Genomic DNA, 45,622 nt, shown 5'->3' on the forward strand with positions numbered 1-45,622 from the left:
ATCGGTGGATCAAGGCTTAGCGGGCCTTGCGGAGGGTCGCTTCGGCGTGCTTGAGGATGGGTCCGTCAATCATCTTGCCGTTGAACTGGAACACACCGGTCCCGGCGGCGCGGGCGGCCTCCAGGAGTTCCCTGGCCGCAGCCACTTCTTCCCCCGACGGCGCATAGGCGGCGCGGACCGCAGCCACCTGGCTGGGATGGATGCAGGCTTTCGAGCTGAAGCCGGACGCCGCGGCGTCCCGTGCTTCCTCGGCAAGCCCTTCAAGGTCGGGGATGTTGACGTAAACGGCGTCCACCGCCTCCTTGCCGAAGGTGCCTGCAGCCAGGAGCACCGAGGAACGGGCGTGCAGCGCCACGGCGCGGTAGCCGCCGTCGTCCTTGCGGCTCGAGGTCCCGCCGAGGGACGCGAGCAGGTCCTCGGCGCCCCACATGAGCGCCACGACGTTCGGTGCGGCGGCGATGGCCGGCGCGTTGACGATGCCGGCCGCCGTTTCGCACAGGGCGATGACGTGGAAGCCGTCCAGCGGCCGGAGCTGCTCAGCGCTTTCCGTCTTCGCGAGCATCACGGTGCGGTAGGGCGTGTGGGCCAGGCAGTGCAGGTCCTTTTCGAAGTCCTCCGTGCCCGCCGGGTTGATCCGGATGATGGTCCGGCTGGGATCGAGCTCCGGCCCCTCGCCGGAGCTGCCGAGCTGGGCAAGGATGGCGCCGCGGGCCCGTTTCTTGTCCGGGGCCGCCACCGCGTCCTCGAGGTCAATGATCACGGCGTCCGAGCGCTCGGCGGCCTTTTGGAAACGCTCGGGGCGGTCAGCAGGGCAGAAGAGCAGGGCCGGGCCCATCACGAATGTCATACAGCCATTGTCCGATTATTTTTCCGTCTGCGCCTGCATGTGCGCCTCCCGCGTCCACATCAGGCAGCTGCGCGTCGCCAGGGCCACCACGGCGCCGTCCTGGTTGCGGCCGGTGTGCTTCATGGTGACGATCCCCTGGCCGGGTCTGGACCCCGAGAGCCGCTTGCCGGTGATGACGGTCTCGGTGTACAGGGTGTCGCCGTGGTACAGCGGACCGGGGAAGGACACGTCGGTCAGCCCCAGCTGGGCGATGATGGTGCCCTGCGTCAGCTGCGGAACGGACTGCCCGACGACGGTGGCCAGCGTGAACATGGAGTTCACCAGCCGCTGGCCGAACGGCTGCCCCGCACTCCACGCCGCGTCAAGGTGCAGCCCCTGCGTGTTCATGGTCATGGTAGTGAACAGGACGTTGTCGGTTTCGGTAACCGTCCTGCCTGGACGGTGCGCATACACCACGCCCTCCTCGAGCTCGTCGAAGTACAGCCCGCGCTGTTCGATCACGCGCGGGCTGCCGGTGGCTGAGCTGGTCGAAACCCCGTCAGCATCCTGGTCAGGGGTCGCCGTCATACGGTCAGTTCCTGGTCTTCCTCGAGAAGCTCGGCGCCGGTGGCCGCGGCCACGTCCTCCACCGAGACGTTCGGCGCGAGCTCGCGCAGCACCAGCCCGTCCGGCGTCACGTCGATCACGGCGAGGTCCGTGATGATGCGGTCCACACAGGCCTTGCCTGTCAGCGGCAGCGTGCACCGGTCCACGATCTTGGGCCGGCCGTTCCGGTCCACGTGCTCCATCATCACGATCACCTTCTTGGCGCCGAAGACCAGGTCCATGGCGCCGCCCATGCCCTTGACCATCTTGCCCGGGATCATCCAGTTGGCCAGGTCCCCGTTGGCGGCGACCTCCATGGCGCCGAGCACGGCCACGTCCACATGGCCGCCCCGGATCATGCCGAAGGACAGCGACGAGTCGAAGAAGGCCGCGCCCTTGTTCACCGTGACGGTTTCCTTGCCCGCATTGATCAGGTCCGGGTCCACTTCGTCTTCGCCGGGGTAGGGGCCGACGCCCAGGATTCCGTTCTCGGAATGCAGGACCACCTCCACATTGGCGGGGATGTAGTTCGGGATCAGCGTGGGCATCCCGATGCCCAGATTGACGTACTGGCCGTTGCTGAGTTCCTGGGCCACCCGCGCCGCGAGTTCGTTGCGCGTCCATCCCTTGCCGTCCGGGTGGGACGTGGCGGCACGCCGGTACTCGTGACGGACGGCTTCGGGGCGGGGCGGCGCCCCCTGCGAGCTGTTCGACTCCATGGCTACGCTCCTGCCTGTTCGGTGGTGCCGGCTGCGGACTGTGCCGAGAGTGCCACCGTCCGCTTTTCGATGCGCTTCTCGATCTCGGGCGCGAGGACGACACGCTGGACGAAGATTCCGGGCACATGGACGTGTTCGGGATCCAGCTCCCCCGGCTCCACCAGCTCCTCGACCTCGGCGATGGTGATCCTGCCCGCCATGGCACAGAGCGGGTTGAAGTTCATTGCCGTGGCGTGGAAGACCAGGTTGCCGTGGCGGTCACCCTTCCAGGCGTGGACCAGGCCGAAGTCGGGCGTCAGGGACTCTTCGAGGACGTAGTCCACGCCGCCGAAGCTCCGCACTTCCTTGGGAGGGGAGGCGATCGCGATGCCGCCGTCGGCGTCGTACTTCTGCGGCAGGCCGCCGTCGGACACCTGGGTGCCCACGCCCGCCTTCGTGTAGAACGCCGGGATGCCGGCACCGCCGGCCCGCAGCTTCTCCGCCAGCGTGCCCTGCGGGGTAAGGACCACTTCGAGTTCGCCGGAGAGGTACTGCCGGGCGAACTCCTTGTTCTCCCCGACGTACGAGCTGACGGTGCGGCGGATCCGGCCGTCCTTCAGCAGGATGCCGAGCCCCCAGTCGTCCACGCCGCAGTTGTTGCTCACGGTTTCCAGGTCCTTGGCGCCGCGGTCGTGCAGGGCGTCAATGAGGGCCACCGGGATCCCGCACAGGCCGAACCCCCCGACGGCGAGCGACGCGCCGTCGTGAATGTCCGCGACCGCTTCAGCAGCGCTGGCAACAACCTTGTCAATCATCGTTGATCCTTTCAGGCCGGCTACAGTCCGAGTTCCCGGGCGATCAGCATCAGCTGGACCTCCGTGGTGCCCTCCCCGACTTCAAGGATCTTGGAGTCGCGGTAATGGCGTGCCACGGTGAATTCGTTGATGAAGCCATAGCCGCCGAACACCTGGGTGGCGTCCCGCGCGTTGTCCATGGCTGCCTCGCCTGCGACCATCTTAGCGATGGCCGCCTGGGTCTTGAACGGCTTGCCGGCGAGCATCCTGGCGGCCGCATCGTAGTAGGCCAGCCGGGCCGTGTGGGCGCGTGCCTGCATGCGCGCAATCTTGAAGGAGATGGCCTGGTACTTGCCGATGTTGTGGCCGAAGGCGCGCCGGTCCTTGGCGTAGCGGACCGAAAGATCCACGCAGCCCTGGGCCGCGCCGGTGGCCAGCGCCGCGATGGCGATGCGGCCTTCGTCAAGGATGGACAGGAAGTTGGCGTAGCCCCGTCCCCGTTCACCCAGGAGGTTGGCCTCGGGAACGCGGACGTCCTTCAGCGTCAGGGGGTGCGTGTCAGAGGCATTCCAGCCCACCTTGTTGTACGCCTTCTCGGCCTTGAAGCCGGGCGTGTCGGTGGGCACCAGGATGGTGGAGATTTCCTTCTTGACGCTGCCGTCCTTGCGCTCGTGCTGGCCGGTCACGGCGGTCACGGTCACCAGCCGGGTGATGTCCGTCCCGGAGTTGGTGATGAATTCCTTGTTGCCGTTGATGACCCAGTGCCCGTCTTCCAGCCTGGCGGTGGTCTTGGTGCCGCCGGCGTCCGAACCCGCCTCCGGTTCGGTCAGGCCGAAACCTGCGAGCGCCTTTCCGGACGCGAGCAGCGGCAGCCATTCCTCCTTCTGGGCCTCGGTTCCGAAGCGGTGGACGGGCATGGCGCCCAGGGAAACGCCCGCCTCCAGCGTGATGGCCACGGACTGGTCCACCCTGCCCAGCTGTTCCAGCGCGAGGGCCAGGGCGAAGTAGTCCCCGCCCATGCCGCCGGATTCTTCGGGGAACGGCAGGCCGAACAGGCCCATGTCCGCCATCTGGGAGACGACTTCGTAGGGGAAGCTGTGCTCTTCGTCGTGCTTGGCCGAGACGGGCGCGACGACCTCGTCGGCAAACTCCCGGACGGTGTTGCTGAGGTCCTGGTATTCCTCGCTGAGCTCAAAATCGGCCATAGCTAGGGTTCCTTACGTTCATTGGTTGGATCTTGGATTGGGGTTTCTGCCGTGCCGGCGGGCGGTTCGGCGTGGATCGTGGCGAGCACCTGGTCCGCCTTCACCAGGTCTCCGGTCTTCACGCTGATGTGCACCGTTCCGGCCACTTCGGCCACGAGCTGGTGCTCCATCTTCATCGCTTCCACGGCGAGCAGCACCTGACCGGCGTCCACGGTGTCGCCGTTGTGCACGGAGACTGACACGACGGTTCCAGGCATGGGTGAACGGACTTCCGGATCGGCCACGCCCTCTTCCCGCTCAATGGCGGCCAGTACGCGAGCGAGGCGGGTTTCCCGGGTGAGGACGTCGAGCCCGCAGGACCAGCCGCCGTTCCCCACGTAAACCTGCTGCGGGCGCCCTTCCCGGGGGTAGTGCTCCCAGTAGGAGCCCAGCGCGAAGGTGTGTTCCTGCCCGTCGACTTCAACTTCGATGGACTCGCTGGCCAGTCCCAGGACCAGGACCTTGTGGTCCGGTCCGTCGTTGACGCGGACCAGCGCGTGGCCGAGGTCCAGGTCGCTCAACCACGTGACGGCCACGGTGGCCATGGCCCCGCCGGGAAGGCCGAAGCTCATCCGCCAGGGAGCGGGAGTGCCCAGCCGCCAGCCGCGGCCGGTGTTCCAGGGCGACGCGACTCCGGCAGGCGGCTCGTCATTTACCCAGAACGGGAGGGCGGCCGCGATGAGCTCGGTGTCGCCGACGCTCCGGAACGTGAGTTCCGGCATCTTGCGGTCAATCAGGGTGGTGTCGAGGCGGCCGGCGCGGACGTCGTCGTCGTTGATCAGGAGCCGCAGGTATTCCACGTTGGTTCCCACCCCCAGCACGGTGTACCGCTCCAGCGCCGTGTCCAGCGTGTCGAGCGCCGCTTTGCGGTCCGGGCCCCAGGCGATGACCTTGGAGAGCATGGGATCGTAGTCGCTGGAAATTTCCAGGCCGGGCTGCAGCGAGGAGTCGATGCGGATGTGCGGGTCCGCGGCGGCAGGGGCGAAGAAATCCAGGTCAGCCAGGGCCGTGAAGGTGGTGCCCCGTTCGTCGAGCAGGACCACCTCGCCGGAGGACGGCAGGAAGTTCCGCTCCGGGACCTCCGCGTAGACGCGCGCCTCCGCGGCGTGCCCGTTAAGCACGACGTCATCCTGCGCCACGGTGAGCACCTCGCCGGCAGCGATGCGCACCTGCCACTCCACGAGGTCCACCCCTGTGACCATTTCAGTGACCGGATGCTCCACCTGCAGGCGCGTGTTCATCTCCATGAAGAAGAATTCGTCCGGGGCGTTGTCCGAGACGAGGAACTCCACGGTGCCGGCGCCCGTGTAGTGGACGCTGCGGGCGGCCTGGCATGCCGCCTCGCCGATCCGCGCCCGGGTGGCTCCGCCGTCGGCCAGTGATTCCAGGAGCGGCGACGGCGCTTCCTCGATCACCTTCTGGTGCCTGCGCTGCAGGGAGCACTCGCGCTCCCCCAGGTGGATGACGTTTCCGTGCGTATCGGCGAGCACCTGCACTTCGATGTGCCGCGGGGCCATTACCAGGCGTTCCAGGAAGAGGGTGTCGTCGCCGAAGGCGCTGGCCGCGACGCGCCGGGCGGTGGCCAGCGTTGCGGGCAGGTCCTCGGGGCGTTCGACGATGTGCATGCCTTTGCCGCCGCCGCCGGCGGAGGGCTTGATCAGCAGCGGGAAGCCGACGCCGGCAGCTGCCTCGATCAGCTCCTCGTCCGTCAGCCCCGGTTCGGCGATGCCGGGGACCACCGGAACTCCGTATCCGGCCACGTGGTTCTTGGAGCGGATCTTGTCCCCCATGACCTCCAGGGATTCGACGCCGGGGCCGATGAAGGCGATGCCGGCGGCCTCCAGCGCACGGGCGAATTCGACATTCTCGCTCAGGAAACCGTAGCCGGGATGCACCGCCTGGGCGCCGGTGTCCTTGCAGGCCCTGATGATCGCCTCGATCTTCAGGTAGCTTTCGGCCGCGGAGGCGGGACCGATCCGCACCGCGACGTCCGCTTCCCGCACGTGGCGGGCGTCGGCGTCGGCGTCGCTGTAAACAGCGACCGAACGGATGCCCATGGCGTGCAGCGTCCTGATCACCCGGCAGGCGATCTCGCCGCGGTTGGCCACGAGGACGGTGCGGAACAGACTGGAAACGGCTGGATTTGTCATTGCCGGCTCACATTCGGAAGAGGCCGAAGGAGGTCTCCGGCAGCGGGGTGCGGGAGACGACGTCGAGCGCCAGCCCCAGGACGGTGCGGGTGTCCGCGGGGTCGATGACGCCGTCGTCCCAGATGCGCGCGGTGGAATAGTAGGGGCTTCCCTGGTCCTCGTACTGCTGCTTGATGGGAGCCTTGAAGGCCTCCTCGTCTTCGGCGGACCATTCCTGCCCGGCGGCCTCGTACTGGTCGCGCTTCACCGTGGCCAGCACGCTCGAGGCCTGGTTGCCGCCCATGACGGAGATGCGGCTCGCGGGCCACGTCCACAGGAACCGCGGCGAATAGGCACGGCCGCACATCGAGTAGTTGCCGGCGCCGAAGGATCCGCCGATCACCACCGTCAGCTTGGGCACGCGGGCGGTGGCGACGGCGGTCACCATCTTGGCGCCGTTCTTGGCGATGCCGCCCTGTTCGTAGTCCTTGCCCACCATGAAGCCGGAGAGGTTCTGCAGGAAGATCAGCGGGATGCCACGCTGGTCGCAGAGCTCGATGAAGTGGGCGCCCTTGAGCGAGGACTCGCTGAACAGCACGCCGTTGTTGGCCACGATGCCCACGGGATGCCCGTGCAGCTTCGCAAAACCGGTCACCAGGGTGGTGCCGTAATTCTTCTTGAATTCGTGGAAGCGGCTGCCGTCCACAAGGCGGGCGATGACTTCGCGGACATCGTACTGCGCGTTGACGTCCGTGGGGACGGCACCGTAGAGGTCGGCGGGATCAACTACAGGCTCGACGGCGGTGTCCACGTCCCAGGCGGGGGCGGCGCGCCGGGGCAGGGTGGAGACGATGTCCCGGACGATCTGCAGGGCGTGTTCGTCGTTTTCCGCCAGGTGGTCCGTGACGCCGGAGATCCTGGAATGGACGTCGCCGCCGCCGAGCTCCTCGGCCGTGACGATCTCGCCGATGGCGGCTTTCACCAGCGGCGGCCCGCCCAGGAAGATCGTTCCCTGGTTGCGGACTATGACCGTTTCGTCGCTCATCGCCGGAACGTAGGCGCCGCCGGCGGTGCAGGAGCCCATCACGGAGGCGATCTGGGGAATCTTGGCCGCGGACATTTTGGCCTGGTTGTAGAAGATCCGGCCGAAGTGCTCCTTGTCCGGGAAGACCTCATCCTGCTTCGGGAGGAAGGCTCCGCCGGAATCCACGAGGTAGATGCACGGCAGCCGGTTTTCCAGCGCGATCTCCTGGGCCCGCAGGTGCTTCTTCACGGTCATGGGATAGTAGGTGCCGCCCTTGACCGTGGCGTCGTTGGAGATGACCAGGACCTGGCGCCCGTGGACCAGCCCGATGCCCGCGATCACGCCGGCGCCCGGCGAGTCATCGTTGTACATGCCGTTGGCTGCCAGCGGGGCAATCTCGAGGAAGGGGCTGCCGTCATCGAGGAGCTGGTTGATCCGCTCCCTGGGAAGGAGCTTGCCCCGTGCCACATGGCGCTCGCGGGACTTTTCCGGCCCGCCCAGGGCCGCCGTGGCGAGCCGCTTCCGCAGTTCGCTGGCGAGCGCCTCCTGAGCGAGGCTGTTGGCCGCAAAGGCCTCGCTGGTGGCGTCCAGCTTGCTGGCGAGTGTCTCCATTGACCGCTTCCATTTCCTTGGCCCGCCCGATTCCTGCCGGGCCCGGCCACTTTCGGTTAGTGCCGTGTAACTGAGATTTAGGTTAGTCTCTATTAACTGTGATGTCCAACACACGGATGAGTTGCTAGAGTTTGCAGTTTCGAGGAGGAAATGTGCAGATCACGGAGCATGGCCAGCCTGCCGAAAGCAGCGAGGCCGCCCTGGCCGCCCCGCCGGACCAGGGAGCCGCGCCCAACCGTGCGACGCAGCGCAGCCGGGCCAAGGAGACCCGCAGGCAGGCCCTGCTGTCCGCGGCCGCCGCCCTCTTCGCCGCGAACGGTTTCAACCGTGTCTCCCTTGAGGACCTTGGTGCCGCCGCGGGGGTGAGTGGCCCCGCCGTCTACCGCCACTTCCCGGGGAAGCAGGCCGTGCTGGGCGCCCTGCTCCTGACTGTCAGCCAGGACCTGCTCGACGGCGGCCGGCGGGTTGTTGCCGACGCCGCCGACCCCCTAGCGGCGCTCGGCCGGCTGGTTCAGTTCCACGTGGACTTTGCGCTCAGCAATCCGGACGTGATCCGGGTCCAGGACAGGGACTTCAGCAACCTCACGGACGACGACCAGGCCCACGTCCGGGCGCTGCAGCGCAGCTATGTGGAGCTCTGGGTGGACGTTCTGGCGGGGATTCACGACGCAACGGACACGGCCGACCTGCGGATGCGCGCCCATGCAACCTTCGGACTGATCAACTCCACGCCGCACTCGGTCCGCAACCACGGCCGGAGAATGGCCATCAAGTCGGCCAGGCCGCTGCTGGAGAACATGGCGATGGCAGCCCTGACGGCGCCCGGCTAAACCGCACGGCGCCCGGCTAAGCCGCGCGAACGGCCCTGGCCCTCAAAACCGTCGCTGGACAACAACGGTCATGAGGGCCAGGGCCGGTTTTTAGTGCTTTAGACCATCGCGAGCGCCATGCCGGGGTCGGCCAGCAGGGCGCCGAGGTCCGCCAGGAACCGGGACCCCTGCTCGCCGTCCACCAGCCGGTGATCGAAGGACAGGCTCAGGGTCATGACCTGCCGCAGTGCAATCTGGTCCTGGTACTCCCACGGCATCTTCCGCACCGCGCCCATGGCCAGGATGGCGGCCTCGCCCGGATTGAGGATGGGCGTGCCGGCGTCGATCCCGAAGACACCGATGTTGGTGATGGAGATGGTGCCGCCGGAGAGCTCCGCCGGGCTGGTCTTACCGGCCCTGGCCGTCTCGGTCAGCCCCGACAGCGCCGTGGACAGCTCCGCCAGCGTCATCCGGTCCGCGTCCTTGATGTTGGGAACTGTCAGGCCACGCGGGGTGGCCGCCGCAATCCCCAGGTTCACGTAGTTGAACTGCACGATCTCCTGGTTGGCTTCATCCCACCTGGAGTTGAGGGTGGGATTGCGTCGCAGGGCGATCAGCGCAGCCTTGGCCACGAGGGTCAGCGGCGTCAGCTTCAGCCCGGCAAAAGCCTTGCTCGCCTTCAGCCTGGCCAGGAGCTCCATCGCCGGCGTGACATCCACGGTCAGGAACTCCGTGACGTGCGGCGCCGTGAACGCGCTGGAGACCATGGCCGCCGCCGTGAACTTGCGTACCCCCTTGATGGGCGTGCGCACTTCGCGTTCACCCGGCTGTGCTGACGGAACGCGTTCCTGCGTCGGGACTGCCTCGCCCGCCAGCTCCTGGGCCGCAGCCGGAAGGTCGCCGCCGCCCACGAAGTTCCGCACATCATCGCGGGTAATCAGCCCGCCGGGGCCGCTGCCGGTGACCTGCTCCAGGTCCACGCCGAGGTCCTTGGCCAGCTTCCGCACGGGCGGTGTGGAGCGGGGGCGCTCGCCGGTTACGGTTTCCGCGGGTTTGGGTTCGACAGGCCTGGTTTCGACAGGCTCAACCACCGGAACGGCCGTTTCGACAGGCTTGGTTTCGAAAGGCTTGGTTTCGACAGGCTTGGTTTCGACAGGCTCAGCCACCGGCGGCGCGGCGGCAAAGTTCCGCGGACGGCGGGCAGGGCGGCCGGTTGCTTCGACGACGGCGCCATACCCCACAAGGTTTGGTTCCCGCTTGGCGGCGGGCGCCTCAGCCGCACCGCCGGCGGCGACCTGCGCGCCGGCGTCGCCCTCCACTTCGAAGGAGACGATCGGCTTGCCCACCTCCACCACGGTGCCCGGCTGCTCGTGCAGCGCAGTGACCACGCCGGCAAACGGGGAGGGCAGCTCCACGACGGCCTTCGCCGTTTCCACTTCGGCGATGATCTGGTTGAGGCTCACGGTGTCGCCAACGTTCACCTTCCAGCTGACGATTTCGGATTCGGTCAGGCCTTCGCCGAGATCGGGCAGCCGGAATTCCTTGATCATGGTGGCGGTCATCCTTCCAGCCCGCTCAGCGAGTTCGGCCGGCCGAGCGCACGGTCAACGCCGTCGAGGATCCTGTCCAGGCTCGGAAGGTGGTGCATCTCCAGCTTGGAATACGGGTACGGCACATCGAATCCGGTGACACGCACGGGAGCAGCCTCCAGGTAGTAGAAGCAGCGCTCGGTGATACTGGCGGCGACTTCGGCGCCCACGCCTCCTGACTGCCCCGCCTCGTGGGTGATGACAAGCCTGCCCGTCTTGCGGACCGAGGCCTCCACCGCCGCGTAGTCCACCGGCGCGAGGGAGCGAAGATCAATCACTTCGATGGAAACTCCCTCATCCGCTGCGGCAATGGCGGCGTCCCGGGCGGTCTTGACCAACGGACCGTATGCCACCAGCGTGACATCCCGCCCCTCGGTGATGACGCGGGCCTTTTCCAGGGGCAGCGCGCTGCCCAGGTCCAGGGTCTCATCGACGTCGCCTTTGTCGTGGTAGCGGCGTTTGGGTTCGAAGTACAGCACAGGATCATCGCAGGAGATGGCCTGCTGGATCATGGTGTACGCGTCCTGCGGACTGGACGGGCTGACCACCCGCAGGCCGGACGTGTGCGTGAAGTAGGCCTCGGGAGACTCGGAGTGGTGCTCGGGCGAACCGATTCCGCCGCCGAACGGGACGCGGATGGTGATCGGCATTTTGACGTGGCCCTGGGTGCGGTAGTGAAGCTTGGCCACCTGGCACACGATCTGGTCGAAGGCAGGGTAGATGAAGCCGTCGAACTGGATTTCCACCACGGGACGGTAGCCGCGGTAGGCAAGCCCTACCGCCGTGCCCATGATTCCGGACTCGGCAAGGGGCGTGTCCACCACGCGGTGCATGCCGAAGTCCTTTTGCAGGCCGTCGGTCACCCTGAAAACACCGCCCAGGGTTCCGATGTCCTCTCCCATGAGGATTACCTTGGGATCGTGTTCGAGAGACTTGCGGAGGCCGGAATTTATTGCCCGGGCAAAGGTCATCTGCGTCATCAGCGTGCACCTTCTTCTGAGTCGGCTCCTGCGGGATCGCCGAAGGATGCCACGTAACGGGAGTATCCACCTTCTTCCGAGTCGGCTCCTGCGTGATCGCCGAAGGATGCCAGGTAACGGGAGTAGTGGTCCTGCTGGCGGTCCAGCCAGGAGTTCGGCGTGCTGTACACGTGCTTGAAGATGTCAAGTGGCTCCGGCTCCGGCATGCCGATGCAGCCGGCACGCATCTCGCGGGCCACGGCGTCGGCCTTGCGCTGCACTGCGGCTTCAAACTCCTCGGTCATCAGGCCCTTGCGCTCCAGCAGGGCTTTGACCCGACGGATCGGATCCTTGGCGGCCCAGTCTTCGAGTTCGTTGGCGTCCCGGTACCGGGTGGGATCATCCGCCGTCGTGTGCGGTCCCATGCGGTAAGTGACGGCCTCAATGAAAGTGGGGCCGCCGCCGCGCCGGGCGCGGTCGAGGGCGACCCGGGTGGCGGCCATCACGGCCAGGACGTCATTGCCGTCCACGCGCATGCTGGGGATGCCAAAGCCCGCGGGCCGGTCGGCGATTTGGATATGGGACTGGAGCCGCACAGGCTCGGAGATGGCCCAGTGGTTGTTCTGGCAGAAGAACACCACGGGAGCCTGGAAGCTGGCCGCAAACACCATGGCCTCGTTGACATCGCCTTCACTTGTTGCGCCGTCGCCGAAGTACGCAACGGCCACCGAATCCGCGCCGTCATTCTGGATGCCCATGGCATAGCCGGTGGCGTGGAGGGTCTGTGACCCGATGATGATCTGGGGCACGGCCAAGTTAACCGTGTACGGGTCCCACCCGCTGGACGCGTTGCCCCGCCAGACGCGCACGATGTCCGTGAGGTCTACGCCGCGGCAATAGGCAACGCCGTTGTCCCGGTAGCTGGAAAAAACGAAGTCGTCCTCACGCAGCGTCCGTGCCGAGCCAATCTGCGACGCTTCCTGACCCAGCAGGGGTGGCCAGAGTGCCAACTCGCCCTGGCGCTGGAGCGCCGTGGCTTCGGTGTCAATCCGGCGGATGACCACCATGTCCTCATAGAGCGAGCCGAGCTGTTCGTCCGAGATGTCCCGGACCCAGGGGTCGTACTCCGGATGGCTGACGCGCTCCCCCTGGGGCGTAATCAGCTGGACCAGGTTCTGGCTGGCCCCTCCTCGATGTCCTGCATTGTTGCCCGGGCCGCTGGCGGGTGTACCGCCCTGGCCCACTTCGTCTGTCAACACCGTTGCGCAACCTTCTGACGTCGTGTGACCGTCCCGTGCAAGGACTCGTGATCCCGCCCCGTTACGGCCCGCGGGGCACCGTTGCCCCGGATAATTGTGACCATACTCACAATGCTCAAGGGGTACAACCACCGCCGTGGAAACTGAGCACAATGCACCATTCCGCACGTCTTGACCGTGCTAGCCTTGCGCATTATGCAAGCTTTGGATGGCACTGACACACGGCTGCTTTCAGCCTTGGCCCGCGATCCGCGCAGGACGGTGGTGGCACTGGCGCAGAAGCTGGGACTGTCCCGGAACACAGTCCAGGCGCGGATGGCCCAACTCGAGAAGAAACACGTCTTCCTCTCATTCGAACGCCGCATCAACCCGGTGTCGCTGGGCTACCCCCTGATGGCCTTCATCTCTGTGCACGTCCAGCAGCAGAAACTGGGCACGCTCGCCGAAGAGCTGGCGAGCGTGCCCGAGATCCTGGAGGGCTATGGCCTGACAGGCTCGGCGGACCTTCTCCTCCGCGTGGTGGCGCTGGACGCCGAAGACCTCTTCCGGATCAACGGAAAGATCCTCGCGTGCGACGGCGTGGACAGGACGGATACCGCCTTGGCCATGGGCGAACTGATTCCGTTCCGGATCCAGCCCCTCCTGGACCGTGGTTCCGCGGCCGAATGACGGGCGGCGCGCGAAGCGATTCATCCGCGCTGGTAAGGAAGGCAGCGGCGCCGTCACCAACCGCCGCGCGTAGGCGTATGCCCCTTTCGGGCATCGTCGGGCATCGCCATTTCGGCCCGCAGGCCCAGGAGCCGGATCGGACGGCCCGCTTCGATTGCGGCTGCGAGGTCCAAGGCCCGCGCGAGGATTTCGTTCCGGTCGAATGTCTCGGGAATCTTCCTCGCGTGGGTCTTGGTGAAGAACGGCGCGTACCGAACCTTGAGGGTCAGCCCAACCACGGGCCGCCCTTCGGCCACAACATCCTCAAGGACACGCGCTGTCAGCTCCCTCACGGCGTCGTCCACCTGGGCGGGCTCGGTCAGGTCCCGCTGGAAGGTGGTCTCCCGGCTATGCCCGCGGGCAACCCACGGGGTGTCGTCCACAACGCTGGCGCCGTCCCCGCGTCCGAGCTCCGCGTACCAAGGACCCATCCTGGGGCCGAACTCCGGGACCAGGTCCTGGGGGTCGGACGCGGCGAGCTCGGCGACTGTGTTGATGCCGAGTTTGGCCAGCCGGCCCGACACTTTGGTTCCGACGCCCCACAGATCCTTGGTGGGCCGGCTGCCCATGACGTCGAGCCAGTTCCCGGCAGTGAGACGGAAGACGCCGGCCGGCTTGCCGAAACCGGTGGCGACCTTGGCTCGGACCAAGGTGTCGCCGATGCCCACGCTGCAATGCAGCTGCGTTCGCTCCAGGACGGCGGCCTGCACCTGCCGGGCGTAGGCTTCCGGATTATCTGTCTCAGTGCCGACAAAGGCTTCATCCCAACCCAGCACCTGCACGGTGGCGCCGGGCTGCGCGCGCAGGGTAGCCATCACAGTTTCAGACGCCGCGAGGTAAGCCTCATGATCGACAGGCAGGATCACAGCGTCGGGCACTTTCCGGGCCGCAATGCGTAAGGGCATTCCGGAACCCACGCCGAACGCCCTGGCTTCGTATGATGCGGTCGACACCACAGCTCGCTCCGTGGGGTCACCCCGACCGCCGACAATGATCGGCTTGCCCGCAAGCTCCGGCCGCCGGAGCACTTCGACCGCCGCGATGAACTGGTCGAGATCGACGTGCAGCACCCACCGGATTCCGCTCACGCCACCAGTCTGCCTTAAACATCCCTGGCAAGCATCGGCTCTCAGTGAAGCCATGCTGCTAGGGTCGGAAAAACGGGCCGTTGCGTCATTCGTTAGAAACCGCCCTGTCGGATGGCGCCCGCGCTATAGGATATTGCCACGTGAAATGACTCGTGAAATACCGGGCGCCAACAGCGACACCAGTACTCAGGCGCGCCACTGTGGCGGTTGCCGGAAAGGCTCTACTTGAGCACCCCTCAGGATCCGCATCAGCCCGGTCAGCCGCAGCCCGGTCAGCCCTCGGGCGAGTCCCCTTCCGGGACTCCGTACGGCCGGCAGCCATACGGCCAGCAGTCCCGCAGCCGCCAGCCGCTCCCTCCCGCCCCTTTCGGGCTGCCGGGCCAGCCTCCGGCCCGGAGCCGCAAGGGCATGTGGATCGTCGTGGGGATCGTTGGAGGCGTCCTGCTGCTAGTGGTGGTCGGAGTGCTGCTGATTCTGAACCTCGTGGGCGGAGCTACGCGGAAGGCCTCTGACCTTGCGGACGACTTCACCAGGCTGGTCATCGCCGGGGAGACGGACAAGGCCTACGACGACTTCATGGACCCGGCGCTCAAGGAGCAGCTGACAAAGGACGATTTCGCTTCCGGCGTCGAGAGCCTCAAGCTGGACCCGTCCTGCACCACGGCGTACGACGACCTCAAAGTCAGCACCGAAAATGAAACCAACATCGCTGACGTGGCCGGGCTGATCAAATGCGAGGGCAAGGACATTGAACTCGTCTACCGCTTCGCCGGCAAGGATGAGCTGAAGATGGTCAGCATCCGGCTCAAGCCGAAGGACTGAACACCGACCCATCCACGGGCCGCGGCGGTCCGAATTGCTTCCGAGAGCCCCGCCCGGGGCTCCGCAGTCCGGCCGGGCAGGAGCCCGGCCCAACCGGAAGGATTCGGGCCATGCGCAACTCACCGAACCGCCTTATCGCCACCGTCTTCGGAGCGGTCTATCTGCTTGTGGGACTCGTCGGATTCGCCGTGACAGCGGGAATCGGCTTCTTCTCCACCGAAGGCGCGAACCTGATCATCTTCGAAGTCAACCCGCTGCACAACGTGATTCACCTCGCCATCGGCGCCGCCCTGCTCTACGCGGGCCTGAAGAACGTCCAGCTGGCCCGCACCGTCAATGCCGGCGTGGGTGCCGTGTACCTCCTGGTGGGCATCCTCGGCCTGTTCCTGCTCAGCTCGCCGCTGAACATCATTGCCCTCAACGGGGCGGACAACGTGCTGCACCTGGCCAGCGCCGTTCTGCTGCTGGGCGTCGGCCTGTCCATGGACAAGTCCCCCGCGACCGCCCACGCCTAGTGCTGCGGAGTCAGCGGCCACGCAACGGCAGGGAGCGGCCATGAAAAGCCAGGCACCGGCGGCGGAAGCTCCGCCGCCGGAGGCGACCGGGACGACAGCCGTGCGCCTGTTCGCAGGATTCGCGGGTTTCGGCGCCGCTTCCGTCAATCTCGCCGTTTCCTCCAGCCTGTTCGCCGCGGCAGGTACCGGCCACCCGCGGCTGACGCCCCTTGCCCTCGCTGCCGCCTTGTGGGGAGCAACCCTGCTCGCCTGGACAGTGGCGGCGCTGCGGAACGGCAACTTTCCGATGCCCCGCACGTCGGCCACCGCACTCCCGGCGGCCGCAGCCGTCCACGTGCTGGACATCGTCACCGGCGCACGAGGCGACTCGCCCGGCCTCGGCCTCAGCCACCTCGCTGCCCTGCTGCTGACCCTCATGATCATCGCCGCCAAAGCCTGGCTTGGCCGGCAGCCCAGCAGTGATAACGACGGCGGCAGTGCTGGCGGTGGCACGGCTGGCGGCGGCGGTGGCAGTGACGACGGCGGCCGTCCCGCCCCCGGCGGAACAGGTGCGGCACGGCTCCTCGCCGCCGCCTTCGCCGGCGCGCTGGCCGTCGCGGCCATCACGACGCCGGGACTCGCGGCATCCACGGCCGGACAGTTCGCCGTCCCGCACGGCAGCCATTCCGGCGGCGCGGCCGGACACCACGGTCCCTGACAACGGGTCGCCGTCAAAGGGCATCTGACAAGGGCACCTGACTCGGGCATCTGGCATCAGGATCAGAACAGTAGCAGCCGGGCACACAGAAGCCCCCGCGTCGCGGGGGCTTCTGCCGTGCCGCCGGGTCAGCGGCCCGGAGCGCAAGTCACAGACAGCGTATGTCCAGCGTCAGTGGTCAACGGCCTTCTCGGCACCGACGCCGGTCAGGGAGCGGACCTCCATCTCGGCCTGCTTGCTGCGGTCCTCGAGGTTCTTGTCCAGGACCGTGCCCAGCCAGCCCAGGAGGAAGGCCAGCGGGATGGACACGATGCCCGGGTTGCTGAGCGGGAAGATCGCGAAGCTCGCTCCCGGAATCATCGAGGTCTTGGCCCCCGACACCACCGGCGACAGCACAATCAGGATGATCGCCGATGCCAGCCCGCCGTACATGCTCCACACTGCGCCCTGGGTGGTGAACCTACGCCAGAACAGCGAGTAGATGATGGTGGGCAGGTTGGCGGAGGCGGCAACGGCGAACGCGAGCGCCACCAGGAAGGCGACGTTCTGCCCGTTGGCGAAGATGCCGCCCAGGATGGCCATGACTCCGATGACCACCACGGTGCGGCGGGCCACCTTGACTTCAGTGTCGGCGTCGGCCTTTCCCTTGGCGATGACGCTGGCGTAAATGTCATGCGCGAAGGACGCCGCGGCGGTGATGGTAAGTCCGGCCACCACGGCGAGGATCGTGGCGAAGGCCACCGCCGAGATGAAGCCCAGGAGCAGCGGTCCGCCCAGGTAGAAGGCCAGCAGCGGGGCGGCCGAGTTGACGCCGCCGGGAGCAGCCTTGATGGTGTCCGCACCGACGAGGGCAGCGGCGCCGTAGCCGAGGACCAGGGTGAACAGGTAGAACAGTCCGATCAGCCAGATGGACCACACCACCGACTTCCGGGCTTCCTTGGCGGTGGGCACCGTGTAGAAGCGCATCAGCACGTGCGGCAGGGCGGCCGTGCCGAGGACCAGGGCGAGGCCGAGGGACATGAAGTCCAGCTTGGACGTTTCCGTCTTGCCGTACTGCAGGCCCGGGTTCAGGACGTTCGGGTTGTTGGACGTCTCAACGGCCGCGCCCAGCAGGCTGGACAGGTTGAAGCCGTAGATGGCCAGGACCCAGAGCGTCATCACTGCAGCCCCGGCTATGAGCAGGATGGCCTTGATGATCTGTACCCAGGTGGTGCCCTTCATGCCGCCGATCAGGACGTACATGATCATGAGCGCGCCCACGACCATGATCACGAGGGCCTGGCCGCCCCAGTCGCTGATGCCCAGCAGAAGCGAGATCAGGCTGCCCGCACCGGCCATCTGGGCCAGCAGGTAGAAGAAGCAGACGGCAAGCGTGGAGATGGCGGCGGCGATGCGGACCGGACGCTGCTTGAGGCGGAAAGAAAGGACATCGGCCATGGTGAACTTGCCGGTGTTGCGCAGCAGTTCGGCCACGAGCAGGAGCGCCACGAGCCAGGCGACGAGGAACCCGATGGAGTACATGAAGCCGTCGTAGCCGTTGATGGCGATGGCACCAGTGATCCCCAGGAAGGATGCCGCGGACAGGTAGTCGCCGGCGATGGCGGTGCCGTTCTGGGACCCGGTGAAGGAGCGGCCGGCCGCGTAGTAGTCGGCCGCGGTCTTGTTGTTCCGGCTCGCCCGCAGGACGATCACCATGGTGACAGCGACGAACAGGGCGAAGATACCCATATTCAGGAGCGTCGTGTCCTTGAGCGCGGCGACGTCGACCGCTGTAGGAATGCTGATCACTTGGATCCTCCACCCACGCGCTTGCCCGCTTTGTCGAATTCGTGGCCCTCAATGCCGTGGCGGATCTCCGCAGCGATGGGATCCAGCTTCCTGTTGCAGTAGCTGACGTACCAGCCCGTAATGGCAAAAGTGGTGACGAACTGGAACAGGCCCATAATCAGCCCCACGTTGATGTTGCCCCACACCTTGGTGGACATGAAGTCGACCGCATAGTCAGCCAGCAGGACGTAGGCGAAGTACCACAGCAGGAATGCCACGGCCATGGGGAAAACAAAGCCGCGGTGGCGCTTGCGCAGTTTCTGGAACTGTTCGGTGGCTTGGACTTCCTCGAAGTCCGCGGACGCCGCGACGTCCGGAGTTGGGGTACTGTTACCCATCGTTCCTCCTCATTGAGACTGACTCCCACACGGGCTCGCACGCTCCGGGGCCAGTGTGACTCCTATCACTGTGCTCCCGTCTCGGGCAAGGTTCCAGTAGTTGCGGAAACCGGTCGCCTAGCGGTCACGATGCTGCGACAAACGGCACGCGCTACGCTGGGCAACATGCCCGACTCCCCTCTCTACGCCGTAGCCGCCGTGGCCGTGATCGCCCTGGCGATTGCCGTCGTCGTCGGGGTTGGCCTCAAGGTGCTCCGCTCCTTCCGCGAGCTGGGGACCGACGCCGAGCGTGCCACCTACAACACCCTTCATGCGGCGTCGAAGGCCGGCCGGCACCTCCGGACGGGACTGAACCCGGCCGGTGCTGCGAAGGCCAGCCGGCAGCTCCGGGCCCTGCTGGGGTGCGACGCCCTTGCCATCACCGACGTGTCCGGTGTGCTGGCGTGGGACGGTCCCGGCGAAGAGCTCCGGCCCAGGCTCATGGAGCTCGCTGCCGACGTGCTTTCCGGCGGGAGGACGCAGGTGTTCAATGCCGCCGACCTGCAGCTCTCAGCGCGGAAATCCGGATCCATAGCGTCCGCCGTCATTGCGCCCATCCGGGCAGGCTCCCGCGTGGTGGGGGTTGTGGCGGCTTTTGCCCCCTCGGCCGGCGCCGGCCTGGTGCGTGCCACCACCGAAGTAGCGGACTGGGTGGCCGCCCAGGTGGAGCTCGCCGAGCTGGATGCCTCCCGGACCCTTCTGATGGAGGCGGAGGTGCGGGCGCTGCGGGCACAGATCAGCCCGCACTTCATCTACAACTCGCTCAACGCCATTGCCTCGTTCATCAACACGGACCCGGCGCGGGCCCGCGAACTCGTGGTGGAGTTTGCGGACTTCACCCGCTATTCGTTCCGGCGGCACGGGGATTTCACCACGCTCGCCGAAGAGCTGCGGTGCATCGACCGGTACCTCCTGCTGGAACGGGCCCGGTTCGGTGAGCGGGTGCAGGTGAGCCTGCGGATCGCGCCCGAGGTATTGAGCACGGTGATACCGTTCCTGAGCCTGCAGCCGCTCGTGGAAAACGCCGTCCGGCACGGCCTGGAGGCGAAGGAAGGGCCCGGCCACATCACCATCTCCGCCAACGATTCCGGCGCGTTCGCGGAGGTCACCATAGAGGACGACGGCGTGGGGATGGATCCGGTACAGCTGCAGTCCATGCTGGCCGGACATACGGACGGTGAACACGTTGGGCTGCGGAACGTCGACGCACGGCTTCGCCAGGTGTACGGCGACGACCACGGCCTGGTGATAGAGACGGCCCCCGGCGAGGGGACGCTGATCACCATGCGGGTCCCCAAGTCCCAGCCGGGGCACAACGCCTGAGCACGGCGGGGCCCGACGGGCCCGACGGGCCCGACGGGCCCGGCCGGAAGATAACCTAGGACCATGATTAACGTACTCGTCGCCGACGACGAGCTGCCCGCCATCGAAGAACTCGCCTTCCTCCTGGGCAGGGATGAGAGGATCGGCACCATTCTTCGCGCGTCCTCCGGCGCTGAGGCGCTGCGGGCGCTGGAAACCGAATCGGTGGACGCCGTCTTCCTCGACATCCACATGCCGGCGGTGTCCGGGCTGGACATCGCGAGGGTCATTTCCCGCAGCAGCAGGCCGCCCGCCGTCGTATTTGTCACCGCTGACGAGGACTGCGCCCTGGAGGCATTCGAGCTGGCGGCGGTGGACTACCTGCTGAAGCCCGTCCGGGCGGAGCGGCTGGCCCGCTCGGTGGGCCGGATCAGTGAGCTGATCCGCGACGGCGGCGGCGCCGCGCCGGAGATGATCACCGTGGACCAGGGCGGCACCACCAAAATGATCCGGCGCGACGACGTCACCTACGTCCAGGCGCAGGGAGACTACGCGCGGCTGCACACAGCCGATGCCAGCTACCTGATCCGCGTTCCGCTGGCGGACCTTGAACAGCAGTGGGCGGACGCCGGTTTCATCCGCACCCACCGTTCGTATCTCATTGCCCTCTCGCACGTCACGCACCTCAAGCTCGCCGCGGTCCGTCCCAGCGTCACCGTGGAGGACGCCGAGCTGCCGATCAGCCGCCGTCATCTGCCCGCCGTCCGGGAGAAGCTCGAGGCGACCCGGATCCGGCCGCAGGCATGACACGCGTCAGGGTGACGGCTCCCCGTTCGGCGGCCAGGCCGGCCTCCGAGCCGCGGGAGGCCGCCGAGGAATCGGCAATGGGGCAGGTGTTTGTCCGGTCCCTGATCCGTTCCCAGCTCCGGCTCGCCCTGGTGGTGGCGGGCGGTTTCCTGCTGATCCTCGGCGCATTTCCGTTGCTGCTCGGTGCCATCCCCGGGCTGGCGGAAACCCGGATCGCGGGAATCCCTTTTGACTGGCTCCTGCTCGGCGCCGGAATCTATCCCGTGACCGGGATCAGCGCCTGGCTGTACATCCGCAGCGCCACGCGCAACGAGGCCCGCTACCGGGACCTCGCCGAGGACAGGTGGTGAGCCGGTGAGCCCGGCCGTGGGAATCGCCGCCATTGCCGCAGTGTCAGTGGCCACCGCGGTGATCGGCTTCTACGGGCTCCGGATTTCCCGGACCACCGGAGACTTCTACGTGGCCTCCCGCACCGTGCGGCCCTGGTGGAATGCCTCCGCGATCGGCGGCGAGTACCTGTCTGCCGCGAGCTTCCTCGGCGTGGCCGGCCTGATTCTGCTGTCCGGCACGGATGCCCTGTGGTACCCCGTGGGTTACACGGCCGGCTACCTGATGCTCCTGCTGTTCGTGGCGGCCCCGCTCCGGCGCTCGGGGGCGTACACGATTCCAGACTTCACGGAGGCCCGGCTGGATTCCCTCGCCGTGCGCCGGGTGACGAGCCTGGCCGTGGTGATCGTGGGATGGCTGTACATTGTCCCCCAGCTGCACGGCGCCGCGCTGACGATCCGGACCACCACCGGCCTTCCGCCCTGGGTCGGGTCTACCGCGGTGGTTGTGGTGGTGTGCCTGACGGTGGTGGCCGGCGGAATGCGTTCGATCACTTTTGTGCAGGCGTTCCAGTACTGGCTCAAGCTCACCGCGCTGGCCGTCCCCGTCATCTTCATGGTCCTCGTCCTGGGTGGAAACGACTTCCCCGCTGAGGCCGCCCCTGCCACCAACCCCACTGGCCTGGCTCCGGCCGGCCCGTACCAGAACATCTCCCTTTTGGTGGCACTGCTGTTCGGAACCCTGGGCCTGCCGCATGTCCTGGTCCGCTTCTACACCAATCCGGACGGGAACTCCGCCCGGCGCACCACTTTGATTGTGCTGGGCCTGCTGTCCGTGTTCTACCTGTTCCCGACGGCCTTCGGACTGCTGGGGCGCGTCTTCACACCGGGGCTCGCCCACACGGGGCAGGCCGACGCCGTGGTCCTGTTGTTGCCGGGACGCCTCATCGGAGGGCCGGCCGGCGAACTGCTTTCCGCCCTCGTCGTGGCGGGGGCCTTCGCCGCATTCCTGTCCACGACGTCCGGGCTGGTGGTTTCCCTGGCCGGCGTGATCAGCCAGGATGTGCTGGGAGGCAGCGTCCGCGGCTTCAGGCTTGCCGCGCTGGTTTCAGCGACGGTCCCGCTGGGCCTGGCGTTCATGACGGACTCGCTGGCCCTCGCCGGCAGCGTGGGCCTGGTCTTCGCCTTCACAGCCTCCACGATCTGCCCCGTGCTGCTGCTCGGAATCTGGTGGCGGGGCCTGACCGACGCCGGCGCCATCGCGGGCATGGTGACCGGAGGCGTGCTGTGCGGCGGGGCCATGGTGGCCGGGACAGTGCTCGGGGCGGCCGGGACGCCGTTCTGGCTGGCCCAGCCTGCGGCCTGGACGGTGCCGGCCGCCTTTGCGGTCATGGTCCTGACGTCCCGGGCAACCAGTGCACGCGTGCCGCGGACCATCACCAGGGTCATGACCAGGCTGCACACGCCCGAAAGGCCGCTCGCCACGGAACGCTGAGCAGTCGCGGGTGCCGCTGGGCGGAGGCGGGTGTCGCGGTGGCGGGTAACGCCGATCAGTCGATGGCGGCCATCAGTTCGACGACGCGGTCCAGGAAAGCGTCCACCTGGGTCTCCTCGTAGCCGTCCTTGCCCACGGCCGGGCGGAAGACGGCCCGCCGGACGTTGTCGACGCTGAGCGGCTTGTCCTCCTCGAGGTAGCCGATCAGGTCCTTGCACAGCCTGTCCACGTCCCTGGTGTTGTAGCTCCGTGCCTTCTTCTTGACCGGGCGGCGGAACCTGTCGCCGTCGGGCCGGTGCAGGCGGCCCCGAAGCGTTCCGGAAAGCTGCCCGATCTGCCTCAGCCAGGCCTCCTCGCCATGTTCCGCGATGAGTTCGTCGCGTTCGCGGCGGGCGAAGGCGTCTTCGAGCCGGTCGAGGGCCGCGTCAACGGCCGTGGCGGAGTATCCGCCCTTGACGGGGTCGAAAGACACCGATCGGACATCGGCGCTCCTGATGGGGTGGACGGCGGCCGCCGGCGTCTCCAGGGACACGCGGGCCCTCTGCAGGAACTGGTCTACCTGCTTGGCGTTGTACCCGTAGTCGGTCCGTGCCACACGCTCGAAAGACGCCGGGATCTGCCGCTTGCTGTCCACTCTCACCATGTTTCCTTCAATGCTTTTCAGCTCAGTAGTAACCGCAATATTGTAGGGCGCCGCGTTGGCCGCCGCGGACGCAGCCGGGCCGGAGTCTCAGGCTGGGAGTCTCAGGCCCCTGACACCAGGACGAACAGCATGAAGGCCACCGGGGAGGCGAACACGATCGAGTCCAGCCTGTCCATGACCCCGCCGTGTCCGGGCAGGATGCTGCTCATGTCCTTGATTCCCAGTTCGCGTTTCACCATGGACTCTGCAAGGTCGCCGGCGGTTGCGGACGCAACCATGCCGACTGCCAGGACCACACCGACCCACCACGGCTTGCCCAGGAGGAAGACGCTGGCCAGGACACCGATCAGCATGGCGCCGGCGATGGACCCGGCAAAGCCTTCCCAAGTTTTCTTGGGGCTGATCTTGGGAGCCATGGGGTGCTTGCCCAGGGAGGCGCCCACCAGGTAGCCGAAAGTGTCATTGGAGACCACGAGGAGCAGCAGGATGACAATCTGCCACGCACCCTCCGGCACCACCCCGCCGGGCCAGGGGCCGATCGGGGTCACGCCGCCCGCCACATGGAGCGGCAGCGCCGCGAAACTGATCAGGAACGGAACCCAGGCCAGTGTGAAGACGCCGGCGAAGATGCTCCGGGCCGAGCCGGTGGCGCTCTCGACAGACCGCCACAGCAACACGGCGACGCTGCTGATCAGCATCGCGAACAACAGGCTTTCCGGCCCGCCGAAGTAGGCGGAGAAGGGCATGGCCACGGTGCCGACCATGACGGGGACGATCGGCAGGCGTGTGCCGTTGGCCTCGAGGGCACGGAAGATTTCCCACACGCCGAACACGGCAAAGGTGGTGGTGACGGCGACGAAGCCCAGCGGCAGGAACAGCAGGCCGCCCAGCACGGCAAAGAGCATGGCCAATCCGACGGCGGTTGCCGCCGGCAGGTTGCGCCCGGCTCCGGGGGTCGGGTTGGGCCTCGGGTGGCGGGGCTGGCGGGTCTGGGCCCGGGCCCGCGCTCCGGGGGCCTGCTGTGCCTGGCCCATCAGACTTCGAGCAGCTCTGCTTCCTTGCGCTTGAGCAGCTCGTCGATTCCGTCGACGTGCTGCTTGGTCATGGCGTCGAGTTCCTTTTCGCCGCGGCTGCCTTCGTCTTCCCCTGCCTCGCCGTCCTTGACGAGCCTGTCCAGGGTTTCCTTGGCCTTGCGCCGGATGTTGCGGATCGAGATCTTGGCGTCTTCACCCTTGGACTTCACGATCTTGACGTATTCCTTGCGGCGTTCCTGCGTGAGCTCCGGGATGGTGATGCGGATGACATTGCCGTCGTTGGACGGGTTGGCGCCGACCTCGGAGTCGCTGAGGGCCCGTTCGATGTCGCGCAGGGCCGTCTTGTCGTACGGGGTGATGAGGATGGTGCGGGCATCGGGAACCGCGAAGGAGGCCAGCTGCTGGAGGGGCGTGGGGGTGCCGTAGTACTCCACCATCACCTTGTTGTACAGGCCCGGGGTTGCCCGGCCGGTCCGGATCGAGGCGAAGTCTTCCTTGGCTACCTCAACCGCCTTGTCCATCTTGTCCCCGGCTTCGAGCAAGGTTTCTTCGATCACGATCTCTCCTCAGAAATTGGTTCCCGGGCGGACCGGGGGCATTTCACAATCGGGGTTCCGCCCGATGGACGGAACCTTCTAGAAATATCCTAGCTGTAACTAGGGGGTGACCAGGGTTCCCATCTGTTCGCCGCGGATGGCGCGCGTGACGTTGCCTTCGCCTTCCATGCCGAAGACCACCATGGACAGGTTGTTGTCCTTGCACATGGTCATCGCGGTCTGGTCCATGACCCGGATGTCGCGGCGGAGGGCGTCGTCGTAGCTGAGCTTTTCCAGCTTCTCGGCGGCCGGGTCCTTCTTCGGATCGGCGGTGTATACGCCGTCCACGCCGCTCTTGGCCATCAGCACCACGTCCGCGTGGACCTCGAGGGCGCGCTGGGCGGCCACCGTGTCGGTCGAGAAGTAGGGCAGGCCGGCCCCGGCGCCGAAGATCACGACGCGGTTCTTCTCCATGTGCCGGATGGCGCGGCGGGGAATGTAGGCCTCGGCAACCTGGCCCATGGTGATGGCGCTCTGGACCCGGGTCTCGACGCCGGCCTGCTCCAGGAAGTCCTGCAGGGCGAGGCAGTTCATGACGGTTCCCAGCATGCCCATGTAGTCGGCGCGCGAGCGGTCCATGCCGCTCTGGGACAGTTCGGCTCCGCGGAAGAAGTTGCCGCCACCCACCACAATGGCAACCTCGACGTCGGGAACGGCTGCGGCGATCTGCTTGGCAACTCCCCGGACGGTGTCCGGGTCAACGCCCAGCTTGCCTCCTCCGAAGACCTCACCGGACAGCTTCAGGAGGACCCGGCGCCTGTTCTTCTCTGACTGGACTGAAGTTTTGACGGCTTCCATGGTGCCTTCCCGTAGGTGAACTCTGAGCTAGATTATCGTGCTGCGCGGCCAAAGCTCATATTCCCGCTTGGCCGGTGCATGCAAAAGGGGCGGCCACCGAAGTGACCACCCCCTTGCGTGTCTGACTAGGAGCCGACGCGGAAACGCGTGAAGGCGGTTCCCTTGACGCCGGCCTCTTCGAGGACCTGCGCAACGGACTTCTTGGCATCCTTGGCGAAAGCCTGGTCAACCAGGACTTCACCCTTGTAGAAGCCCGTAACTCGGCCTTCCACGATCTTGGTCATGGCGGCTTCGGGTTTGCCTTCGGCCTTGGCGGTCTCCTCGGCGATGCGGCGTTCGGACTCAACGAGTTCAGCCGGAACGTCCTCGCGGGAGAGGTAGTTCGGAGCCATGGCTGCGATGTGGACTGCAACGTCGTGGGCTGCGGTGGTGGCCGCTTCGCCTTCGCCGTCAACAGCGAACAGCACGCCGACTTGGGCCGGGAGGTCCTTGGAGGTCTTGTGCAGGTAGGCGTCGACCGTGGCGCCCTCGATGCGGGAGATGCGGCGGACCACTACCTTCTCGCCGAGGACAGCGCCCTCTTCGACAACAACCTCGGACAGCGGCTTGCCGTCCACGTCGGTGGCGAGCAGGGTCTCGAGGTCGGCTGCGCCGGACTCGACGGCGATGGCGAGGACCCGGTCGGCCAGCTGGATGAACTTGTCAGCCTTGGCGACGAAGTCGGTCTCGCAGTTGACCTCGATCATTACGCCGACGCCGCCGTCGACCTTGGCAGCAACCAGGCCTTCAGCAGTGGAGCGGCCTTCGCGCTTGGTAGCGCCCTTCAGGCCCTTGATGCGGATGATCTCGATCGCCTTCTCGGCGTCGCCGTTGGCTTCGTCGAGAGCCTTCTTGACATCCATCATGCCGGCGCCGGTGCGCTCACGCAGAGCTTTGATATCAGCGGCAGTGTAGTTCGCCATGTGAACCCCTCTGTCTAGAAAATTTATGTGGTGTACGGACCGACAGGACGGCAGCTCACCTGGTGAGCCGCCATCCTGTCAGTTACCCCGGCGCTGCGGACAGAGCCGGGAAATCCCGGTGGAGTTGTTTACTTCTCGGCGTCGGCGTCGGTAGCCTCGGCAGCTGCCGGGGCTTCCTCTGCAACGGGAGCAGCTTCAGCGGCCGGTGCTTCGGCGGCTGCCGGAGCTTCTTCGGACTTGCTGCCCTCGAGGAGTTCGCGCTCCCACTCGGCCAGCGGCTCTTCGGGGGTCTCGGCAGTGCCGGTTGCACGCTGGTTGCGGGCGATGAGGCCCTCTGCAACAGCGTCAGCAACAACGCGGGTCAGGAGGTTCACGGAGCGGATGGCGTCGTCGTTGCCCGGGATCGGGAAGTCGACCTCATCCGGGTCGCAGTTGGTGTCCAGGATGGCAACAACGGGGATGTTGAGCTTCTTGGCTTCGTCAACAGCGAGGTGTTCCTTCTTGGTGTCCACGATCCAGAGCACGGAGGGTGCCTTGGTCAGGTTGCGGATACCGCCGAGGTTGGACTCAAGCTTGGTGAGTTCGCGGCGAAGGAGCAGCAGTTCCTTCTTGGTGTAAGCGGAACCGGCGACGTCGTCGAAGTCGATCTCTTCGAGTTCCTTCATGCGCTGGATACGCTTGGCAACCGTCTGGAAGTTGGTCAGCATACCGCCGAGCCAACGCTGGTTGACGTACGGCTGGCCAACACGGGTGGCCTGCTCGGCAATTGCTTCCTGGGCCTGCTTCTTGGTGCCGACGAAGAGTACGGTTCCGCCGTGCGCGACGGTGGCCTTCACGAACTCGTAGGCGCGGTCGATGTAGGACAGCGACTGCTGAAGGTCAATGATGTAGATGCCGTTGCGCTCCGTGAAGATGAACCGCTTCATCTTCGGGTTCCAACGACGGGTCTGGTGTCCAAAGTGGACGCCGCTGTCAAGCAGCTGGCGCATAGTTACGACGGGCATGCCGACGCTCCTTCCGGCAGGTCATTCATGAGAGAGCCCATGGGCCGCTCTTACCCTGCCAATAGTTGACGGTTATTTAGCTTCGCCCAGGCGGGCCAAGCTCCTGGCATCCATTGCGCTTCTCATCAGGACCGTTGCCGGACCTGACCGCAAGAGGCACAATCCTCCTCGGCGGGAAGCATAGGCTTCCGGTTTTGGAGGGCTGGATACGCGTAGTCAGCTGCTGCTCCCCCGCACTCCTGAATGGGGCGTGCTGACGCTACCCAAGAGACTGGAATACGTTGAGGGCACAGCAAACTGCTCCACCAAGTGTACTACAGGGGCACGCGGCAAAAGCACCAGCTGCGGGGTCGGCGGCTGCGTTTTCCACATACGCCGAAGAGGCGGTTCCGGCCGCCGGGCCGGGCGGCGAAGCTGGGGAAATGAAAGCTCCCGTGCTCGTGGCACTCCTCCTGCTGGCGGTTGCCTCGACGGCACCCTCAACCTCCCCTGCCGCGGGCGCTCCCGCCGCCCCCGCCCGCTTCAGCGCCGCTCCGTCTCCGGCGGCAGCTTCGTGGAGCTGGCCGCTGACTCCCCGGCCGGCGGTGCTGCGCGCCTTCGACCCGCCGGACAAACCGTGGCTAAGCGGCCACCGGGGCGTGGACCTGAAGTCCGCGTCCGACGGCGGACCGGTCACCGCGCCGGAGTCCGGTACCGTGAGCTTTGTGGGCATCGTGGTGGACCGGCCCGTCATCACCGTGGACCACGGCAACGGCCTGCGCAGCAGCTTCGAACCCGTATCGAGCACCCTGGCGAAAGGCGACGCGGTGGCCAAAGGGGAGGTCCTGGGCACGCTGCTCGCCGGGCACTGCGGCCCGACGCCCTGCGTTCACTGGGGCGTGCGCCGGGGAGGCGAGTACGTCAACCCGCTGGAATTCGTCATGGACCTGCGGCCGTCAGTCCTGCTGCCCCTGAACGGACGGCCGCCCGGCTGACCCGGCGATCGAGCGGGAGTGCGCGCGGAACTAGACGATGGCCGAGATGCCGGTGATGGCCCGTCCGGTCACTAGCGTGTTTATCTCATGGGTGCCCTCGTAGGAGTAGACGGCCTCCGCGTCGGCGAAGATCTTGGCCATCTCAAAGTCCGTCACGATGCCGTTTCCGCCCAGCAGGCTGCGGCCAATGGACACGCTCTCGCGCATCCGGGCGGTGGTGAACGCCTTGGCCAGGGCGGACTGCTCATCCTTGGCCTGGCCCGCGTCTTCGAGCTGGGACAGCCGGACCATCATGCCCATGGAGCTGACGGCGTTGCCCAGGATCTGGACCAGCTGGCTCTGCACCAATTGGAACGATGCGAGGGGGCGTCCAAACTGGTGGCGCTCCACGGCGTAGCGCCGGGCGACATCGAAGGCCGCAAGCTGCTGGCCCACGGCCTGCCATGCGACCGCGAGGCGGGTGACCTTCAGGACCTTGTTGGTGTCGCGGAAGCTGTTGGCGTGGGCGAGTTTGAAGAACTCCGGAACTGCCACATCCTTGAGCGTGATGTCCGCGTTCTGCACCGTCCGCAGCGATATCTTGTTCTCGATCTTGGCGGAGCTGAACCCGGGCAGTGTGGTGTCCACGAGGAAAGCCTTCACCTGGTTGTCGGCCACGTCTTTTGCGTAGATGACCACCCAGTCGGAAAAGGTCGCATTCCCGATCCAGCGCTTGGCGCCATTGAGGATCCAGTGATCTCCCTCGCGCCTGGCCGTAGTGCGCGTTCCGCCGGCGACGTCGGAGCCGCCCAGGGGCTCCGTGAGGCCGAAGGCGCCGATCTTTTTGAGCGAGTAGATGTCCGGCAGCCAGGCGTCCTGCTGCTCGCGGGAGGCGAGCGCCTCGATTGACCCGGTGAAGAGGCCGTCATGGACACCCATGAACGTGGCAATCGACGTGTCCGCGCGCGTGACCTCGGCGTGCACGATGCCCGCGAAGAGGTTGGAGTGGCCCTGCCGGCGCACCGGGCTGACCAGGTCGATCTCGGCGAGCTTCGGGATCAGCTCCATCGGAAACTCGCCCCGGTTCCAGCAGTCCACCGCAATCGGCTTCACTTCACGGGCGAGGAAGGCGCGGATCTCGGCCAGCCTGTCCTGCTCCTTGCGGCTGAGTATCTGTTCGAAGGCGAAGAAGTCGCCGTCGGCGTAGGGCAGGTTGTTGATGTCGGTCGTAGCTGTGGACATGTTGTTCCTTCGCGGGTGATCAGCAGCGGCCGGAGGGCCGCGCGCCTTGCGTCAGCAGTATGTTACTGGTGAGTAACTTACCGCAGATTCGAAGAGAAACAAAGTGAAAACAGGAAGTCAAAGCCGGAAAACAAAGAAGCCGCGGCCAGCGTCGAAACGCGGGCCACGGCTTCCGTGGAGAATAGTAGGGCTACTCGGACTTGAACCGAGGACCTTAGGATTATGAGTCCCGCGCTCTAACCAGCTGAGCTATAGCCCCACGCCCTTGATATTGCAGCCCTGGAATTGCGCACCACTGTCGAAGTGCATTACCAGGGCCGCCATCTGCAGGGCAGAAACACTCTAGCAAACTGGCGGCCGGCTTTAGACCACCTTCGCCTTAGACCACTTTGTCGTCGTAGCTCGCGCCGCGGTACAGGTCCTCGAAAGTCTGAAGGGTCCCCTGGATGCTGTGGGGCTCCACCATGCAGCGGCTGGCGTGCCCCATGGCCTTCAGATCCTCGGCCGGCAGGCGCAGGATCCGCGTCAGCTTCCCTGCCAGGTCGGCGCTGTCATTGGGCGTGAACAGGTAGCCGTTCTCACCGTCCCGCACGAGGTGGGGAAGGGCCATGGCGTCGGCCAGCAGCACGGGAGTGGAGGCGGACATAGCCTCCAGGGTCACGAGCGACTGCAACTCGGCGGTTCCCGGCATGCAGAAGATGTCCGCTTTGATGTAGGCCTCACGCAGGTCCTCGTCGCTGGCCATTCCCAGGAACTTCACCCGGTCCCGCAGCCCAAGCCGCTCCACCAGCGACTCCAGGGCGGGACGCATCTCGCCGCCGCCCACGATCTCCAGGTGCACGTTCAGATCCGCAGGGCTGGCCGCGACGGCCTTGATCAGCACATCAACGTGCTTCTCCTCCGCCAGCCGGCCGGCAAAAAGCACGGTCGGGTGGGCATGCGGCTCAATGACCTCGCCCGGCGTGAGCTCGTAGGCGGCCGAGTCGATGCCGTTGGACAGCGGCAGGACCTTGCGCAGGAACGCGTGCTGGTGCATGGCCTTGGCAGCCAGCGGCGTTGGAGTGGTCACGACGTCCGCCTTGCCCATCACCTTGCCCATGTCCTTCCAGGAGATCTTCCCGATGATGTCCTTGAACCACTGCGGGAACGGCAGGAAAGGGTTGAGGTTCTCAGGCATGAAGTGGTTGGTGGCAACGATCCGGATGCCGCGCTTCTCGGCTTCGTACAGCACGTGCTCGCCGATCATGTAGTGGCTCTGGATGTGCACCACGTCCGGCTGGACCTTGTCGAACAGCAGGCTGATCTCCTTCTTGATCTCCCAGGGGAAGCAGATCCGGAAATACTCGTGCGTGAAGACACCGTGCGAGCGAAGCCGGTGGACGGTGCCTTCCTTGCGGAATTCGGTGAAGCTCCTGCCCGTGTCCGCGCGGGGGGCGAGGACGTGGACGTTGTGTCCGCGGCCCGTCATTCCGTTGGCGAGCCTGTAGCCGAACTGTGCGGCGCCGTTGACGTGGGGCGGATAGGTGTCCGCCGCAATGAGGATGGTCAGTGGACGCTGGGCATCGGGCATGGTCACGTGGAGAGCTCCTGGTGGTCACGGTGCGGTCTGCTTCGGCTGACCGCACCTGGTGGCCGCTGGCGCGTTGGCGCCTGGCCCGCAGTGAAAAATCGGCTAGTGGGGTGCCCTGCCCGCGGCCTTCCGAGCGTCTTTCTTCCGCTTGGTGACCTCAGGATGGTGTCTGGAGAGGGCTATCACTCCCACGATAGCAAGGGATGCGGCCGTACCCATGGCAATCGCCAGGACGGCGTGGACATCCGGACGCAGCTCGCCGAGGATGGCGATGCCGATCGCGATGCCCACAATTGGATCGATCACCGTCAGCCCGGCAATCACGAGGTCCGGCGGACCGGTGGAGTAGGCGCTCTGCACAAACCAGGATCCCAGGCCGCCGGCCGCTGCGATGGCAAGCACCGAGTACCACTGCACGTTCAGTAAGCCCAGGCCGTTCGGATCGAGGAGGTGCTTGCCAATGATCCGGGTCAGCACGGCCACGAAACCGAACAGAACGCCGGCGCCAAGAATGTAGATGAAGGCGCTCATGCGGTGCTTGAACATGGCCGCCAGGGTGCCGAAGATACTCACGGCCAGGGCAAGCAGCAGAACAATGGTGAGTTCGTCGTCGGAAGTGACGTGGTGGTTTTCCTGCGTAACGTTCACGGCAAGGAGGACGAACAGCGCGGAGCCCGTGACGCACGCGGTGATCGCCACCACCGTGGCCCGGTTGATGCTCAACCCCTGGTCCTTGGCGTTCACCACAGTGGTGATCACCAGGGCGATTGCACCGATCGGCTGCACGACCGTCAGCGGGGCCGAGACGAGGGCGACGGCGTTCATCGCCATGCCCATGCACAAGAGCAGGAGCCCGAAGACCCACCGGGGATTCCGCAGCAGGCGCAGGAATCCGTTGGAGCTGAGCGCCAGCCCGCCGGTATCGGCTTTGACGGCACTCCCCTGGCGCTGGGCCCCGAAGGCCAGGCAAAATGCGCCCAGCACCGCAAGGAAAACCGCAATCCATACCATCAGCCGTGCCCGCCGTCGTCGGCTTTTAGCGTTTTGCCCTTCCGGCGGATAGCCCAGAAATAGTTGTAGGCGGCCACCCAGTGGCCGATCAGCCCCAGGCCGAGCACGATCCAGGCCGCAACGAAGTAGGCATCGGCAAAGGGGATGGGAAGTTTCGAGAGCACCAGGAGCGGAGTTCCCAGCAGCAGCAGCCCGGTGCGGGCCTTGCCGACCATGCTGACCGGCAGATCCGGATGGCCGTGGAAATAGAACAGCGACATGGCGAGCAGCACGGCATCCGGCACCACCAGGGCGGCCAGGTACCACCACTGGACCACGCCGGCTATCACCAGCGTGACCGCCACCGATATCAGGGCCAGCCGATCGGCGATGGGGTCCATGACGCGGCCCAGCTTGGAGGCCTGGTTGAACCGGCGGGCGACGTACCCGTCCACCCAGTCGGTGCTGCCCATGATGGCCAGCACCAGCACGGCCAGTCCGTACTCCTTCTGGGAGAGCACGAGCCAGACGAAGAGCGGCACGCCCATGAAGCGCAGCACGGTGAGGAGGTTAGGGACAGTGCAGACCAGATCGCGGTCGACGTGCGGCTGGCCGGGGCGGGAACCAGCGCCGATGAACCTCATCCGGTCCCCCTCTCCATGGCGGGCGGCGTCTTCCTGTCAAAGTCCAGGGCGGCGCTCAGCTCTTGAACAGTTTGCGGAGCAGGGCGAGCAGGACGGCGGTGGATGCGGCGAGGGCGAGCAGCGGCTTCCACCGGGCTTCCAGCTGCCCCGGCAGGGAACCTGAGGCTTCTCCGGAGCGGGCCGATGACGAGAAGGACGCAAGCTTTTCGGCTGCCCGGTCCGTGCCTTCCCGCAGCCTGTCCTTGCCGTTGTCCAGGCGGTGCCGGGCAACGACGAGCAGGGCCTCGGCCTGGGGCTTGACGTCGAGTTCCTCGCCGAGTTCGTCACGGACGCCCTTGAGGTGCTCACGGCGCTGGTGCAGGCGGCGGCGCAGTTCGGGCTCGGTGGGGGCAGGCAGTTCAATCGCCTCGGCTTTTGCCTTGGCTTCCTTGTCTGCCTTCTCCTTGGCCTTGGCCGCCTCCTTGGCTTCCTTGGCCGCCTTGGCTTGCGGCGAGTTCGGGTCCAGCACGGCGGCGTCGAAGTCCGAGCCTTCCTTGGCGATTCCAAGATCGTGCTTGAGGCCGCGGATAGTGTCCTCCGGGACGAGGGGCATGGCCTTCTTGAACTTCCGGAGGCCGACGAGCCCGCCGATGAGGGCAATGAGCAGGAACACGGCGCATACGAGCAGTGCCGCGAGCCAGGCCGGCATGATGGTGGCCAGTCCCATGATGGCGGCGACGATCAGCCCGGTCAGCAGGAACGCGGCGAACACGGCGGCTACCCCGAAGAACGCTCCGGCAACGCCAAGCTGCTTGCCCTTGCGCTTGACCTCGACCTTGGCCAGGGCGATCTCGTCGTTGAGCTGGCGCGGGGCCAGTTGGAAGATGAGCTTCAACGTTTTTGGCAGCGCAGTAATACGCAATCCCTGGTTGGCCCGCCCGCTGTGACGCCCGCTCATAGGTTCCGCCTAACTGGTTCCATAGTCGATTCTTCCTCGGCTTCTCCGGGGCGGACTGTGGCTCAGCGCGTCCCCGTTGACAAAACTACCATTCAGGGTCAGCTACAACTTCTGGAAATACTTACCGGCGAGCCCTCCAACGCTGTAAAAGTATGATCTTTGCGCCCTAGGATTGGTCTCTGTGACCACCACCAACCCGGGCGATGCCCTGAGCCGCCGCCAGAAGTTCCTCTACATCCTCCTTCTGGGCGCCCTCACGGCCCTGGGTCCGTTCACCGTGGACCTCTATCTGCCTGCCTTCCCCGCGCTGGAGGCGAGCCTGGGCGTCTCGGAGGCCGCCGTCCAGCTGACCCTGACCGGCACAACGCTCGGCTTTGCGCTGGGGCAGCTGGTGGTCGGGCCGTTCAGCGACAAGTTCGGCCGGAGGATGCCCCTCATCCTGGCGACTGCCGTGCACATCGCCGCCTCGGTTGGTGCCGCGCTCTCCACGGACATTGCCACGCTGGGCCTGTTCCGTGTCCTGATGGGCATTGGCGCAGCCGGCGGCGGCGTCGTGGCGATGGCCATGGTGCGCGACCTGTTCAGCGGCTACGCCATGGTCCGGATGTTCTCACGCATGGCACTCGTCAACGGCCTTGCCCCCATCCTGGCGCCCGTCATCGGCTCGCAGCTGCTCCTGGTCATGCCGTGGCCCGGCATCTTCGTGTTCCTGGCGTGCTACGGCACGCTGGTCATCGTTGCCGCGATGTTCCTGGTCCGCGAGACACTGCCGCGTGAGAAGCGCGGCCAGTCGGGCCTGACCGCCCGGCAGCGGTACCGTGCGCTCTTCTCCGACCGGATCTTCGTTGGCCTCCTGATGCTCGGCGGCATGAACTTCGCCGGGCTGTTCACGTACCTCTCCGCGTCGCCGTTCCTGTTCCAGGACATCTACGGATTCACTCCGCAGCAGTACGGCCTGCTGTTCGGTATCAACTCACTGGGCATCGTGGCCGGAGTCCAGACCAGCTCCAGGCTCATCCGGCGGGTGCCTCCGCAATGGATCCTTGCCGGCTCCACCGCCTGGATGTTCCTGATGGCTGCCCTGATCGTCATCTTCGACCAGCTGGGATTCGGGCTCTGGGGCGTGATGGTGCCGCTGTGGTTCTACATCCTCGGCACGGGCTTCACCTTCCCGAGCGTGCAGGTCCTGGCACTGTCCAGCCACGGCGCGCAGGCCGGCACTGCGGCGTCTCTGCTGGGCGCCTCCACCTTCATGATGGCCGGACTCATCTCGCCCGTGGTGGGCTGGCTGGGCGGCAGCTCCGCCACTCCCATGGGCGCCGTCCAGGCCTGCTGCATCTTCCTCGCCGCCGCAGCCCTGTGGCTCGTGGTCAGGCCCCGGACCGTCCCGTCCATCCACTAAGCCCCTGGTTGCACCCAGCCAGTAGGCTGGCAGCATGAGTCGCAAACCCCACCGCAACCGCCGCGGGCTGTTCGTTGGAGCGGTCCTCGGAGCGGTGGCAGGATACTTCGCAGGCAGGTCACTGGGGAACCCTGCGATGGGCATCATCCTCGGTGCCGTGGCGGGTTCGGCCCTGCTGTACCGCCTCAATCCGGGACCGTGGAACCGGCCCTGAGAACGGCTGCCCCCATCTGTTCGCCGCGGCCCCGTACACGATAAAGTTGATACGTGCCCCACTGGCAGGATCATCCTCCACTTCCGGCCACGTGGCAGCGGTGCGACACCGGCATACTGCCGTTGTGGTGGGACCGGCTGTGCACACAGACCAGTGCGCAGTCGGCAGCTCTCTATGCGGCGGGACTTTTCACTGAAGACCGACGGCGGCCCATAGCCCAGTGGTACAACCCGGCGTTCAATGCGGCACTCCTGGTGGCGCCCGAAACGTCCCCGGAATGGCCGGTGCAGCGCTTCGGCATCTTCTATGCCCCGCCCGACGGCGGGTTCACCCGCGTCCATTCCTCACCGCACGAATGGCATCCCCGGGAGCCCCGGAAGTCGCCCACCGAACGGGAGGCCTTCGACGGGGCCGTGGCCGAGGCCGAGAGGTTCCTCCAGGTGGAGATGGACTTCGTCTGAGCCCGCTCGGCACGAACGTTCCGAGCCTGCAATCACTGCTGCAAAGACAACAGCCCCCGGCCTCTAAGAGGCCGGGGGCTGTTACTTGCTCCTCCTGCTGGACTTGAACCAGCAACCCTTCGATTAACAGTCGAATGCTCTGCCAATTGAGCTAAGGAGGAATGAAGCAGGTATGACATTAGCAAAGGTTTTGCCGCTATGGGAAATCGGCGGCACGGCGGCACGAAATACCCCGCCAGGGTATAAAAAAGTCCCCGTTCCGGAAGCCCGGAACGGGGACTGAGCGCTCCTCCTGCTGGACTTGAACCAGCAACCCTTCGATTAACAGTCGAATGCTCTGCCAATTGAGCTAAGGAGGAATGAAGCGGATATAAGCCTAGCAAAGACCCTGCCGGGAAACGAAATCGGCGCTTGGACGGGCCACCACGCGCTGAACCGCCAGGGGGTTCAGGCGTCGGAACGCAGCGATCTGCGTTCCATTTCCAGCATCATCAGTTCGCGGTTCAGCCGCTGGAACTCCTCCGGATGGGCGGAGGCATCCAGCCGCTGCAGCTGCCCCATCTTCTCCGCCTTCACGCGGGTGATCTGCAGCTCGAAGAGCCTGGCCAGGATGTCCCGGCAGTACTTCTGCACGCCCTCGGCCGTGTTGGCCGGCAGCGGAACCACGGCAAGCTCGGACACCAGCGACTGCAGCGGTTCCGGAACCTCCTGGCGCAGCTTCTCCACCCACTGCACGGGGTCGCCGATGAAGCCGTGCCCCGTGGCACGGATGGCATCGTGGATGGCCTGATAGGCGGGGGTGGCGAACCGGACGGCCGCAAACCGCTCCCAGATGCCGCCGCCCAGCATCGCCGGCTCCTGGAGGGCCACCTCCAGCGCCTGGCGCTCCATGGACGCGACCGGGTCCCGCGGGTCGGGACGGTTGAAGGACGGGAGGACGCCCGACGCCGGGAGCGCGGCCACGCCAACGGCAGAGTTCTGGGCAGAGTTCTGCGCAGGGCCCTGCGCGCCGCGCTTGGCGGCGGCGGCAACAGCGCCGCCCACTTCCTCGATGGACATGCCCAGCCATCCGGCCAGTTCCCGCGTGTACGCCGGCCGGATGCCGGCGTCGCGGATCTGGGCCACCACCGGCGCGGATTCCCGCAGCGCGGCCACGCGGCCCTCCACGGTGTCCAGGTTGTGCCGCTTCAGGGCCGCCCGGATAGCGAATTCAAAGAGCGGCCGGCGCGTCCCGATCAGCTCGCGCACAGCGGCGTCTCCCCGCGTCTGGCGCAGATCGCAGGGGTCCGCGCCGCTCGGCTCCACGGCAACGTACGTCTGGGCGACGAATCGCTGGTCCTCTTCGAAGGCCCGCAGGGCCGCCTTCTGGCCGGCGGCGTCGCCGTCGAATGTGAAGATGACCTCTCCCCCGGTGCCGTCGTCGGACAGCAGCCGGCGGGCGATCTTGATGTGGTCGGCGCCGAACGCGGTGCCGCAGGTGGCCACCGCCGTCGGGATTCCCGCGAGGTGGCAGGCCATGACGTCGGTGTAGCCCTCCACCACCACCAGCTGGCGCTCCTTGGCGATGCTTCGCTTGGCGAGGTCGATGCCGTAGAGCACCTGGGACTTCTTGTAGAGGGTGGTTTCCGGGGTGTTGAGGTACTTGGGGCCTTGGTCGTCCTCGTACAGCTTGCGCGCGCCGAAGCCGATGGTGTCCCCGGCGATGTCGCGGATGGGCCAGATGAGGCGGCCGCGGAACCGGTCGTAGATCCCCCTGTTGCCCTCGGAAAACATCCCGGTCAGTTTGAGCTCCTGATCGGTAAAGCCGCGGCCGCGGAGGTGCTTGAGCAGCGCGTCCCAGCCCTGCGGCGCGTAGCCGACGCCGAACTGCTCCGCCGCTGCACGGTCGAATCCCCGGAGCTGCAGGAACTTCCGGCCTTCCGCGGCGCCCTGGGTCAGCAACTGCGCACGGAAGAATTCATCGGCCACCTTGTGGGCGTCCAGGAGCCGCTGGCGCTTGCCCACTTCCTCCCGGTTGGGCCCGGTGCCGCCGTCCTCGTAGCGCAGTTCGTAGCCGATCCGGGCGGCGAGCTTCTCCACGGCTTCGTGGAAGGAGGTGTGGTCCAGCTTCTGCACGAATGCGATGACATCGCCGTCCTCGCCGCAGCCGAAGCAGTGGTAGCGCCCCACCTGGGGGCGGACGGTGAACGACGGCGAGCGCTCGTCGTGGAAGGGGCACAGGCCCTTGAATGAACCCAGCCCGGCACTCTTGAGCGTGACGTACCCGTCGACTACTTCCTTGATGTCCGTGCGCTGGCGTACTTCGTCAATATCTTCGCGTTTGATCAGGCCGGCCACGAAGCCATCCTAGTCCCGGGGGCGGACAACGAAGAGCAGACTATGGCCTCCATCACCACAGGGACGGCAGGCTGCCGACCAGCCGTTCGTACATGGCCAGCGCTGAGCCGTCCGTCAGCGAGGCCACCTGGTCGATGACCACGCGGAGCCGGGCGCCGTCGTCGGCGGCATCCCTCCAGTCGGCGGCGAACATCGGTTCCAGGTGGCGGTCGCCGGAGGCGTTCAGGGACGTCACGAGCGCGTGCAGGACCTCACGCTGGCGCTCGTAGATGGGCTGGCGGTGGTCCGTGGTCATCACGAACGTGGTGGCCAGGCCCTTCATCACGGCGATTTCCATCACGGTCTCGTCCGGGACCATGAGTTCGGCCCGGTAGCGTGTCAGGTTTTCTGGACCGTAGACGGCGCGTGTGGTCTCCAGCGCACTCTGGCAGAACCGGCCGATCAGCTGGCTGGTCATGTCCTTCAGGGCCGCCATGGACTTGCGGCTGCCGTCGGCCTCGCGCACCCAGACGTCCGTGGCCTCCAGCCGGGCGAGGGCGGCGTCGATGGCCGCGGGATCGTTGTGGGGCAAGTACCACTGCTTGGCGTAGCCCACCACGCGGGCCCGGTGGTCCGGGTTGTCCATCCAGCGCAGCTGGAAATGGCCGGCGACAATGGCGTCCTCGACGTCGTGGACAGAGTAGGAAATGTCGTCCGCAAGGTCCATGACCTGGGCCTCCAGGCACGACCGCCGCTCCGGCGCCCCCTGCCTGATCCAGTTGAAGATGGGCAGATCGTCCTCGTAGGCACCGAACTTGCTGGTGCGCTGGCCGTGGATCACCGGGGCGTCGAGGGCGGACCAGGGGTACTTTGCCGCCGCATCGAGGCTCGCGCGCGTCAGGTTCAGGCCGGCCGGCCTGCCCTCCGTGTCCAGGACCTTCGGCTCGAGCCGCGTGAGCAGCCTGAGCGTCTGCGCGTTGCCTTCGAAGCCGCCGATTGCGTGCGCCATCTCGTTCAGCGCCGACTCGCCGTTATGGCCGAACGGCGGGTGCCCGAGGTCGTGGCTGAGGCAGGCGGTGTCCACTACATCGGGGTCGCAGCCCAGGGCACGTCCGAGCTCACGGCCCACCTGCGCCACCTCAAGGCTGTGCGTCAGCCGGGTGCGGACGAAGTCGTCCGTGTCCGGCGCCACCACCTGGGTCTTGGCACCGAGCCGGCGCAGGGCCGAGGAGTGCAGCACGCGCGCGCGGTCACGCTCAAAATCGGACCGGTACGTGTTTTTGGGCGGTTCCTCCACCCAGCGGGCGGAGTCGTGCGGCCCGTAGCCCGGCAGGGACTGGGACGGCCCCCGGGCGGGGACTAGCTGGCTCTCGGCGAGCTGGCTTTCACCCACCGGACACATCCAGTTCCGCGGCGGAGATGTCGCGGGTCTGGTCCGCGTCCATCTGCCGGCTCAGCAGCCAGTCCTTGGGCAGTGCCGGTTTCTTAGGCGAACCGGCCCGGCCGCGCGGGCCTTCCGAATCGACGCCCGGGTAGGGCAGGTCCATGTCCAGCTGGTCCAACAGTTCGCGCAGGACCTCAAGGGTGGGCACGGTGGCCAGTTTGGCGCGCAGTTCACCGCCCACGACGTAGCCCTTGAAGTACCAGGCCATGTGCTTGCGGATCTCGCGCAGGGCCTTGTATTCGTCGTTGCCGAAGGTCTCGACCATGAGCTCGGCATGGCGGTAGACGCCTTCGGCCACCTGGCGCAGGCCCGGGCGGTGCCGCTCGTCGCTTCCTTCGAAGGCGGCCTGCAGGTCACCGAACAGCCAGGGGCGGCCCTGGCAGCCGCGGCCCACCACCACGCCGTCGACGCCGGTTTCGCGGACCATGCGCACGGCGTCCTCCGCGGACCAGATGTCGCCGTTGCCCAGCACGGGGATGTCGGGGAGAGCCTCGCGCAGGCGGGCGATCGCTGACCAGTCGGCCTGGCCGGAGTAGAACTGCGCGGCCGTGCGGCCGTGGAGCGCGACGGCGGCAACGCCGGCATCGCGGGCGATGCGGCCGGCGTCGAGGTACGTCAGGTGGTCGTCGTCGATGCCCTTGCGCATCTTGATGGTCAGCGGGATGCCACCTTTGGACGCTTCCTTGACCGCGGTCTGCACGATGGCGGTGAAGAGGTCGATCTTCCAGGGCAGGGCCGAGCCGCCGCCGCGCCTGGTGACTTTGGGCACGGGGCAGCCGAAGTTGAGGTCGATGTGGTCCGCACGGTCCTCGTCAACGAGCATGCGGACCGCCTGGCCCACCGTGACGGGGTCCACGCCGTAGAGCTGCACGGAACGGACTTTCTCGTCGTCGTCGTGCGAAATGATGCGCAGCGACTCCGGCGTGCGTTCCACCAGTGCGCGGGAGGTGACCATCTCCGCCACGTACATGCCGCCGCCGTATTCACGGCAGAGCCTGCGGAAGGCGGTGTTGGTGATTCCGGCCATGGGTGCCAGCACCACCGGGGTGTCCACGGTGATGGGGCCGAGTTTCAGCGGCGGAAGTTCCAGCTTGGGGGCGGGAGGCGTAGCTACAACAGTCACCCGTCCATTGTCTCAAAGCCGGGCAAATCGGGCAGAAACCGCCGACGACGGCGTTCAGCCGCCCTGGGCGGCCCGCCTGCCCCGCCGGGTTTCGGCCGGCGTCAGGGTTTCCGCGGCCGGGGTTTCCCCGACTACTGCTGCCGCCGCCGCGAGGGCTCCGGTGTCATCGACGTCGTCGGGCGTTACGGCGGTCCGGCCGCCGGTGCGGATGCCGGTGGCCTTGACCACAAGGACGGCGATGAGCGTGGTGACGGGAATGGCCAGAACCAGGCCGATGGACCCCACCAGGGTGCGGATGACCTCTTCGGACAGTTCGGCGCTGGTGAGCGCCTCGCCGAGCGGGCGGTCATAGAGCATCACGATGATGAGGATGGGCAGGGCCGCTCCGGCGTACGCGAAGGCAATGGTGTACACAGTGGAGGCGATGTGGTCCCGGCCGATCCTCATCGCCGACGTGAACAGCTTGCGGGCGCTGGTGGCCGGCGCCAGTTCGTACAGTTCCCATACCGCCGAAGATTGGGTGATGGTGACGTCGTTCAGCACCCCGAGCCCGGAAATGATGAGCCCGCACAGGATAATGCCGGAGATGGAGATGCTGCCCGAGATATTGACCAGGGTGGCGGCATCGTGGCTGCCCACTCCGGCGAGGTTCGCCGCATCCGTTGCCCAGGCGGCAAGCAGCGCCGTGATGCCCAGCCCGAACATGGTTCCCAGCAGCGCGGTGGACGTCCGCGCCGAGAAGCCGTGCGCGAAGTACAGCACCCCGATCATGATCACCGTGGATCCCACGAGCGCCAGCAGCAGCGGCGGCTTCCCCTCCACGAGCCCGGGAAGCATGAAGCTCACCAGCACAAAGTACGCGCCGACGAGGCCGATCAGGGCGCGGAGTCCGCGCCAGCGCGCCACGGCCACCACCACCAGGGCGTAGAGGACGGCCAGCAGGATGATGGGCATGGTCCGGACGAAGTCAACGAAGATATAGGACGGGGAACCCTGGGCAGCGGCCGCGCCCTGGGCGTTGGAGAGGTTGAGGTAGCGGATGTTGTCGCCGACCTGCACGCCATGCGATTTGGCGACGTCCGGGTTGATCACCACCTTGACCGGGTTCCCGCCCTTGTCCGGCTCGGTGAATGCGAACGTGCACTGTGAGCCGCCGCCGTCCTGGGCACCGCCCTGGGAACCCTGTGGCGGGTCCTGCCCTGTCGCCGGACTGCAGCTCTCAGTGACGACTCGCTGGATCCGCCCCGTATCAAAGGTGACACCCGGCGCCGCGGCGTAGGGGTTGGCCAGCGTCAGGCCCTCGCGGCTGCCGGACGGCCACAGCGCCGCCATGGCCGCGAGCGTCAGCAGGGTCAGCGGAATCAGCACCGCGGCAAGAATCCTGTTTGCTTTCCTGCGGGCGGCAATCGCTTGGGCGGTTGGCTCCGAATGCCCTGTGTGGCCGTGGGAGTGACCGGAACCCATCAGCAGTTAGACCTCATGCTTGAACTCTACGGCGGTCACCATAATGTTGATAAATAGACCACAGGAAGTCGGAGGACGCAGGAGTGAGCCAGCGCAGGACTGACCGGCACGAAACGGCACCCACACCGCCGTCGGAAGGAGCGCTGCCGGAGGGAGCGCCGTCGGAAGCGACGCCGTCGGAAGCTGCCCTGACCATACTCCGCCCGGCCGGAACCACGCACGGCGTGGCGCTGGTCCTTCACGGCGGCCGCTCGCACAGTTTCGAGCCGGTCGAGGCCCGGCATTTGAGCCCGGCCCGGATGGTGCCGTTTGCGCGGCATTTGCATCGGGCGGGGAAGGACCGCGGCCTGGCCGTGTGGATCCTGCGGAACCGGGTGCGCGGCTGGAACGGCGACGAGATGTCCCCGTTGAAGGACGCCCGCTGGGCGCTGGCGAAGATCCGCGCAGAGCATCCCGGCCTCCCGGTGTACCTGCTGGGGCACTCCATGGGCGGCCTCACCGCCATCTGCGCGGCGGACGATCCCCAGGTGGACGCCGTGGTGGCACTGGCACCGTGGCTCGACGACGCAACGCCGGCCGCGCCGGTGACCGGGCGGAAGCTCCTGATCGTGCACGGCGACCGGGACCGGTGGACGAGCCCGGCGGCATCGCTGCGTTTCGCCCGGCGCGCTGCGCAGGCGGCCGATGTGGTGCGGTACGTCTCGCTCCGGGGTGCCGGCCACTTCATGTTCCGGCGCGTGCGGCTCTGGCACACGCTGGCCACGGGATTCTTGATGAATGCCTTCAGCGACAGGACCGGCACGGCCGGGGCCAAGCCATCGGCTCCTGCTGCTGCGGTGGACCGGCTGGTGACGTCCTCCGCCGGAACCATCCCGGTTGTGCTGTGAGCCCGTTCCCGCTGGACGCGTTCCTGGCTAGCCTGCGGTGGACGGCGCTTGCCGTTCTCATGGTGCTTGGCGTGACTTTCGCGGTGGCCGTGGCCCAGCGCCGGCACTCAGTCATGGACGTGGCGTGGGGGCCGGGATTCGTCGCCGTCGCGGCCGTCTCCTTCGTGATGTCGGCCGGCGCCGGAGATGACGCGAGGCGGCTGCTGCTGCTGGTCCTGACGGGGATCTGGGGGATCCGGCTCGGCACGCACATCGGCCGGCGCGCGCGTGGCGGGCATGAGGACCCGCGGTATGCCGCACTGCTGGAAGGCGCGCCCGGGTCGCGGAACGTTTACGCGCTCCGCCGGGTCTATCTGCCCCAGGGCGTGGTGATGTTCTTCGTGTCCCTGACCGTCCAGGTGGGCATGTTCGGCACGGGACCGGTGGGGGCGCTGGCCGTCGCCGGCGCGCTGTGCTGGCTGCTCGGGTTCTTCTTTGAGGCCGTGGGCGACTGGCAGCTCGCGCGTTTCTAAGGCGGACCCGTCCCGGCGCGGAACGGTGCTGGACACCGGGCTGTGGCGCTACACCCGCCACCCGAACTACTTCGGCGACGCCGCCGTCTGGGCCGGGCTGTTCCTCATCGTGGCCGAGTCCTGGCCCGGGGTCCTCACGGTCCTCTCCCCCGCGCTGATGATCTGGACCCTGGCAGGCAAGACCGGAAAGCCGCTCACCGAAAAAGCCATGTCCGGCCGCCCGGCGTACCGCGAATATGTGGTGTCCACGAGCGGTTTCTTCCCCTGGCCGCCCCGGCGCCACTGACTCGCGGCGCCGACCTGCGGCGCCGAACTGCGGCGCCGAACTGCGGCGCGCGGGCGGACGGCGCGCTTCGGCCGGCTTGCGCACGGTGTGGCTAGGCTCCTTGGGTACGCACGCACACATTCGCACGAACTCAATGGAGAGGGATCCTTCCTGTGGCAGACACAGTCCTGACAAGAAGCGAGATCGACGAACGCGGCCTGGCCCGCCTGGCCCAGCGGCTGGCAGCGTGGACGGAAAAGTGGTTCCCGGACGCCTACATCTTCGCGCTGGCCGGTGTGGTCCTCATTGCCGCGGCCGCCCTCGCCATCGGCGCCTCGCCGCAGTCCATCGCCGATTCGTTCGGCAACGGCTTCTGGGACCTCACCGCGTTCACCCTGCAGATGGCCATGGTTGTCCTGACCGGCTACGTGGTGGCAACGTCCCCGCCGGTGGCAAAGCTCATCAACCGGCTGGCGCTGGTCCCTTCGACCGCACAGACCGCCGTGAGCTTCGTGGCGCTGCTCTCCATGTCCGTGTCCTTCCTGAACTGGGGCCTCAGCCTCATCTTCGGCGGCCTTCTGGCGCGTGCCATCGCGCGCCGCAAGGACCTGTCAGTGGACTACCGAGCGCTCGGTGCGGCCGCTTTCATGGGTCTCGGCGCAGTGTGGGCACTGGGGCTGTCATCATCGGCCGCGCAGCTGCAGGCCACGGCTGCGTCGCTGCCGCCTGCCCTGCTGAAGATCACCGGGGTCCTGGACTTCGGCACCACCATCTTCACGTGGCAGTCGCTGCTCACCCTGGCCATCCTCATGGCGCTCACCACCGTCATCGCGCATTTCTCGGCGCCGCGCGGTGCCGCAGTGCGCACGGCCGAGGACCTAGGAGTGGACCTCGACGATGAACCCAGCGAACCGGCGCCCCGGTCCCGCCCCGGCGAATGGCTGGAATACAGCATGATCCTGCCGGTCCTCGCCGGCGTCCTGACCTTGGGCTGGCTGGTGTCGCAGTTCCTGACCAAGCCCTTCCTGACAGTGGTGAGCAGCCTCAACGGCTACCTGCTGGTGTTCCTTATCATGGGCCTGGTGCTGCACCGGACACCGCGGAACTTCCTGCAGGCCGTGACCAAGGCCGTGCCGGCGACTGCCGGCATCCTCGTGCAGTTTCCGCTCTACGCGGCCATGGCCGCCATCCTCACGAAGGCCACCGGCCACGGCGGCATGTCCCTCTCGGCACACCTGGCCGAATTCTTCTCGGACATCGGCGGCGGCGGTGGGTTCGCCGTCGTGATTGCCCTGTATACCGCCGTGCTGGGCCTGTTTGTTCCCTCGGGCGGCGGGAAATGGCTGGTGGAGGCGCCGTACGTGATGCAGGCGGCCACGGATGTGAACATGAACCTGGGCTGGACCGTCCAGATCTACAACATCGCCGAGGCCCTGCCCAACCTGATCAACCCGTTCTTCATGCTGCCGCTGCTGGCGGTGCTCAGACTGCGGGCCCGGGACCTGGTGGGCTTCACGTTCCTGCAGTTCGTGTTCCACCTGCCCGTCGTGCTCCTGCTCGTGTGGTTGCTGGGAATGACGTTCGACTTCGTTCCGCCGGTGATTCCCGCAGGGAAGTAGCAGCAGCTAAGTAGCCGTTGTGCCCCTTG

General features: G+C 66.7%; 45 protein-coding genes and 3 tRNA genes. 17 read left to right on the forward strand and 31 right to left on the reverse strand.

From position 1 onward, the window contains the following. Positions 1-16: 16 nt before the first annotated feature. Genes J7I89_RS20335 through J7I89_RS20365 form a run of 7 tightly spaced genes read right to left on the reverse strand, consistent with a single transcriptional unit; the run spans position 17 to position 7,933 of the window. Positions 17-847, reverse strand: a complete 831-nt coding sequence (locus J7I89_RS20335) for a CoA ester lyase (RefSeq protein ID WP_214974018.1) — start codon at positions 845-847, stop codon at positions 17-19. Between the two features lie 15 nt (positions 848-862). Continuing rightward, entirely contained in the window at positions 863-1,414 is a 552-nt protein-coding gene (locus tag J7I89_RS20340; protein ID WP_251045639.1) for a MaoC family dehydratase, read from the reverse strand. Continuing rightward, positions 1,411-2,151, reverse strand: a complete 741-nt coding sequence (locus J7I89_RS20345) for a CoA transferase subunit B (protein ID WP_214974020.1) — start codon at positions 2,149-2,151, stop codon at positions 1,411-1,413. Before J7I89_RS20345 ends, J7I89_RS20340 begins: the two co-directional genes overlap by 4 nt. Before the next feature lie 2 nt (positions 2,152-2,153). Beyond that, positions 2,154-2,945, reverse strand: coding sequence for a CoA transferase subunit A (locus J7I89_RS20350; RefSeq protein ID WP_214974024.1), 792 nt, complete (start codon positions 2,943-2,945; stop codon positions 2,154-2,156). A 20-nt stretch (positions 2,946-2,965) separates the two neighbouring features. After that, positions 2,966-4,129: an acyl-CoA dehydrogenase family protein gene (locus J7I89_RS20355; RefSeq protein WP_214974027.1), complete on the reverse strand. Its 1,164-nt coding sequence runs from the start codon at positions 4,127-4,129 to the stop codon at positions 2,966-2,968. Between the two features lie 2 nt (positions 4,130-4,131). Continuing rightward, positions 4,132-6,318, reverse strand: coding sequence for a biotin carboxylase N-terminal domain-containing protein (locus J7I89_RS20360; RefSeq protein ID WP_214974029.1), 2,187 nt, complete (start codon positions 6,316-6,318; stop codon positions 4,132-4,134). Positions 6,319-6,325: 7 nt separating this feature from the next. Continuing rightward, complete coding sequence (locus J7I89_RS20365) at positions 6,326-7,933, reverse strand: carboxyl transferase domain-containing protein (RefSeq protein WP_214974039.1); 1,608 nt, start codon at positions 7,931-7,933, stop codon at positions 6,326-6,328. 200 nt (positions 7,934-8,133) lie between these two features. On the opposite strand from J7I89_RS20365, the gene J7I89_RS20370 reads away from it, so the two are divergent. Next, positions 8,134-8,763 (forward strand): TetR/AcrR family transcriptional regulator, encoded by a 630-nt coding sequence (locus tag J7I89_RS20370; RefSeq protein WP_214974113.1) that lies wholly within the window; start codon positions 8,134-8,136, stop codon positions 8,761-8,763. 98 nt (positions 8,764-8,861) lie between these two features. On the opposite strand, the gene J7I89_RS20375 is transcribed toward J7I89_RS20370, so the two are convergent. The 3 genes from J7I89_RS20375 to pdhA are packed head-to-tail and all read right to left on the reverse strand — an operon-like array spanning position 8,862 to position 12,549. Next, positions 8,862-10,292 (reverse strand): dihydrolipoamide acetyltransferase family protein, encoded by a 1,431-nt coding sequence (locus tag J7I89_RS20375; protein WP_214974041.1) that lies wholly within the window; start codon positions 10,290-10,292, stop codon positions 8,862-8,864. A gap of 8 nt (positions 10,293-10,300) precedes the next feature. Beyond that, positions 10,301-11,311: an alpha-ketoacid dehydrogenase subunit beta gene (locus J7I89_RS20380; RefSeq protein ID WP_214974043.1), complete on the reverse strand. Its 1,011-nt coding sequence runs from the start codon at positions 11,309-11,311 to the stop codon at positions 10,301-10,303. After that, entirely contained in the window at positions 11,311-12,549 is a 1,239-nt protein-coding gene (gene pdhA, locus J7I89_RS20385) for a pyruvate dehydrogenase (acetyl-transferring) E1 component subunit alpha (RefSeq protein WP_214974045.1), read from the reverse strand. The genes J7I89_RS20380 and pdhA overlap by 1 nt, the downstream gene beginning before the upstream one ends. A gap of 195 nt (positions 12,550-12,744) precedes the next feature. Between pdhA and J7I89_RS20390 the strand changes: the two genes are divergently transcribed. Then, positions 12,745-13,218, forward strand: a complete 474-nt coding sequence (locus tag J7I89_RS20390; protein WP_214974052.1) for an Lrp/AsnC family transcriptional regulator — start codon at positions 12,745-12,747, stop codon at positions 13,216-13,218. A 53-nt stretch (positions 13,219-13,271) separates the two neighbouring features. Here J7I89_RS20390 and J7I89_RS20395 read toward each other — a convergent pair whose 3' ends face one another. Beyond that, complete coding sequence (locus J7I89_RS20395; RefSeq protein WP_214974115.1) at positions 13,272-14,327, reverse strand: DNA polymerase IV; 1,056 nt, start codon at positions 14,325-14,327, stop codon at positions 13,272-13,274. Between the two features lie 243 nt (positions 14,328-14,570). Here J7I89_RS20395 and J7I89_RS20400 point away from each other — a divergent pair, with 243 nt between their 5' ends. The 3 genes from J7I89_RS20400 to J7I89_RS20410 all read left to right on the forward strand — a co-directional run bounded on the left by J7I89_RS20400 (position 14,571) and on the right by J7I89_RS20410 (position 16,379). Beyond that, a complete protein-coding gene (locus tag J7I89_RS20400) occupies positions 14,571-15,167 on the forward strand; it encodes a hypothetical protein (protein WP_214974054.1) in 597 nt (198 codons plus the stop codon). A gap of 110 nt (positions 15,168-15,277) precedes the next feature. After that, a complete protein-coding gene (locus J7I89_RS20405; protein WP_214974056.1) occupies positions 15,278-15,682 on the forward strand; it encodes a DUF4383 domain-containing protein in 405 nt (134 codons plus the stop codon). A gap of 40 nt (positions 15,683-15,722) precedes the next feature. Continuing rightward, on the forward strand, positions 15,723-16,379 hold the full coding sequence (locus tag J7I89_RS20410) for a hypothetical protein (protein WP_214974058.1): 657 nt from the start codon (positions 15,723-15,725) through the stop codon (positions 16,377-16,379). 171 nt (positions 16,380-16,550) lie between these two features. Here J7I89_RS20410 and J7I89_RS20415 read toward each other — a convergent pair whose 3' ends face one another. After that, the gene (locus J7I89_RS20415; RefSeq protein ID WP_251045644.1) at positions 16,551-18,107 is read right to left on the reverse strand and encodes a cation acetate symporter; all 1,557 of its coding nucleotides are present in this window, start codon (positions 18,105-18,107) and stop codon (positions 16,551-16,553) included. Between the two features lie 56 nt (positions 18,108-18,163). Further along, positions 18,164-18,544: a DUF485 domain-containing protein gene (locus J7I89_RS20420; protein ID WP_214974062.1), complete on the reverse strand. Its 381-nt coding sequence runs from the start codon at positions 18,542-18,544 to the stop codon at positions 18,164-18,166. A gap of 165 nt (positions 18,545-18,709) precedes the next feature. Between J7I89_RS20420 and J7I89_RS20425 the strand changes: the two genes are divergently transcribed. The 4 genes from J7I89_RS20425 (at position 18,710) to J7I89_RS20440 (ending at position 22,513) form a co-directional block, all read left to right on the forward strand. Beyond that, a complete protein-coding gene (locus J7I89_RS20425) occupies positions 18,710-19,906 on the forward strand; it encodes a sensor histidine kinase (RefSeq protein WP_214974064.1) in 1,197 nt (398 codons plus the stop codon). 63 nt (positions 19,907-19,969) lie between these two features. After that, positions 19,970-20,692 (forward strand): LytTR family DNA-binding domain-containing protein, encoded by a 723-nt coding sequence (locus J7I89_RS20430; protein ID WP_214974066.1) that lies wholly within the window; start codon positions 19,970-19,972, stop codon positions 20,690-20,692. After that, a complete protein-coding gene (locus tag J7I89_RS20435; RefSeq protein WP_214974068.1) occupies positions 20,689-21,042 on the forward strand; it encodes a hypothetical protein in 354 nt (117 codons plus the stop codon). Before J7I89_RS20430 ends, J7I89_RS20435 begins: the two co-directional genes overlap by 4 nt. A gap of 4 nt (positions 21,043-21,046) precedes the next feature. Then, the gene (locus J7I89_RS20440) at positions 21,047-22,513 is read left to right on the forward strand and encodes a cation acetate symporter (RefSeq protein WP_214974069.1); all 1,467 of its coding nucleotides are present in this window, start codon (positions 21,047-21,049) and stop codon (positions 22,511-22,513) included. 55 nt (positions 22,514-22,568) lie between these two features. On the opposite strand, the gene J7I89_RS20445 is transcribed toward J7I89_RS20440, so the two are convergent. The 6 genes from J7I89_RS20445 to rpsB form a co-directional block, all read right to left on the reverse strand. Beyond that, positions 22,569-23,156 (reverse strand): DivIVA domain-containing protein, encoded by a 588-nt coding sequence (locus tag J7I89_RS20445; protein ID WP_251045641.1) that lies wholly within the window; start codon positions 23,154-23,156, stop codon positions 22,569-22,571. A 101-nt stretch (positions 23,157-23,257) separates the two neighbouring features. Next, positions 23,258-24,190, reverse strand: a complete 933-nt coding sequence (locus J7I89_RS20450) for a phosphatidate cytidylyltransferase (RefSeq protein WP_214974071.1) — start codon at positions 24,188-24,190, stop codon at positions 23,258-23,260. Further along, positions 24,190-24,747: a ribosome recycling factor gene (gene frr / locus J7I89_RS20455; RefSeq protein ID WP_214974073.1), complete on the reverse strand. Its 558-nt coding sequence runs from the start codon at positions 24,745-24,747 to the stop codon at positions 24,190-24,192. The genes J7I89_RS20450 and frr overlap by 1 nt, the downstream gene beginning before the upstream one ends. Positions 24,748-24,846: 99 nt before the next feature. Next, entirely contained in the window at positions 24,847-25,584 is a 738-nt protein-coding gene (gene pyrH / locus J7I89_RS20460) for a UMP kinase (protein WP_214974075.1), read from the reverse strand. A 125-nt stretch (positions 25,585-25,709) separates the two neighbouring features. After that, a complete protein-coding gene (tsf, locus tag J7I89_RS20465) occupies positions 25,710-26,546 on the reverse strand; it encodes a translation elongation factor Ts (protein WP_214974082.1) in 837 nt (278 codons plus the stop codon). 128 nt (positions 26,547-26,674) lie between these two features. Beyond that, positions 26,675-27,550, reverse strand: a complete 876-nt coding sequence (gene rpsB / locus J7I89_RS20470) for a 30S ribosomal protein S2 (protein ID WP_214974084.1) — start codon at positions 27,548-27,550, stop codon at positions 26,675-26,677. A 422-nt stretch (positions 27,551-27,972) separates the two neighbouring features. Between rpsB and J7I89_RS20475 the strand changes: the two genes are divergently transcribed. Further along, entirely contained in the window at positions 27,973-28,524 is a 552-nt protein-coding gene (locus J7I89_RS20475) for a M23 family metallopeptidase (RefSeq protein ID WP_214974086.1), read from the forward strand. A gap of 30 nt (positions 28,525-28,554) precedes the next feature. Here J7I89_RS20475 and J7I89_RS20480 read toward each other — a convergent pair whose 3' ends face one another. The 6 genes from J7I89_RS20480 to J7I89_RS20505 form a co-directional block, all read right to left on the reverse strand. Then, complete coding sequence (locus J7I89_RS20480) at positions 28,555-29,745, reverse strand: acyl-CoA dehydrogenase family protein (RefSeq protein ID WP_214974087.1); 1,191 nt, start codon at positions 29,743-29,745, stop codon at positions 28,555-28,557. 185 nt (positions 29,746-29,930) lie between these two features. Further along, positions 29,931-30,004: transfer RNA gene (locus tag J7I89_RS20485), tRNA-Ile, on the reverse strand. A 120-nt stretch (positions 30,005-30,124) separates the two neighbouring features. After that, a complete protein-coding gene (locus J7I89_RS20490; RefSeq protein ID WP_214974089.1) occupies positions 30,125-31,321 on the reverse strand; it encodes a glycosyltransferase in 1,197 nt (398 codons plus the stop codon). A 96-nt stretch (positions 31,322-31,417) separates the two neighbouring features. Continuing rightward, a complete protein-coding gene (locus tag J7I89_RS20495; protein ID WP_214974091.1) occupies positions 31,418-32,326 on the reverse strand; it encodes a DMT family transporter in 909 nt (302 codons plus the stop codon). Further along, positions 32,326-32,949 (reverse strand): CDP-alcohol phosphatidyltransferase family protein, encoded by a 624-nt coding sequence (locus J7I89_RS20500; protein WP_214974093.1) that lies wholly within the window; start codon positions 32,947-32,949, stop codon positions 32,326-32,328. Before J7I89_RS20500 ends, J7I89_RS20495 begins: the two co-directional genes overlap by 1 nt. A 55-nt stretch (positions 32,950-33,004) precedes the next feature. Continuing rightward, positions 33,005-33,886, reverse strand: a complete 882-nt coding sequence (locus J7I89_RS20505; RefSeq protein WP_214974095.1) for a phage holin family protein — start codon at positions 33,884-33,886, stop codon at positions 33,005-33,007. Positions 33,887-34,067: 181 nt separating this feature from the next. On the opposite strand from J7I89_RS20505, the gene J7I89_RS20510 reads away from it, so the two are divergent. From J7I89_RS20510 to J7I89_RS20520, 3 genes are read left to right on the forward strand one after another with little or no spacing between them, the layout of a single operon-like run. Beyond that, a complete protein-coding gene (locus tag J7I89_RS20510; RefSeq protein ID WP_214974096.1) occupies positions 34,068-35,288 on the forward strand; it encodes a multidrug effflux MFS transporter in 1,221 nt (406 codons plus the stop codon). A gap of 34 nt (positions 35,289-35,322) precedes the next feature. Further along, a complete protein-coding gene (locus J7I89_RS20515; RefSeq protein WP_214974098.1) occupies positions 35,323-35,502 on the forward strand; it encodes a complement resistance protein TraT in 180 nt (59 codons plus the stop codon). A 53-nt stretch (positions 35,503-35,555) separates the two neighbouring features. Further along, entirely contained in the window at positions 35,556-35,963 is a 408-nt protein-coding gene (locus tag J7I89_RS20520; protein ID WP_214974100.1) for a hypothetical protein, read from the forward strand. Between the two features lie 88 nt (positions 35,964-36,051). Here the strand turns inward: J7I89_RS20520 and J7I89_RS20525 are convergent. From J7I89_RS20525 to J7I89_RS20550, 6 genes are all read right to left on the reverse strand, one after another. Next, a tRNA-Asn gene (locus J7I89_RS20525) sits at positions 36,052-36,124 on the reverse strand. 125 nt (positions 36,125-36,249) lie between these two features. Beyond that, positions 36,250-36,322 (reverse strand) — tRNA-Asn (locus tag J7I89_RS20530). A gap of 88 nt (positions 36,323-36,410) precedes the next feature. Further along, on the reverse strand, positions 36,411-38,300 hold the full coding sequence (gene dnaG, locus J7I89_RS20535; RefSeq protein ID WP_214974102.1) for a DNA primase: 1,890 nt from the start codon (positions 38,298-38,300) through the stop codon (positions 36,411-36,413). 52 nt (positions 38,301-38,352) lie between these two features. Next, on the reverse strand, positions 38,353-39,672 hold the full coding sequence (locus J7I89_RS20540) for a deoxyguanosinetriphosphate triphosphohydrolase (protein ID WP_374102033.1): 1,320 nt from the start codon (positions 39,670-39,672) through the stop codon (positions 38,353-38,355). Continuing rightward, entirely contained in the window at positions 39,665-40,846 is a 1,182-nt protein-coding gene (dusB, locus tag J7I89_RS20545; RefSeq protein WP_214974104.1) for a tRNA dihydrouridine synthase DusB, read from the reverse strand. Before dusB ends, J7I89_RS20540 begins: the two co-directional genes overlap by 8 nt. 54 nt (positions 40,847-40,900) lie before the next feature. After that, positions 40,901-42,310: a YibE/F family protein gene (locus J7I89_RS20550; protein ID WP_214974107.1), complete on the reverse strand. Its 1,410-nt coding sequence runs from the start codon at positions 42,308-42,310 to the stop codon at positions 40,901-40,903. Between the two features lie 143 nt (positions 42,311-42,453). Here J7I89_RS20550 and J7I89_RS20555 point away from each other — a divergent pair, with 143 nt between their 5' ends. From J7I89_RS20555 to J7I89_RS20565, 4 genes are all read left to right on the forward strand, one after another. Further along, positions 42,454-43,197 carry an alpha/beta fold hydrolase gene (locus J7I89_RS20555; RefSeq protein WP_214974121.1) on the forward strand — a complete coding sequence of 248 codons (744 nt, stop codon included), beginning with the start codon at positions 42,454-42,456 and terminating at the stop codon, positions 43,195-43,197. Beyond that, complete coding sequence (locus tag J7I89_RS25390; RefSeq protein ID WP_308159987.1) at positions 43,194-43,709, forward strand: DUF1295 domain-containing protein; 516 nt, start codon at positions 43,194-43,196, stop codon at positions 43,707-43,709. Before J7I89_RS20555 ends, J7I89_RS25390 begins: the two co-directional genes overlap by 4 nt. A 25-nt stretch (positions 43,710-43,734) precedes the next feature. After that, on the forward strand, positions 43,735-43,995 hold the full coding sequence (locus tag J7I89_RS25395) for a DUF1295 domain-containing protein (RefSeq protein ID WP_308159988.1): 261 nt from the start codon (positions 43,735-43,737) through the stop codon (positions 43,993-43,995). Between the two features lie 152 nt (positions 43,996-44,147). After that, positions 44,148-45,593 carry a short-chain fatty acid transporter gene (locus J7I89_RS20565; protein ID WP_214974109.1) on the forward strand — a complete coding sequence of 482 codons (1,446 nt, stop codon included), beginning with the start codon at positions 44,148-44,150 and terminating at the stop codon, positions 45,591-45,593. Positions 45,594-45,622 lie beyond the last annotated feature (29 nt).

The organism is Arthrobacter sp. ISL-5 (assembly GCF_018613835.1).
Classification (GTDB): Bacteria; Actinomycetota; Actinomycetes; order Actinomycetales; family Micrococcaceae; genus Arthrobacter.

Coding starts and splice junctions, on each gene's coding strand:
- J7I89_RS20415 (WP_251045644.1), bottom strand. CDS start 18,107: ATGGGTATCTTCGCCCTGTTCGTCGCTGTCACCATGGTGATCGTCCTG.
- J7I89_RS20420 (WP_214974062.1), bottom strand. CDS start 18,544: ATGGGTAACAGTACCCCAACTCCGGACGTCGCGGCGTCCGCGGACTTC.
- J7I89_RS20505 (WP_214974095.1), bottom strand. CDS start 33,886: ATGAGCGGGCGTCACAGCGGGCGGGCCAACCAGGGATTGCGTATTACT.
- tsf (WP_214974082.1), bottom strand. CDS start 26,546: ATGGCGAACTACACTGCCGCTGATATCAAAGCTCTGCGTGAGCGCACC.
- J7I89_RS20450 (WP_214974071.1), bottom strand. CDS start 24,190: ATGGGCCAGGCACAGCAGGCCCCCGGAGCGCGGGCCCGGGCCCAGACC.
- J7I89_RS20480 (WP_214974087.1), bottom strand. CDS start 29,745: ATGTCCACAGCTACGACCGACATCAACAACCTGCCCTACGCCGACGGC.
- rpsB (WP_214974084.1), bottom strand. CDS start 27,550: ATGCCCGTCGTAACTATGCGCCAGCTGCTTGACAGCGGCGTCCACTTT.
- J7I89_RS20430 (WP_214974066.1), top strand. CDS start 19,970: ATGATTAACGTACTCGTCGCCGACGACGAGCTGCCCGCCATCGAAGAA.
- J7I89_RS20335 (WP_214974018.1), bottom strand. CDS start 847: ATGACATTCGTGATGGGCCCGGCCCTGCTCTTCTGCCCTGCTGACCGC.
- J7I89_RS20405 (WP_214974056.1), top strand. CDS start 15,278: ATGCGCAACTCACCGAACCGCCTTATCGCCACCGTCTTCGGAGCGGTC.
- J7I89_RS20500 (WP_214974093.1), bottom strand. CDS start 32,949: ATGAGGTTCATCGGCGCTGGTTCCCGCCCCGGCCAGCCGCACGTCGAC.
- J7I89_RS20475 (WP_214974086.1), top strand. CDS start 27,973: ATGAAAGCTCCCGTGCTCGTGGCACTCCTCCTGCTGGCGGTTGCCTCG.
- J7I89_RS20495 (WP_214974091.1), bottom strand. CDS start 32,326: ATGGTATGGATTGCGGTTTTCCTTGCGGTGCTGGGCGCATTTTGCCTG.
- J7I89_RS20390 (WP_214974052.1), top strand. CDS start 12,745: ATGCAAGCTTTGGATGGCACTGACACACGGCTGCTTTCAGCCTTGGCC.
- J7I89_RS20445 (WP_251045641.1), bottom strand. CDS start 23,156: ATGGTGAGAGTGGACAGCAAGCGGCAGATCCCGGCGTCTTTCGAGCGT.
- J7I89_RS20380 (WP_214974043.1), bottom strand. CDS start 11,311: ATGACGCAGATGACCTTTGCCCGGGCAATAAATTCCGGCCTCCGCAAG.
- J7I89_RS20340 (WP_251045639.1), bottom strand. CDS start 1,414: ATGACGGCGACCCCTGACCAGGATGCTGACGGGGTTTCGACCAGCTCA.
- pyrH (WP_214974075.1), bottom strand. CDS start 25,584: ATGGAAGCCGTCAAAACTTCAGTCCAGTCAGAGAAGAACAGGCGCCGG.
- J7I89_RS20410 (WP_214974058.1), top strand. CDS start 15,723: ATGAAAAGCCAGGCACCGGCGGCGGAAGCTCCGCCGCCGGAGGCGACC.
- J7I89_RS20550 (WP_214974107.1), bottom strand. CDS start 42,310: ATGGGTTCCGGTCACTCCCACGGCCACACAGGGCATTCGGAGCCAACC.
- J7I89_RS20365 (WP_214974039.1), bottom strand. CDS start 7,933: ATGGAGACACTCGCCAGCAAGCTGGACGCCACCAGCGAGGCCTTTGCG.
- J7I89_RS20375 (WP_214974041.1), bottom strand. CDS start 10,292: ATGATCAAGGAATTCCGGCTGCCCGATCTCGGCGAAGGCCTGACCGAA.
- J7I89_RS20350 (WP_214974024.1), bottom strand. CDS start 2,945: ATGATTGACAAGGTTGTTGCCAGCGCTGCTGAAGCGGTCGCGGACATT.
- J7I89_RS20425 (WP_214974064.1), top strand. CDS start 18,710: ATGCCCGACTCCCCTCTCTACGCCGTAGCCGCCGTGGCCGTGATCGCC.
- J7I89_RS20435 (WP_214974068.1), top strand. CDS start 20,689: ATGACACGCGTCAGGGTGACGGCTCCCCGTTCGGCGGCCAGGCCGGCC.
- J7I89_RS20355 (WP_214974027.1), bottom strand. CDS start 4,129: ATGGCCGATTTTGAGCTCAGCGAGGAATACCAGGACCTCAGCAACACC.
- J7I89_RS20515 (WP_214974098.1), top strand. CDS start 35,323: ATGAGTCGCAAACCCCACCGCAACCGCCGCGGGCTGTTCGTTGGAGCG.
- J7I89_RS20345 (WP_214974020.1), bottom strand. CDS start 2,151: ATGGAGTCGAACAGCTCGCAGGGGGCGCCGCCCCGCCCCGAAGCCGTC.
- J7I89_RS20360 (WP_214974029.1), bottom strand. CDS start 6,318: ATGACAAATCCAGCCGTTTCCAGTCTGTTCCGCACCGTCCTCGTGGCC.